We start from the raw sequence: 55,688 nt of genomic DNA, 5'->3' as shown, positions 1-55,688 counted from the left end.
GCTCGCCGATGCGCGCCAGCGCTGGGGCGGCGCCGAGCTCGGCTGGATCGTCGTCGAGCATCCGTCGGATGCCTCCGCGGTGGTCAGCGTCCGCCGTTTCGACCCGTCGCGCATCGGCGCGCCGCAGGATGCCCTCAGCTACGACGCGACCACCGGCGAGCTGCTTCATCAGCAGCAGGCGCCGGCCGGCTACCGCGCCTATACCTGGCTGGCCGGGCTGCACATGGCGCAGTTCGGCGGCCAATTGGTGCGAATCCTCTACGGTCTGCTCGGACTGGCCGGCTGCGCCATGCTGGTGGCCGGGACCGGCGTCTGGCTGCGCAAGCGCGAGGCGCGCGACGGCCGAGGGGTGGCCCTGGTCCGTGGGCTGAACGGCGCGGTGTTCTTCGGTCTGCCGATCGCCTGCCTGGCGCTGCTCTGGGCCAACCGGCTGCTGCCCGAGACGCTGTCCGCCCGGGGCGCCGCCGAGGGCTGGGCGTTCTCGCTCGGCTGGATGGCCGTGGCGCTGCTGGCCCTGGGCTGGCGGCGCACGCCGGCCCGGCTGACGCGCACCCTGCTGGCGCTCAGCGCGCTGCTGGCGTTGGGGCTGCCGGTCCTGAACGGGCTGACCATGCCGGACGGCCATCTGCCGGCCAGCCTGGCGCGTGGCGATCTGGCGCTGGCCGGGGTGGATCTGGTGCTGCTGGCGGTGGGCGCGCTGTGCGCCTGGCGTGCCTGGCGACGGAAGCCGGAACCGCGCGATGCCTCGCTGCCGACGGAGGCCGGCGTGCGCACGCCGGAGCTGTCCCGATGACGCTGCTCGCCTTCGCACTCGCCTACCTGGCCATGGCCGCGCTCTGCCTGGCCATGAACCGTCACCACCGGCAACTGTTCGGCGACGGCCCGGCGCCGCGCCGGCAGGCCGGCCTGCGCCTGTTCGCTGCTGCCGCGCTGCTGGCGGCCGCCGTGCTGGACAGCCTGGCGCTCGGAACGGGGATCGGCCTGGTGGTCTGGTTCGGCCAATTCATGCTCGGCGCCCTGCTGGTCGGGCTGCTGCTGGCCTGGCGGCAGCGCTGGCTGCTGCCGGTCGGGGCGCTGGTGGCGATGGCGGGCTCGCTGACCGCGCTGGTCTGAGCGGATCCGCCAGTGGGCGCGCTGCCGGGCAGCTGCTAAGGTAACGCGCCCCCGTTCATCGCCGACCCGACACATGACGCCCGCCATCGATCTGCTGAAGAAAGCCAAGGCCGAATACCAGGTTCACAGTTACGAGCACGACCCCAAGTCCGTCTCCTACGGGCTGGAAGCGGCGGAGAAGCTCGGCCTCGACCTGGCGCGGGTGTTCAAGACGCTGCTGGCCTGTACCGAGAAGAACGAGCTGCTGGTCGCCGTGGTGCCGGTCGCCGGAAGTCTCGACCTCAAGGCATTGGCCCAAGCGGCAGGGGCGAAGAAGATCGACATGGCCGATCCGGCGGCGGCGCAGCGGGCGACCGGCTACCTGGTCGGCGGCATCAGCCCGCTGGGGCAGAAGAAGCGCCTGCGGACCTTCATCGACGAGAGCGCCCGCGGTTTTCCGACGATTCATGTGAGCGCCGGCCGTCGTGGCCTGGAAGTCGAACTGGCGGCCGAGACGCTGGCACAGCACACCGCTGCGAGGTTCGCGCCGATCGGGCGCTGAGCGGGGTCAGAGCGGCGGCAGGTTGTCGGCCACGTCCTGCTCGCTGATGCCGGGCAGGTGCAGGTCGCTGTGGACCAGGCGCGAACCTTCCATCTGCGGCTGCGTCACCCAGGTGAGGATGTCGTAGTAGCGGCGGATGTTGGCCACGAAGTGCACCGGCTCGCCGCCGCGGGCATAGCCGTAGCGGGTCTTGCTGTACCACTGCTTCTGCGACAGGCGCGGCAGCATCTGCTTCACGTCCAGCCACTTGTTGGGGTTCAGGCCCTCGGCCTCGGCCAGCCGGCGGGCGTCTTCCAGGTGCCCGGCGCCGACGTTGTAGGCGGCCAGGGCGAACCAGGTGCGGTCCGGCTCCTCGATGCCCGCGGGCAGGGCGCCATGCACCTTGAGGAAGTACTTGCCGCCGCCCTGGATGCTCTGCACCGGGTCGAGTCGGTTGGACACGCCCATCGCCTTGGCGGTGCGCAGGGTCAGCATCATCAGCCCGCGCACGCCGGTCTTCGAGGTGGCCTCCGGCTGCCAGTGCGATTCCTGATAGCCGATCGCGGCCAGCAGGCGCCAGTCCAGGCCGTGCTGGCGGGCGGTTTCCTTGAAGATCCGCTCGTAGCGCGGCAGGCGCTCCTGAAGGTGACGGGCGAAGGCGTAGGCGCCGACGTAGCCGAGCACGTCGACGTGGCCGTAGTAGCGCTCGCGCAGGCGTTGCAGGGTGCCGTTCTCGCGAGCCTCGTCGAGGAAGGCGTTGGCCTCGCGCAGCAGGCTGTCGTCCTCGCCCTGCGGCAGCACCCAGGCCAGGCTGTTGGCCTCGCTGAGGTCGAAGGCCGTGCGCACGTTGCTGAAATACACCTGGTTCATCGCCAGCTCGTTGGATTCGACCAGAGTGATGTCGATCCGGCCCTCGTCCACCAGGCCGAGCAGGTCGACCACCTCCACCGCATCGGATTCCTCGTAGTTGATGCCCGGCAGGCGGGCCTTCAACGCCGCCAGCTGCTCGGCGTGGTGGCTGCCCTTGAGCACCAGGATGCGCTTGCCGACCAGGTCTTCCGGCTGGGTCGGGCGGCGCTGGCCGTGGCGGTAGATGACCTGGGTGGTCACGTCCAGATAGGGATGGGTGAAGCGCACCAGTGCGCGGCGGCTGTCGTTGGCCACCAGGCCGGCGGCGGCGAGGTGCGGACCGCCGGGGCGGTTGAGGCGGGTGAAGAGGTCGTCGAGGCTGTCGGCGGTCTCGACCTTCAGCTCCACGCCGAGGTGCTCGGCGAAGCGCTTGGCCAGCTCGTACTCGAAGCCGGTGGCTCCGTTGCGATCCTGGAAGTAGGTGGACGGGCTGTTGCGGGTGAGCACGCGCAGCACGCCTTCCTCCCGTATTCGCTGGAGTTCGCTGGGCGGTTCGGCGCAGCTTCCGAGCAGCAGGAGGATTCCGGTCGCCAGCAGCCAGGCGGTGCAGCGCTTGCGGAAGTCAATGAGGGCAGACATGGGGCGCAGTATACGCAAAGGCGAACCGCCACCATATCTGGACAGCGACCCGGGGCTCTGCTAGGGCCGGCGTGCACACCGGGCGCGCTGGCATGCGCCACCGGCTCGCATTACCCTTGCCGCGCCCGGCCATACGCCGTTCGACAGGCCTTCCATGAACGATTCAAGCGCCAAACCCTGGTACGTGTACCTCGTCCGAGCTGCCAACGGCGCGCTCTACTGTGGCATCAGCGACGACGCCCAGCGCCGCTTCGAGAGCCACCGCAGCGGCCGCGGCGCGCGCTTCTTCCATACCAGCCCGGCGGTGGCGCTGGTCTACGTCGAGCCCTGCGCGGGCAAGGGCGAGGCGCTGCGTCGCGAGCGGGCGATCAAGCGCCTGTCGAAGAAGGCCAAGGAGGCGCTGGCCTGCGACAGGCTGAATGCCACGGCAATCACCTGAAGCGGTAGGCCGCCGCCCGGCATGGCGGTAAGCTCGGCGTTCCCTCACACCGTCGGAGTACGAGAATGCACGAACTGATCCTGCACCATTACCCGGCCTCGCCGTTCGCCGAAAAGGCCCGGCTGATGCTCGGGTTCAAGCAGCTGTCCTGGCGCTCGGTGATCATTCCGCCGGTCATGCCGAAGCCTGACCTGACCGCGCTGACCGGCGGCTACCGGCGCACCCCGGTGCTGCAGATCGGCGCCGACGTCTACTGTGACACCGCGCTGATCGCCCGCCGCCTGGAAGCGGAGAAGGTCACCCCGGCGCTGCTCCCCGAAGGCCTCGAGTTCGCCGCCTCGACGCTCGCACAATGGGCCGATTCGGCGCTGTTCCTGCATGCCGTCAGCCTGATGTTCCAGCCCGAGTCGTTGGCCGCGCGCTTCGCCAAGGCGCCGCCGGAGCTGGTCCAGACCTTCAGCAAGGATCGTGCGGCGCTGTTCAGCGGCGGCACGGTGTCGCGGATTCCGACCGAGGTGGCCAAGCATCAGTGGCCGACGCTGATGGCGCGGCTCGAGCAGCAGCTGGCGCGCGAGGAGGGCGAGTTCCTGCTTGGCGCGGCGCCCTGCATCGCCGACATCGCAGTCGCGCACTGCCTGTGGTTCCTCCGCTCCACGCCGGTTACCGCGCCCTTGGTGGACGCTTACCCGGAAATCAGGGCCTGGCTGGACAAGGTGCTGGCGGCCGGCCACGGCTCCTTCACCGAGCTGTCCAGCGGCGAGGCGGTGGAAATCGCCCGCGCCGCCGAACCCGCGGCCCTGCCGGAAGAGGACTTCGAAGACCCCAACGGCTTCGCCGTGGGCGAGCAGGTCGCCATCGCGGCAACCGATTACGGCGTCGAGCCGGTGGAAGGCCAACTGCTGTTCGCCGGAGCGGAGGAGCTGGTCCTGCGCCGCGAAGACGCGCGGGCGGGGGTGCTGCACGTGCATTTCCCGCGTTTCGGCTTCCGCCTCGACAAGCGTTGAGAGCGACCAGGGCGCCGGGCTGCCGGCGCCCTGGTGTGGGTCAGTCCTTGTTGCGCTTGAGCTGGTCCTTCAGCTGGGTCGGCAACTGGCGGATGATAAGCATGTCGCGCGCCTCGTCGTATTCGATCCGCGAGCCCAGCAGGTGGGCCTCGAAGCTGATCGACAGACCCTCGGCGCGGCCGGTGAAGCGGCGAAACTGGTTCAGCGTGCGCTTGTCCGGCGGGATCTCCGGCGACAGGCCGTAGTCCTTGTTGCGGATGTGGTCGTAGAAGGCCTTCGGCCGGTCCTCGTCGATCACTCCCGACAGCTCCTCCAGCGTCATCGGCTCGCCGAGGCGGGCCTGGCTGCTGGCGTAGTCGACCAGGGCGCTGGTCTTCTCGCGGGCCTGTTCCTCGTTCAGGTCTTCGCTTTCCACGAAGTCGCTGAAGGCCTTGAGCAGGGTGCGGGTCTCGCCGGGCGCATCGACGCCTTCCTGGCAGCCGATGAAGTCGCGGAAGTAGTCCGAGACCTTCTTGCCGTTCTTGCCCTTGATGAACGAGATGTACTGGCGCGACTGCCTGTTGTTGCGCCATTCGGACAGGTTGATCCGCGCGGCCAGGTGCAGCTGGCCGAGGTCCAGGTGCTTGGCCGGGGCGACGTCCAGCGAATCGGTCACCGCCACCCCCTCGCTGTGGTGCAGCAGGGCGATCGCCAGGTAATCGGTCATGCCCTGCTGGTAATGGGCGAAGAGCACGTGCCCGCCGGTGGACAGGTTGGACTCCTCCATCAGCTTCTGCAGCTGCTCGACGGCCTGACGGCTGAAGGCAGTGAAATCCTGGGCGCCCTCGAGGTATTGCGTCAGCCAGCCGCTGAACGGATAGGCGCCGGACTCCTCGTGGAAGTAACCCCAGGCCTTGCCCTGCTTGGCGTTGTAGCTCTCGTTGAGGTCGGCGAGCAGGTTCTCGATGGCCTGCGACTCGCCCAGTTCGGTGTCGCGTGCGTGCAGCACGGCTGGGCTGCCGTCGGGCTTCTTGTCGATGAGGTGGACGATGCAGTGGCGGATCGGCATGCGTGAATGACCTTGGCGACTGAGGGCGGCGCCCTCGAAAAGAGGCGGCAAGTTTAAAGCAGGTGACGGGGGGGTGCAGCCGTTGGTAGCAAAGGTGCGCACGGCGCGCCCTGCGGAGCGTGCCTGTTTCAGCCACGGGTAGGGCCGACACCCTGAATCCCTGTCAGGACGCTGAGCGCAGGCGTTGCGCAGGGGGACGCGTGGCATGGACGCCGAGCGAGGAGCGACGGACGGGGGCCGCCCAGGCAGGGACGTCCCGTCGTGACGGCCCCCGGAGCGGCCCCGGAGCGAGGGGAGTCAGGGCGCGTAGCGACCTGACCCGGATGCCGGGGGCGCTTTCTTTTGCTTACTTTTCTTTGCGCCGGGCGGCGATCCGCAAACAAAGAAAAGTGAGGCGCCGTGCAAGGCGCAACCTGTAGTCCGGGCCGAGAAAGCGCAGCGGGCTTGCCGCAAGGGTAGGGCCGCCCAAGCCGCCACATGCCCCCAGAACCAACCAGTCACCGCCCCGGCGGGAATCATCCGCGCGTCTCGCGCTCAAACCTAACGGAACGGCACGACAGGCAAGGACGAGGCAGCGGCCGCGGTGGGGGACGACGAGGTGGGTCACCTCCGCAGCGGCGACGAAACGCTCGCGCTGTCGCGCAACCGTCATCTATCCCCTGTAAAAGAACTGCCGCAACGCAGTCCCTGGAGTCACCGACATGTCCACCCTGACCGAACTCGCACAGCAGATCGCCCAGCTCTATCCGCTACAGGACAAGAAGGCCGGCAAGCGATACCGGGTCGTCAGCGAGCTCGCCGGGATGACCGAGCTCGAAGAGATCAGCGGCGAGCCGCGCTACATTCGCACGCTGGCCCTCAAGGACAAGCGCGTCTGGGAGCTGTGCAACGGCCAGGCGGTCGCCTGAGCCCTTTACCGGGCCCGGACGGCGTGGCTAGTCTGCGCATTCCACCCTTGGCGACGCGACGGACGGCCCTGCAGTGACCCCTGACTCCCTTCAGCTACGGCCGGCGCGGTCGGAGGACGCCGACGCGCTCGTCGGCCTGCTCGCGCAGCTCGGCTACCCCGATACCGATGCCTTCATCGCCCGGCGCCTGGCCGAGCAACTGGAGCACCCGGACGCCTGGCTCCGGGTGGCGGCCGAAGGCAGCCGGATACTCGGTTTCATCTCCCTGCACTTCATGCCGCAGCTGGCGCTGGCGGGCGATTTCTGCCGGGTCAGCTACCTGTGCGTGGGCGAGGGTGCCCGCGGGCGAGGCGTCGGCGAAGCGCTGCTCGCGGCGGCCGAGCAGGAGGCGCGGCGGCGCGGCTGCGACCGGATGGAGCTGCACTGCGACCAGCGCCGGACCGCCGCGCACCGCTTCTACGAACGGCTCGGCTACAGCGACGCGCCGCGCTATTACCGCAAGTCGCTGGGCTGAGCGGCACTCTCGGCACGGTAGCTCCAGGCGACGAAACGGCTGCGCTTCTGCCCCTGGGCCATGTCCACGGTGCGGATACGCTGAGCGCCGAGCCGTTCCAGGCGTGCGCGCAGCGGGCCCACGTTGGCGCCCTTGGAGACCAGCGTGCTGAACCAGCCGATCTGCCCGGCGTAGTCCCTGCTTTCATTAGCCATGCGGGCGATGAAGGCCGCTTCGCCGCCTTCGCACCAGAGTTCGGCACCTTGGCCGCCGAAGTTGAGGACCGGCAGCCTGCGCGCCGGGTCCAGCTTGCCGAGGTTGCGCCACTTGCGCTGGCTGCCGCGGGTGGCTTCCTGCGCAGAGGCGTGAAAGGGCGGATTGCACAGGGTCAGGTCGAAGCGCTCGCCGTCGGCGACGACGCCGGCGAAGATACGCCGCGGATCGCTTTGCCGGCGCAGTTCGATGGCCCGCTGCAGCCCGTTGGCGCGCACGATCGCCCGCGCCGAATCGAGCGCCACCGGGTCGACGTCGGCGCCAGTGAAGTGCCAGCCGTATTCGCGCTGGCCGATCAGCGGATAGATGCAGTTGGCACCGGTGCCGATGTCGAGTACGCGCACGCTGCTGCCGCGGGGAACGTCTCCGGCCCGGTCCTCGGCGAGCAGGTCGGCCAGCCCGTGCAGGTAGTCGGCGCGCCCCGGAATCGGCGGGCACAGGTAGCCCGGCGGAATGTCCCAATGCTCGACGCCGTAGAACAGGCGCAGCAGGGCGCGGTTGAACACCTTCACCGCTTCCGGGTCGGCGAAGTCGATGCTGGTCTTCCCGTACGGGTTGCGGATGACGTAGCGCGCCAGCTCGGGGCAGCGGGCGATCAGCGCGGGGAAGTCGTAGCGCCCCTGGTGGCGGTTGCGCGGGTGCAGCGGCGGGGGCGAGGCGGGCTGGCCTTTCGGGGGAGACGAGGGCATGGCGGAATGCTGTGGATGAACGGGCGGCGCGCATTGTCCCACACTGGCGTGCCGCCGCGCGTCAGCTCGCGTCGGGCGGGCGGTCTTCGGCCCGCCCGGCCGAGCGCTCGTCCGCGGCCGGGCCGAACAGCCGTGCGATCGCCCGGGCATACTCCTCGCGCGCCATGCGCATGCTGTTGTTGTGGGTGGCGCCTTCCACCAGCAGCAGTTCCTTGGGGCCGCTGGCGGCGTCGTACAGCGCCTGACCGAAGCGTGGCGGCACGTAGCGGTCCTGCGTGCCGTGCACGATCAGCACCGGCAGCTCCACCTGGCCAATCTTGTCCAGCGAGTCGAACTCCTGCGACAGCAGCCAGCGCACCGGCCAGCGCGTGTCGGCCAGCACGGCGGCGATGTCGCCCAGGTTGGTGAAGGTCGATTCGAGGATCAGCCCGCGCGCGCCGGTCGGCTCGAGATCGCCCTTGTTCAGCTGCAGGGCCAGGTCGACGGCGACCGCACCGCCCAGCGAGTGCCCGTAGATCAGCCGCTTGCCCGCGTCGGGCTGCAGCCGGGCCAGGTGCTGCCAGGCGATCCGCGCGTCCTGGTAGACCGAGCGTTCGGAGGGCAGGGGGCCGCGGCTCTTGCCGAAGCCGCGGTAGTCCACCGCCAGCACCGAGAAGCCGAGCGCGCGCAGCTCGCGGATGCGGAACAGGTGGCCGGTCAGGTTCCAGCGTACGCCGTGCAGGTAGAGCACGGCCGGCGCGTCGGCAGCCTCTGCCGGCCACCACCAGGCGTGCAGGCTCTGGTCGCTGGCGAGTTCCGTGGTTTCCAGGTCGAGCTCCTGCACCCCGGCGGGCAGGCCGCCGTACCAGCTCGCATCGCCCTGTTCGATCCGGAACACCAGCTCGCGCTCCTTCTGCGCGAGCACCGAGCAGCCGACCGGCAGGACGACCAGGAGGAAAAGGCCGAGCCACAGCAACAGGCGAACGGAACGGCGGGCGAACAGGGTGGCAGGCATGGCAGATGACGGTCGGGTGACAGAGCGTCATAGATGCCTCCGGCGAGGGCCGCCTTCAAGCGCTGGCTGTCGGGCAAGCGTTTCGCGATGTTGCCGTTGGCATCGACAGGAGGGGCTTGCAGGGCAAGACGTCGACTGCCGAATCGGCCTGACGGTCTGGCGCCGAAATCAGCTCCAGGCGCTGCCCCACTGGGTACCGGCCTTCTCCGGTACGACGGGCGCGGTGGGGCCGGCAGGTGTTGGTACACCCCGTCGCCCCGGCGCAGGCCGGGGCCCAGGAGGCTTGCACGGAGGCCGATGGTCGTTCAGACCGGTGGATAGCCGAGCACGTCGCGGATAGCCTCCAGGTGTCGCTCGACCCAGCCCCGATCGATCGCGCCCCAGTCGCGGATGCGGTAGTGCCCGGCGTTGTGCCGGGCCTGCTCGTCCTGTTCGAAGACGCAGTCGATGTCCAGCTCCTCGAGGGCGGCCAGCGTGTCCTGCGCGGTGCGTCGGGGCATGCCGGTGGCGGCGATGATCGCCGGCACGCTGGTGGCGGTGCCGCTGTCGATGAGCCAGGCCACGTAGAGCCGGCGATAGAAGCTGGTGCGGGTCTTGCTCGGTGCGTGGGCGTCGGTCATGGCGTCAGATCTGCATCAGGGCGAGGTAGGTGGCGGCACCGCCGGTGTAGCCGAGAAAGGCCAGCAGGCTGACCCGCCGCAGGTACCAGAAGAAGCTGATGCGTTCCATGCCCATGGCCGCGACGCCGGCGGCCGAGCCGATGATCAGGCTGCTGCCGCCGGTGCCGGCGCAGAAGGCGAGCAGCTCCCAGAAGCGACCGTCGACCACGAACTGGGCGAGCCAGCCGCCATCCTGGGCCGCGCCGGCGAGCAGGGCAGGGTCCTCCACCAGCGGGTACATCTTCATGGCGCCGGCGACCAGCGGCACGTTGTCGACCACTGCCGAGAGCAGGCCGATCGCGTAGTTGATCGCGTAGATATTGCCCAGCGACTCGCGCAGCAGCGTGGCGACCTGGGTAAGGTGGCCGGCGGTGGCCAGGCTCGAGACCGCCAGCAGGATGCCGAGGAAGAACAGCACGCTGGTGGTGTCGACCTTGCGCAGTACGCCGACCACCGAGAGCGGGTGCTTGTCCTCGGCGTTCTTGCCGCGGTGGATCACTTCGGTGGTCACCCAGAGCACGCCGAGCCCGAACAGGATGCCCATGTAGGGCGGCAGGTGGGTGACGGTCTTGAACACCGGCACGAAGAGCAGGGCGCCGAGGCCGAGGGTCAGCACCAGGTTGCGCTCGAACGGCGTGGTCGGATCGCGGCGGCTTTCGGCCGTCTCGCTGATCCGCGGGCGCGGCGCATCGCCGCGCAGGCCGACGCTGAGAATCAGCAGCGGCACCAGCAGGCACACCAGGCTCGGCAGGAACAGGCTGGTGATCACCCCGGTGGTGGTGATCTGCCCGCCGATCCAGAGCATGGTGGTGGTCACGTCGCCGATCGGCGACCAGGCGCCGCCGGCATTGGCGGCGATCACCACGATGCCGACGTACAGCCAGCGCTCCGTACGGCCGCGGATCAGCTTGCGCAGCAGCGAGACCATGACGATGGTGGTGGTCAGGTTGTCGAGCACCGCGGAGAGGAAGAAGGTGAGAAAACCGACCAGCCAGAGCAGGTGGACCCGCTTGCGGGTCCGGATGCGGTCGGTCACCACCTTGAAGCCTTCGTGGGAGTCGACCAGCTCGACGATGGTCATGGCGCCGAGCAGGAAGAAGAGGATCTCTGAGACTTCGCCGAGGTGGTGGCGCAGGGATTCCACCACCGTGGAGGTGGCATCGCCGCCGTGCCCCGCGGCGGCGGCGGGCAGCAGCTGGTCGGCGCCGAGCACCAGCAGCGTCCAGCAGAGCACGGCGGTAAGCAGCGCGGCGGCGGCCTTGTCGATCCGCAGCGGGTGCTCGAGCGCTATGCACAGGTAGCCGAGCACGAACACGACGGCCATGAACTCGTACATCGATGAATCTCCTTGCGACGAGACGACATGATGGAGCCATGAGCAATCGCTCGTGGCAGGGGCTACCGCGTGCGTGGGCGCTGCCCCCCGTGGCCATATTCTCGGCTGGCCTGTCGCTCGATCCTGTTTGTCGTTGGCTGGGTTCCGTCCGATCGATCGGATCTCGGGCTCGCCGGAGGCCAACGAAAAACGGCCAGCGCACGGAGGCAACTGGCCGTTTCGATTACAGCGCGGCGATGCGCGCGCGCTGTTCCTGCAGTTTGTCGCGGCCCAGCTCGGCTTCGGCGAGCTTGGAGCGCTCCTTGGCGATGACCTCGGCCGGCGCCTTGTCGACGAAGCTGGCGTTGGCCAGCTTGCCGCCGACCCGCTTGACCTCGCCCTCGAGGCGAGCGATTTCCTTGTCCAGGCGCGCCAGTTCGGCATCCTTGTCGATCAGCCCGGCCATCGGCACCAGCACTTCCATCTCGTGCACCAGGGCCACCGCGGCCAGCGGCGCTTCCTCGTCCTCGCCCAGCAGGCGCACACTCTCGAGCTTGGCCAGCTTCATCAGCAGCGGCTGGTTCTCGGCCAGGCGACGGCGATCGGTGTCCGAGGCATGGCGTAGCACCACGTCGATACGCCGCGCCATGGAGATGTTCATCTCGCCGCGAATCTGGCGGATGCCGAGCATCAGCGCCTTGACCCACTCGATGTCGTCCTCGGCGGCCGGGTCGAGGCGCGACTCGTCGGCCACCGGCCAGGGCTGCAGCATCAGGGTCGGCCCCTGCTTGCCGGCCAGCGGCGCGACGCGCTGCCAGATTTCCTCGGTGATGAACGGCATGAACGGATGCGCCAGGCGCAGCGCGGTCTCCAGCACGCGGACCAGGGTGCGGCGGGTGCCGCGCTGGCGCTCGGCGCTGGCGGTTTCGTCCCAGAGCACCGGCTTGACCAGTTCCAGATACCAGGCGCAGTACTCGTCCCAGATGAACTCATAGAGCGCCTGGGCGGCCAGGTCGAAGCGGAAGGCGTCGAGCTGGCGGGTCACTTCCATCTCGGTGCGCTGCAGCGCGGAGATGATCCAGCGATCCACCGAGGACAGCTCAACGGATTCATCGTTGACGCCGGTGTCCTTGCCTTCGGTGTTCTCGAAGACGAAATTGGCGGCGTTCCAGATCTTGTTGCAGAAGTTGCGGAAACCCTCGACGCGGCCCATGTCGAACTTGACGTCGCGGCCGGTGGAGGCCAGCGAGCAGAAGGTGAAGCGCAGCGCGTCGGTGCCGTAGCTGGCGATGCCCTCGGGGAATTCGGCGCGCGTCTGCTTGGCGATTTTCTCGGCCAACTTGGGCTGCATCATGCCGCTGGTACGTTTTTCCAGCAGCGCGTCGAGGGTGATGCCGTCGACGATGTCCAGCGGGTCGAGCACGTTGCCCTTGGACTTGGACATCTTCTGGCCCTGGCCGTCGCGCACCAGGCCGTGGACGTAGACGGTCCTGAACGGGATCTGCCCGGTCAGGTGAGTCGACAGCATGATCATCCGGGCGACCCAGAAGAAGATGATGTCGAAGCCGGTGACCAGCACGTCGGTGGGGTGGAAGGTCTTGAGGAACTCGGTCTGCTCCGGCCAGCCGAGGGTGGAGAAGGTCCACAACCCCGAGCTGAACCAGGTGTCGAGCACGTCCTCGTCCTGCCGCAGGTCGATCTCGTTGCCCAGGTTGTACTTGCTGCGCACCTCGTCCTCGTCGCGGCCGACGTAGACGTGGCCGGCCTCGTCGTACCAGGCCGGGATGCGGTGGCCCCACCACAGCTGGCGGCTGATGCACCAGTCCTGGATGTCGCGCATCCAGGAGAAGTACATGTTCTCGTACTGCTTGGGCACGAACTGGATCTCGCCGCTCTCGACCACGGCGATGGCCTTCTCGGCCAGCGGCTTGGTGGAGACGTACCACTGATCGGTCAGCCAGGGCTCGATCACGGTGCCGGAACGGTCGCCGCGCGGCACCTTGAGCGCATGGTCGTCGATCTTCTCGAGCAGGCCCATGGCCTCGAACTCGGCGACGATGGCCTTGCGCGCCTCGAAGCGGTCCATGCGCGCGTAGCCGTCGGGCAGCGACGGGGCGACCCTGTCGTTCAGCGTGCCGTCGAGGTTGAACACCTGGGCGCGGGGAAGCACCGCGGCATTCTGGTCGAAGATGTTGATCAGCGGCAGGTCGTGGCGCTTGCCGACCTCGTAGTCGTTGAAGTCGTGGGCCGGGGTGATCTTCACGCAGCCGGTGCCGAACTCGCGGTCGACGTACTCGTCGGCGACGATCGGGATCAGGCGGTTCACCAACGGCAGCATGACGTGCCGGCCGATCAGCGCCTGGTAGCGCTCGTCCTCCGGATGCACCGCGACCGCCGCGTCGCCGAGCATGGTTTCCGGGCGGGTGGTGGCGACCACCAGGTAGGTCAGGCCGTCGGCGGTGCGGGCGTCGTCGGCCAGCGGGTAGCGCAGGTGCCAGAGGTGACCCTTCTCGTCGTGGTTCTCCACTTCCAGGTCGGAGATGGCGGTGTGCAGCTTGGTGTCCCAGTTGACCAGGCGCTTGCCGCGGTAGATCAGGCCGTCTTCATGCAGGCGCACGAAGGCTTCCTTGACGGCATTGGACAACCCTTCGTCCATGGTGAAGCGCTCGCGCGACCAGTCCACCGAGCTGCCCAGGCGGCGGATCTGCCGGGTGATGTTGCCGCCGGACTCGTGCTTCCACTCCCAGACCTTCTCGAGGAACTTCTCCCGGCCCAGGTCGTGACGGCTGATGCCCTGCGCCGCGAGCTGGCGCTCGACCACCATCTGGGTGGCGATGCCGGCGTGGTCGGTGCCCGGCTGCCACAGGGTGTTGCGACCCTGCATGCGGCGGAAGCGGATCAGCGCATCCATGATCGCGTTGTTGAAGCCGTGGCCCATGTGCAGGCTGCCGGTGACGTTCGGCGGGGGGATCATGATGGTGTAGGGCTCGCCCGACCCCTGCGGCGCGAAATAGTTGTTGGACTCCCAGGTCTGGTACCAGGAAGTCTCGATGGCATGCGGCTGGTAGGTCTTGTCCATGCGGCGGGACCCTTAGAACGGCTTGTGACGGAAAGGCGGGGAGTATACCGGGGAAGGCGGAGCGGGCGAAGGACGGTCTCCGACGCAGGTCCGGCGCGGCCCCGGGTGAATGTCAGAACAGGTCGGGGTGCTTGCGCTTGAGCAGGCGTTCGAGGCGGCGTTTGAGTTCGGCCTCGATCTGCGGCACGAAATCGTCGATCACGTCCTGCAGGATCAGGTTCGCCGCGGCGCGGATTTCGCTGTCCAACTGGCGGTCGGCGCGTGACGGCGTGGAGCGCGGGGCCATCGGGGCGGGCTCGGGGGCCGGTTTCCGCGCGGCGGGCGCAGGGCTGTCGGCGCCAGGCTCGACGATCTCCGAGAGCAACGGAATGCTCTGCGGATCGATCGATTCGTCGAACGGCAGGCCGGCCTGCGCGTCGTCGCCGAGCAGGGCGCGGATGGATTCGAGGTCGTCCAGCCACTGGCCGGGCTGACGGGGAGGGTTGGTGGCCATCGGCGGCAAGGCGATCAGAGTTCTACACGCTTGGGATCATAGCCGCGCTGCCGGTAGAGGCGAAAGTTCTCCCGGCAGGCGGTCAGCAGGTCGGGCGCCTGGTTGACGATTTCGATGACGCGACCGAAGCGGTCGAGGTGCGGCGACAGCCGGGTGTCGAGGTTGACCAGCAGCCCCGGTTCCCAGGCCGGCGGCTCGTCGCGGCCGATCACCACCGGGCCCTGCGGGTCGCTCGCGTAGAGGCCGTGGGGGATGAAACTCTCGGGCTTGAAGCGCCAGAGCAGTTCGTCGAGTTCGCCGCACTGGCTGTCGTCCGCGCAGCGCAGGAACACCGGCAACCCGTGCCGCCAGCCCTTGGCGGCCAGCTGGCAGGCCGCGCGCAGGCGGCCTTCGGGATGCGCCGAGGGCAGTACGTAGAACTCGACGCGGGTCATGCGGCCGGCCCCGGCAGTGCGGCGGGGTGGCTCACTCGAGGCGGTCCAGCAGGTACTGGGTCAGCAGCGGCACCGGCCGGCCGGTGGCGCCCTTTTCCTTGCCGCCGCTGATCCAGGCGGTGCCGGCGATGTCCAGGTGCGCCCAGGGGTAGGCCTTGACGAAACGCGAGAGGAAGCAGGCGGCGGTGATGGTGCCGGCCTTGGGTCCGCCGATGTTGGCGAAATCGGCGAAGGGGCTGTCGAGCTGTTCCTGGTACTCGTCGAACAGCGGCAGCTCCCAGGCGCGGTCGTCGGCGCGCGTGCCGGCGTCGAGCAGGGCGCGGGCGAGGCCGGCGTCATTGCTCATCAGGCCGCTGGTGGCGCTGCCCAGGGCGACGATGCAGGCGCCGGTGAGGGTGGCGACGTCGATCACCGCCTGCGGCTTGAAGCGCTCGGCGTAGGTGAGGGTGTCGCACAGCACCAGCCGGCCTTCGGCGTCGGTGTTGAGGATTTCCACCGTCTGCCCGCTCATGGTGGTGACGATGTCGCCCGGGCGGGTCGCGCGGCCGCTCGGCATGTTCTCGGCGCAGGCCAGCAGGCCCACCAGGTTGATCGGCAACTGCATTTCCAGCACGGCGCGGAAGGTGCCGAGCACGCTGGCGGCGCCGCACATGTCGTATTTCATCTCGTCCATGTTGGCCGCGGGCTTGATGCTGATGCCGCCGGTATCGAAGGTGATGCCCTTGCCCACCAGCGCGTAGGGCTTGTCGCCCTTCTTGCCGCCGTTGTACTGCAGCACCACCAGGCGCGGCGGCTGCTCGCTGCCCTGGGCGACGGCGAGGAAGGCGCCGGCGCCGAGTTCGCGCAGCCTGTTCTCGTCGAGCACCTCGACCTTCAGGCCCTTGAACTGCTTCGCCAGCTGCTTGGCCTGGTCGGCGACGTAGATCGGATGGCAGACGTTCGGCGGCAGGTTGCCCAGGTCGCGGGTGAGCGCCATGCCCGCGGCGATCGCCGTGCCGTGGGTGGCGGCGCGCTCGAGGGCAGCGACCTGCGCCTTGTCGCCCAGCAGGGTGATCTTCTTCAGCGCCCTGGGCTCGGCCTTCTTGCTCTTGAAGCGGTCGAAGACGTACTGCCCGTCGGCCAGCGCCTCGACCAGCAGACGCGCACCGGCGTAGGCGTCGCGTTCCCTGACGGTCACGTCCTGCAGCGCCACCGCCGCATCGGCGCCGCCGAGGCTCTTCAGCGTGCCGGCCACGGCGCCGGCGGCCTTGCGCCACTGACGCGCATCCAGCTCGCCCGCCTTGCCGATCCCGACCAGCAGCACCCGCTCGGCCTTGAGGTTCGGCAGGCTGTGCAGCAGCAGGCTCTGGCCCGGCTTGCCCTGGAGGTCGCCACGCTTGAGCAGCGTCGAGATCGCGCCCCCGGTCGCGGCATCGACCGCCTGGGCGGCCGCGCCCAGTACGCCGTCTTCGGCGACCGTGAGGACCAGGGTGGCGGTTTTCAGGGTGGAGGCTTTGACGCTTTTGACGACGAATTCCATTGGCATGGGTCCCCAAGACAAAGAGTCGGGTTTGCAGGATAATGCCGGCCACTTTTTCCGGTGGTCCGTACTGCCGGCCGTTGAAATGCCATTGCAGCACTTGGCTGCGCAGGGGCACGGAGAAGATCATCGCGCGAAAAAGCGTGGTCTCATGTGCCAGCCCGACCGTTTCCGGCGGGAATTCAACGGCCTGCGACAGCGGGCCGGCTGCTTGGCGGCTAGTTTGAGCGTAGCCGCCGGAGCCTGACAACCCTGGAGTGTCCGGTTTGATCGTCTTCCGTTACCTGTCTCGTGAGCTCCTGGTCACCCTGAGCGCCGTCAGCGGCGTACTGCTGGTGATCATCATGAGCGGTCGCTTCATCAAGTACCTCGCGCAGGCCGCGCAAGGGGTGCTCGATCCCAGCGTGCTGTTCCTGATCATGGGCTTTCGCCTTCCCGGCTTCCTGCAACTGATCCTGCCGCTGGGCCTGTTCCTCGGCATCCTGCTGGCCTACGGGCGGATGTACCTCGACAGCGAGATGACCGTGCTGTCGGCGACCGGGATGAGCCAGCGCCGGCTGCTGGTCTACACCCTGGCGCCGGCATCGCTGGTGGCGCTGGTGGTCGGTTGGCTCAGCCTGGGGCTGGCGCCGCAGGGCGTGACCGAGGTGGCGCGCATCCTCAACGAACAGGATTCGCTGACCGAGTTCGATACCCTGGTGCCGGGGCGATTCCAGGCGCTCAGGGGCGGGTCGCGGGTCACCTACACCCGCGAGCTGACCGAGGACCGCAGCGAACTGGCCGGCGTGTTCATTTCGGAAACCAACACCAGCGCCCGGAGCGCAGGCAGCGACCGGGGCCTGTCGGTGCTGGTGGCCGAGCGCGGGCGGCAGGAAATCCAGCCCGATGGCAGCCGCTACCTGATCCTGGAGAACGGCTACCGCTACGACGGCCGTCCGGGCCAGGCCGACTACCGTGCGATCCAGTTCGATACCTACGGCGTGCTGCTGCCCAAGCCGGAAGTCAGCGTCGAGATCAGCGAGCGCGAAGCCATCCCGACCGCGGAGCTTTGGGACAGCGACAGCCTGCGGCACCGCTCCGAGCTGCAGTGGCGGCTGTCGCTGCCGCTGCTGGTGTTCGTCGTCACCGTGATGGCGGTGCCGCTGGCGCGGGTGAATCCGCGGCAGGGGCGCTTCCTCAAGCTGCTGCCGGCGATCCTCCTGTACATGGCCTACCTGTCCCTGCTGATCGCGGCGCGCGGTTCGCTGGACAAGGGGCGGCTGCCGGCCTCGCTGGGGCTCTGGTGGGTGCACGGGCTGTTCCTGCTGATCGGGCTCGGGCTGTTGTTCTGGGAGCCGCTGAGGCTGTCGCTACGCCGAATGCGCGCGGGTCGGGAGGTCGTTCATGGGTAAGCTCGATCGGTACATCGCGGTCCACGTGACGCTGGCGATCCTGACGGTGCTCGGCATCATCGTCGGGCTGGCGCTGCTGTTCGCCTTCATCGACGAGCTCGGCGACGTCGAGGGCAGCTACGGCATGCTCGATGCGCTGCTCTACGTGGTGCTCACGCTGCCGCGGCGGATGTACGAGATGCTGCCGATGGCGGCGCTGATCGGCTGCCTGATCGGCCTCGGCACCTTGGCCAGCAGCAGTGAACTGACGGTGATGCGCGCCGCCGGCGTCTCGGTCGGGCGGATCGTCTGGGCGGTGATGAAGCCGATGCTGGTACTCATGCTGGTGGGCGTGCTGATTGGCGAGTACGTCTCGCCCTGGACGGAGGACGTCGCCCAGGCCCGGCGCTCGATGGCGCAGGGCGGCGGCGAGGCGCAGAGCAGCAAGCGCGGCCTTTGGCACCGGCAGGGCAACGAATTCGTGCACATCAACGCGGTGCAGCCCGGCGGCGTGCTGCTCGGCGTGACGCGCTACCGGTTCGACGAGCAGCGCCAGCTGCAGTCGTCGAGCTTCGCCCGGCGCGCGACCTACGGCAGCGGTCGCTGGGTGCTGCAGAACGTGGCCACCACGCAGTTCCTCGGCGAGCGCACCGAGGTGGTCCGGCAGCCGGAGGAAACCTGGGACGTGGAGCTGACGCCGCAGCTGCTCGGCACCGTGGTGCAGGAGCCCGAGGCCCTGTCCATCACCGGCTTGTGGCGCTACATCCATTACCTGGCGGACCAGGGGCTGAACAACGGCCGCTACTGGCTGGCGTTCTGGAGCAAGCTGCTGCAGCCGCTGGTGACCGTCGCATTGGTGCTGCTGGCCATCTCGTTCATCTTCGGGCCGTTGCGCTCGGTCACCCTGGGGCAGCGGATCTTCACCGGCGTGGTGGTGGGGTTCGTGTTCCGCATCGCCCAGGACCTGCTGGGCCCGGCGAGCCAGGTATTCGGCTTCTCCCCGCTGCTGGCGGTGCTGCTGCCGGCCACGATCTGCGCGCTGGCCGGGGCGTGGCTGCTCAGAAGGGCGGGCTAGGGCGGCTGGTCGTAAGCGGCAAGCCGCAAGCTTCAAGAAGGCAAAGGCTTGACGCCCGGGCCGCCCGCCTCACACTAGCCTGCCGCCTGCCGCCTGCCGCCTGCCGCCTGCCGCCTGCCGCCTGCCGCCTGCCGCCTGCCGCCTGCCGCCTGCCGCCTGCCGCCTGCCGCTATTTCTTGTGCACCCCTTTCGGCAACTGCACCACCTGGCTATCCGAATAGATGTCGTGCCAGGTGCGCTTGCGTTTGTCCCAGAGCATCCAGAAGTAGCCGAGCCCGAAGCACAGCCACGAGCCGATCGCGACCAGGAAGCGCAGCAGCGCCTGCCAGAGGTCGATCGCGCTGCCGTCGGCATTCTGGATGCGCACGCCCCAGACCTGCATGCCGAGGGTCTGGCCGTTGTGCGTCCAGAACTTGGCGAAGAAAGCGAAGAGGCTGAACAGCAGCAGCGTCGAGAGCAGGGGGTCGATGTCCAGCTGCCCGGCTTCCGCCAGGGCCTGCAGGCGCTCGCTACCATAGATGAGCCGGAGAATGACCTGCTGGTAGAAGAGGGTCACCACCATCATCAGGGCGATCGACAGCAGACTGTCGTAGAAGATCGCGGCGAGCCGCCGCGGCAGGCCGGCGGCGGGAAACTGGCCCTTGGGCTGTAGCAGATGTTTGCGCATGGATCTCTCGGTTCGGTAGGCGCGGCGATTCTACCGAAACGCGGGCACAAAAAAGCCCCTGATGTTGCCATCAGGGGCCTTCAGAGCGCGGTGGCTTAGCCCAGGATCTGAACCTGGTCGGCCTGCATGCCCTTTTGACCTTGCACAGCGATGAAGCTGACTTTCTGGCCTTCTTTCAGGCTCTTGAAGCCGTTACCTTCGATCGCGCGGAAGTGCACGAACAGATCCGGACCGCTCTCGGGAGTGATGAAACCAAAACCTTTCTCGTCGTTAAACCACTTGACGGTGCCGTTCTGACGATTCGACATATCTTATTTCCTTGGAACTAGAGTTGATGACAGCCTCCCCATGGGAATAGGAGGGGGCTGAGAACTGGTTGCAGAGAGTAAGAGAAGTCGAGCGGGATGTAGCGGATCTGTAGGATCTACTGCATCAGGTCACGATTCAACAGCGACCCATGCAAACAGTGAGGCACACTCTACGCTAACTCCTGGAGACTGCCAACCCCCTTCATCTGTATCGAGAAGAGTGTGGACGCTATCTCGTACGAGCCATTGCATAGAGTGACGCGGGTCGGGAAATTTTCGCCAGTCGACCCGGCTGGCTGGCCACCGGCCGATCGCGGTGACGCTGTGTTGGTGCCTCGGGAGAGACTCGAACTCTCACTCTGTCGCCAGAAACGGATTTTGAATCCGCCGCGTCTACCGATTCCGCCACCGAGGCACGGTGGGCGCGAAGTATAGGGAGGCCGTCTGGCTGGGTCAATGCATTGGCGTGGTCAGCCTGACGTCTTTCCGATAAGCTTTGCGACCCGCTGAATGATCCCAGTCCGCTGATGCAAGTTTCTGATTTCTGGTTCGAGCTCCCCGAATCGTTGATCGCCCGGCACCCGTTGCCGGAGCGCCGGGCGAGCCGCCTGCTGGTGCTCGAAGGGCCGACCGGCGCGTGCGCGCACCGCCAGTTCGCCGAGTTGCCCGGTCTCGTCCGTCCGGGCGATCTGATGGTGTTCAACGACACCCGCGTCATCCCGGCGCGGCTGTACGGCAGCAAGGAGACCGGCGGTCGCCTGGATATCCTGATCGAGCGGCTGCTCGACGAGCGGCGTGCCCTGGCGCACATCCGTTCGAGCAAGTCGCCGAAGCCCGGCAGTCGTCTGTCGATCGAAGGCGGCGGGGCGGCCGAGATGGTCGCTCGTCATGACGCACTGTTCGAGCTGCGTTTCGATCGGGAACTGCTGCCGCTGCTCGAGCGCGTGGGGCACATACCGTTGCCTCCTTATATCGACCGGCCCGACGACGACGCCGACCGGGAACGCTACCAGACCGTCTATGCGCAGCGTGCCGGTGCGGTGGCCGCGCCGACGGCGGGGCTGCATTTCGATCAGGCGCTGCTCGATGCGTTGCGCGGGCAGGGTGTGGACACTGCCTTCGTCACCCTGCACGTGGGCGCCGGCACCTTCCAGCCGGTTCGCGTCGAGCGGATCGAGGACCACCACATGCACAGCGAATGGCTGGAGGTGGGGCCCGAGGTGGTCGAGGCGGTGCGTGCCTGCCGCGCACGTGGCGGGCGGGTCATCGCGGTCGGCACCACCAGCGTCCGCGCGCTGGAGACGGCGGCCCGTAGCGGCGAGCTGCAGCCCTACAGCGGCGACACCGACATCTTCATTTATCCGGGCCGGCCGTTCCACGTCATCGATGCGCTGATCACCAATTTCCATCTGCCGGAGTCGACCCTGCTGATGCTGGTCTCCGCGTTCGCCGGCTATCCGGAGACCATGGCCGCCTACCGCGAGGCCGTGGCCAGCGGGTATCGCTTCTTCAGTTACGGTGATGCCATGTTCATCACCCGCAATCCCGCCGCGCGCGGGCCAGAGGATCAAGCATGAGTCGCAGCTGCCATATGTCCTTCGAGGTGCTGGCCACGGAGGGCAAGGCCCGTCGCGGTCGGCTGACCTTCCCGCGCGGCGTGGTGGAGACGCCGGCCTTCATGCCGGTGGGTACCTATGGCACGGTGAAGGGCATGCTGCCGCGCGACATCGAGGCCATCGGCGCGCAGATCATCCTCGGCAATACTTTCCATCTATGGCTGCGCCCGGGTACCCGGGTGATCCGCGAGCACGGCGACCTGCACGATTTCATGCAGTGGAAGGGTCCGATCCTTACCGATTCGGGCGGTTTCCAGGTGTTCAGCCTGGGCGCCATGCGCAAGATCAAGGAGGAGGGCGTGTACTTTGCCTCGCCGGTGGACGGCGCCAAGGTGTTCATGGGGCCGGAAGAGTCGATGCAGGTGCAGCGCGAGCTCGGCTCCGACATCGTGATGATCTTCGACGAGTGCACGCCGTATCCGGCCGACGAGGAGGTGGCGCGGCGCTCGATGGAGCTGTCGCTGCGCTGGGCGCGGCGTTCGAAGGAGGCGCACGGCGACAGCCCCGCCGCGCTGTTCGGCATCGTCCAGGGCGGCATGCACGAATCGCTGCGCATGCGCTCGCTCGAGGGGTTGTGCGAGATCGGCTTCGACGGCCTGGCGATCGGCGGCCTGTCGGTCGGCGAGCCGAAGCAGGAGATGCTTCGCGTGCTGGATTTCCTGCCGCCGCAGATGCCCGCCGAAAAGCCCCGTTACCTGATGGGCGTTGGCAAGCCGGAGGATCTGGTGGAAGGTGTGCGCCGCGGCGTGGACATGTTCGACTGCGTGATGCCGACCCGCAACGCGCGCAACGGCCATCTGTTCACCGAGACCGGCGTGATCAAGATCCGCAACGCCGTGCACCGGCACGACAACGGTCCGCTCGACCCCGCCTGCGACTGCTACACCTGCCGCAACTTTTCCCGCGCCTACCTCCATCATCTGGACAAATGCGGGGAAATGCTCGGCAGCATGCTCAATACGATCCACAACTTGCGGCATTATCAGCGGCTGATGGCTGGTTTGCGCGAGGCTATCCAACAGAGTAAATTGGCCGCCTTCGTCGATGCCTTCTATGCTCGCCTGGGCCTGCCGACACCCCCTTTGAACTGATCCAATACAACCATACCTATCTGATCTGCAAACAGGAGTTGCTGCATGAGCTTTCTGATTCCCGCTGCCTTCGCGCAAGAGGCCGCACCGGCTGCCGGACCGGCCGGGACCGGCTTCGAGTGGGTTTTCCTCGTCGGTTTTCTGGTCATCTTCTATCTGATGATCTGGCGCCCGCAGGCCAAGCGCGCCAAGGAACACAAGAACCTGATCGGCGGCCTGCAGAAGGGCGACGAAGTGGTCACCTCCGGCGGTATCGTCGGCAAGGTGGTCAAGGTTGCCGACGACTTCGTGGTCATCGAAGTCTCCGACACCGTCGAGCTGAAGTTCCAGAAGGCGGCCATCGCCGCTTCGCTGCCGAAGGGCACGCTGAAAGCCATCTGAGCGATTCATCCAAACCAACGACGGGGCGCGCAAGGCGCCCCGCGTCTTAAGCGAGCGGCGTGATGCTCAATAGATTCCCCCTCTGGAAGTACCTGCTGATCTTGGTGGTACTTGCCGTTTCCTTCATTTACGCAGCCCCCAATCTCTATCCCGACGACCCGGCGATCCAGATCACCGGCACCAGCACGGCCCTGGAAGTCAGCGAGGCCGACATGGCCCGCGCGTCGCAGGCGCTGGAGCAGGCCGGTATCCCAGTCAAGGCGGCGACCGTCAGTGAGGAGAGCCGCGGCGGCCTGCTGCGCCTCGAGCGCCAGGAAGACCAACTGCCGGCCAAGGACCTGGTCCGCCGCGCACTGGGTGACGAATACGTGGTGGCGCTCAACCTTGCGCCGACCACCCCGCAGTGGCTGCGCAACCTGGGTGCCAGCCCGATGAAGCTGGGCCTGGACCTGTCCGGCGGTGTGCACTTCCTGCTCGAAGTCGACATGGAAAAGGCCGTGCAGACGCGCCTGAATGTCTACGAGGGTGAGATCAAGAGCCTGCTGCGCAAGGAGCGGGTGCGCTACCGGAGCATGCCGCAGCAGGGCAACGCGATTCAGCTCGGCTTCTCCGACGACCAGACGCTGGCACAGGCGCGCGCGCTGGTGCGCGACAACTACAACGACTTCCAGGTCGACGAGAGCACGCGCAACGACCTGCGGGTGCTGCGCCTGCAGCTGACCGATGCCAAGCTCGCCGAGATTCGCGAGTATTCGATCAAACAGAACCTCACCACCGTGCGCAACCGGGTGAACGAACTCGGCGTGGCCGAGCCGCTGGTGCAGCGCCAGGGCGCCAGCCGGATCGTCGTCGAGCTGCCCGGCGTGCAGGACACTGCCGAGGCCAAGCGCATTCTCGGCAAGACCGCCAACCTCGAGTTCCGTCTGGCCGCCGAGCCGGATGCCGCGCGCGCCACCACAGAGGCCTTCGAATTTCGCCAGCCGGGCCGTCCACCGGTACAGCTCGAACGCAACCTGATCATCACCGGTGACCAGGTCACCGATGCGCAGGCCAGCTACGACGAGAACGGCCGCCCGCAGGTGAACATTCGCCTCGACGGTCGTGGCGGCGACCTGATGAACCGCGCCACGCGCAACAACGTCGGGCGTAGCATGGCGGTGGTCTTCATCGAACAGCGGCCGGTCACGCGCTACGTGCGGCAGGACGTCGACGGCGTGATGCAGGAAGTGGCGATCCAGAGCTTCGAGGAAGACCGCAAGATCATCAGTCTGGCGACCATCCAGTCGCCGCTGGGCAACCAGTTCCGCATCACCGGCCTCGACGGCCAGGGTGAATCCTCGGAGCTGGCGCTGCTGCTGCGCGCCGGCGGACTCGCCGCGCCGATGTACTTCGCCGAGGAGCGCACCATCGGTCCGAGCCTCGGTGCCGAGAACATCACGCTGGGCGTACAGGCGGCACTCTGGGGTTTCCTGTTCGTCGCGCTCTTCATGATGGCCATCTACCGGTTCTTCGGTCTGCTGGCCACCGTCGCGCTGTCGTTCAACATGGTGGTGCTGGTGGCGCTGATGTCGGCGCTCGGCGCGACCCTGACGCTGCCGGGCATCGCCGGCATCGTGCTGACCATGGGCATGGCGGTCGACGCCAACGTGCTGATCTTCTCGCGGATTCGTGAGGAAATCGCCAACGGAATGTCGATCCAGCGCGCCATTCACGAGGGTTTCGACCGTGCCTTCTCGGCGATCCTCGACGGCAACCTGACGACCCTGCTGGTGGGTGGAATCCTGTTCGCGATGGGCACCGGGCCGATCAAGGGCTTCGCCGTGACCCTGTCGATCGGCATCATGACCTCGATGTTCACCGCCATCATCGTCACCCGGGCGATGGTCAACCTGATCTTCGGCGGTCGCAACGTCAAGAAGCTGTGGATCTGAGGAAGCCCTGATGAAACCTGTAATCAATTTCATGGGCATTCGCCGGATCGCGTTTGCCTGCACGGTGGTCCTGACGCTGGTTTCGATCGGCAGCCTGGCCGTGCGCGGGCTGAACTTCGGCCTCGACTTCACCGGCGGTGCGCTGATCGAGCTCAGCTACGAGCAGCCGATCGAACTCGACCAGGTGCGTGCCCAGCTGGCGGCCAACGGCTTCTCCGACGCCATCGTGCAGAGCTTCGGCGCGACCACCGACGTGCTGGTGCGCATGCCGGGCGACGACGCGCAGCTCGGTGTTCGCGTGTCCGAGGCGCTGCAGGCGAGCGACGGGGCGAATACCGCCACGGTCAAGCGCGTCGAGTTCGTCGGGCCGGCGGTCGGCGAGGAACTGCGCGACCAGGGTGGGCTCGGCATGCTGCTCGCCTTGGCCGGCATCCTGGTATACGTCGCGTTCCGCTTCCAGTGGAAATTCGGCTTCGGCGCCGTAGTGTCGCTGTTCCACGACGTGATCCTGGTCCTCGGGGTGTTTTCGCTGTTCCAGATCACCTTCGATCTGACGGCGTTGGCGGCGGTACTGGCGGTAATCGGCTATTCGCTGAACGACACCATCGTGATCTTCGACCGGATCCGGGAGAACTTCCGGGTCCTGCGCAAGGCCGACCTGCTGGAAAACATCAATATTTCCACCACCCAGACCCTGCTGCGCACCCTGGCCACCTCGATCTCGACCCTGCTGGCCGTGGGCTCGCTAATGGTCTTCGGCGGCGAAAGCCTGTGGGCGTTCTCCCTGGCGCTCTTCATCGGTGTCTTCGCGGGCACCTACTCGTCGGTGTACATCGCCAACGTGCTGCTCGTCTGGCTCAAGCTCACGCGCGAGGACCTGATCCCGCCGGTGACCGAAGAGGTCGACGAGCGTCCCTGAGGCGAGTGGCTTCGGTAGGGGCCTGGCGGTTCGCCGTGTCGGGTTTCACCGTGCTCAACCCAGCCTACGTGGAGTGGTGTGACCGTAGGTTGGGTCGAAGGGCGAAGCGCTGAGTCCAGCGTTGCAGGCTACTGGCAGGGCCTGGCGGTTTGTCGTGTCGGACTTCGCTACTCAACCCGGTCCATGACCACGGCAGATTTTTCGGAACTTCCGCACATTTTTTCGGTATCGAGCGGAGCGGCGGACGCTTTTCGTTGTCGAAGCGGCGTAACGCGGGCTTTGCCCGTCCCAGAGGATGAAGCTAGATGAACAAGAGCATGTTGGCCGGCACCGTACTGGGTGCGGTAGCAGTCACCGCAGGCGGCGCCTTTGCGACCTACAAACTGGTCGATTCGGGGCCCGAGTACGCCACTGTCGTTGCGGTAGAGCCGGTCAAGGAAACCATCAAAACCCCTCGCGAAGTCTGCAAGGACGTCACCGTCACCCATCAGCGCCCGGTGCAGGATCAGCACAAGATCGCCGGCACCGTGATCGGTGCGGTGGCGGGCGGCCTGCTCGGCAACCAGGTGGGCGGAGGCAACGGCAAGAAGATCGCGACCGTGGCCGGCGCCGCGGCCGGGGGGTACGTGGGCAATCAGGTGCAGGGCCGCATGCAGGCCGGCGATACCTACACCACCACCGAGACGCGCTGCGACACCGTGACCGACGTGAGCGAGAAGGTGGTCGGGTACGAAGTCAGCTACGACCTGGGCGGCGTGCCGGGACGCGTACGCATGAACCAGCAGCCTGGCGAGCGCATTCCCGTCAAGGACGGCCAGTTGGTGCTCGACCCGCCGCAGGGCTGAAGCTCGCAGGATCGATCCCAAAAAGAACCCCGCCGTGAGGCGGGGTTCTTTTTGTCCGGCTTGGGTCCGGCCGTCAGCGCTTGAGCGATGGCGTCAGGTGCGGCTGGATGGCCGTGAGGACGGCCTTGAAGCACTTGGTGTTGCCGGCGACGATCTGCCCCTTCTCGAGGAATTCGTGGCCGCCGGAGAAGTCGCTCACCAGGCCGCCGGCTTCCTGGATGATGAGGGCGCCGGCGGCCATGTCCCATTCCGACAGGCCGAATTCCCAGAAGGCGTCGTAGCGGCCGGCCGCGACGTAGGCCAGGTCCAGGCTGGCGGCCCCGGCGCGGCGCAGGCCGGCGGTCTGCCCGACCAGGCTGCGGAACATGCCCAGGTAGCTGTCCAGGTTGTCCAGCTGGTTGTCGCGGAACGGGAAGCCGGTGCCGAGCAGAGCGCCTTCCAGACCCTTGCGCGAACTGACGCGAATGCGGCGACCGTTCAGCGCGGCGCCACGGCCGCGGCTGGCGGTGAATTCCTCCTGCCGCACCGGGTCCAGCACCACGGCGTGCTCGAGACGGCCGCGGTACTTGCAAGCGATGCTCACCGCATAGTGGGGCACGCCGCGCAGGAAGTTGGTGGTGCCATCGAGCGGGTCGATGATCCATTGGTAATCCGCACCTTCGCCGCTGCCTTCGAGGGCACCGCCTTCCTCGCCGAGAATCGCGTGGTTGGGGTAGGCCTTGCGCAGCGCGTTGACGATGCTCTGCTCGGCCGCACGATCGACCTCGGACACGTAGTCCTTGGCTTCCTTCTCGTTGATCGAGATGACGTCCAGGCGCTCGGTTGAACGGACAATCAGTTCACCGGCGCTACGAGCGGCGCGCAGCGCTATATTCAGCATGGGCTGCATGGATCAGATACCTGGTCGGGACATAAAGCCGGCAATTCTAACAGAAAGCATTCGGGCATGAAGGCGCGGCTGATGCCTGACACGCATGTGCATGGCGGACGGCGGGGCCCTCCTGTAAGCTTCCGGGCCCATCTTTTTGCGGGGCAGGCGTTTCAGGGTGCTGGACAACATACGCGTCGTGCTGGTGAACACCAGCCATCCAGGCAACATCGGCGGTGCTGCGCGGGCCATGAAGAACATGGGGCTGTCGCGGCTGGTGCTGGTCGAGCCGGAGGATTTCCCAAGCAGCGAGGCGGTCGCCCGGGCGTCCGGTGCCACCGACGTGCTCGATTCGGCGCAGGTGGTGGGTACGCTGGAGGACGCGTTGGCCGGCTGCACGCTGGTGCTCGGTACCAGCGCGCGGGACCGCCGCATTCCCTGGCCGCTGGTCGACCCGCGCGAATGCGCCACGCTCGCGCTCGAGCAGGTGGCCCAGGATGGCGAGGTCGCGCTGGTGTTCGGCCGGGAATACGCGGGGCTGACCAACGAGGAGCTGCAGCGCTGCCAGTACCACGTGCACATTCCTTCCGATCCCGAGTTCGGCTCGCTGAACCTGGCCGCGGCGGTGCAGGTGCTGGTCTACGAGGTGCGCATGGCCTGGCTCGCGGGGCAGGGGCGGCCGACCAAGCGGGAGAAGCTCGAGACCACCGCCATGCTCAATGCCCAGCTGGCCACCGCCGACGAGCTCGAGCGCTACTATGAGCACCTCGAGCGGACCCTGGTCGAGATCGGTTTCCTCGACCCCGCGAAACCGCGCCACCTGATGTCCCGCCTGCGCCGGCTGTACGGCCGCGCGGCCGTTACCCGGCTGGAGATGAACATCCTGCGGGGCATCCTGACCGAAACACAGAAAGCCGTAGCCAGCCAGACGAACAAGCGGAGTGAAGATTGATGTTCGAGCGCATGCGCGAAGATATCCAGAGCGTGTTCCACCGTGACCCCGCTGCACGCAACGCCTTCGAGGTGCTGACGTGCTACCCGGGGCTGCACGCCATCTGGCTGCATCGCCTCTCGCATTGCCTGTGGGTGCGCGACTGGAAGTGGCTGGCGCGCATGTGCTCCAACTTCGGCCGCTGGATGACCGGCATCGAGATCCATCCGGGCGCCAGGATCGGCCGCCGCTTCTTCATCGACCATGGCCTGGGCATCGTGATCGGCGAAACGGCGGAGATCGGCGATGACGTCACCCTGTATCAGGGCGTGACCCTCGGCGGCACCAGCTGGAACAAGGGCAAGCGCCATCCGACGCTGGAAGACGGCGTCGTGGTCGGGGCCGGTGCCAAGGTGCTGGGCCCGTTCACCGTAGGCGCCGGAGCGAAAATCGGCTCCAACGCGGTGGTCACCAAGGCGGTGCCGGCCGGCGCGACCGCCGTGGGCATTCCCGGGCGGATCATCATCAAGGCCGATGACGAGCAGGAGGCCCGGCGCAAGGCGATCGCCGAGAAAATCGGCTTCGACGCCTACGGCGTCACCCAGGACATGCCCGACCCGGTGGCGCGCGCGATCGGCCAACTGCTCGATCACGTCCAGGCGGTCGAGGAGCGCCTGGAGGGCATGTGTGCAGCCTTGAAGGCGCTCGGCAGCGACTATTGCGCCAACGAGTTGCCGGAGCTGCGCGAGGAGGATTTCGCCGAAGTCAAGGACGACGGCCGCAGCGGCGCCCATTGATAGCCCGCTATCGGATCGCCTGCTATGATGCCGGGCGGCAAACCGCCATCGTTCGGCATCGCGGCTCGCTGCCGGCCGGTCCGAGCCAAACCTGAGTAAAACGATAGGTCTTATAGTTGATCTATTTACTCGGGAATTGCATAATCGCACCAAACCGAGAAGCAGCTGGTGCAAGCCGATGCGATTGACCACCAAGGGCCGTTACGCCGTTACCGCCATGCTCGACCTGGCCTTGCACGCCCAGCACGGGCCGGTATCGCTGGCGGACATCTCCGAGCGTCAGGGGATTTCGCTGTCCTACCTGGAGCAGTTGTTCGCCAAGCTCCGTCGCAACAGTCTGGTCACCAGTGTGCGGGGCCCCGGCGGCGGCTACCAGCTTTCCCGCGACATGAGCGGTATCCAGGTCGCACAGGTCATCGATGCGGTGAACGAGTCGGTGGATGCCACTCGCTGCCAGGGGCTGGGTGACTGCCACTCCGGCGACACTTGCCTGACGCACCACCTCTGGTGCGACCTGAGCCAACAGATTCACGAGTTTTTGAGTGGCATCAGCCTGGCCGACCTGGTCATGCGCCGCGAGGTGCAGGAGGTCGCGCTGCGGCAGGATCTGCGCCGCGCCAAGGGTGCCGGCGCGCCGGAGTTGGACAAGATCGAAGCGTCCGCCATCGACTGATGAGCAGGGCGACCGCCTGATAGGAGAGAACCGATGCAATTGCCGATTTATCTGGACTATTCCGCGACCACACCAGTCGATCCGCGCGTCGCCGAAAAAATGATCGAATGCCTGACCCGCGAGGGTAATTTCGGCAACGCCGCCTCGCGTTCCCACGTGTTCGGCTGGAAGGCCGAGGAGGCGGTCGAGAACGCTCGCCGCCAGGTGGCCGAGCTGATCAACGCCGACCCGCGCGAGATCGTCTGGACCTCGGGCGCCACCGAGTCCGACAACCTCGCCCTCAAGGGCGTCGCGCACTTCTATGCCTCCAAGGGCAAGCACATCGTCACCTCGAAGATCGAGCACAAGGCGATTCTCGACACCGCGCGGCAGCTCGAGCGCGAAGGGTTCGAAGTGACCTACCTGGAGCCCGGGCCGGACGGCCTGATCACGCCGGAGCTGGTCGAGGGCGCGCTGCGTGACGACACCATCCTGGTGTCGATCATGCACGTGAACAACGAGATCGGAACCGTCAACGACATCGCTGCCATCGGCGAGCTGACCCGTTCGCGCGGCATCCTGTTCCACGTCGATGCCGCCCAGTCCGCCGGCAAGACCGAGATCGACCTGGAGCGCATGAAGGTCGACCTGATGTCGTTCTCCGCGCACAAGGTGTACGGCCCTAAAGGCGTAGGCGCGCTCTACGTGCGCCGTAAACCGCGCGTGCGCCTCGAGGCGCAGATACATGGTGGCGGCCATGAGCGCGGCATGCGCTCCGGCACCCTGGCGACTCACCAGCTGGTCGGCATGGGCGAGGCCTTCCACATCGCGAAGAACGAGATGGCCGCGGAGAACGAGCGCATCCGCGCCCTGCGCGATCGCTTCTACAAGCAGGTCGAGCACCTGGAAGAGCTCTACGTCAACGGCAGCATGACCGCGCGCGTGCCGCACAACCTGAACCTCAGCTTCAACTACGTGGAAGGCGAGTCGCTGATCATGGCGCTCAAGGACCTCGCGGTGTCGTCCGGCTCCGCTTGCACCTCGGCGTCGCTCGAGCCTTCCTACGTATTGCGCGCGCTGGGACGCAACGACGAACTCGCGCACAGCTCCATCCGCTTCACCTTCGGTCGCTTCACCACCGAGGAAGATGTCGATTACGCAGCTCAGAAGATCTGCGAGGCGGTCAGCAAGCTGCGTGAACTTTCGCCCCTGTGGGACATGTACAAGGACGGGATCGACATTTCGCAGGTCGAGTGGCAAGCGCACTGACCCGGGTCGGAACCGTCAAGCCTGACAGAAGAGGAATGCACCATGGCATACAGTGACAAGGTCATCGACCACTACGAAAATCCGCGCAACGTCGGCAAGTTCGATGCCCAGGACCCGAACATCGGCACCGGCATGGTCGGCGCGCCGGCCTGTGGCGACGTCATGCGCCTGCAGATCAAGGTTAACGAGCAGGGCATCATCGAAGACGCCAAGTTCAAGACCTACGGCTGCGGTTCCGCCATCGCCTCCAGCTCCCTCGCCACCGAGTGGATGAAGGGCAAGACGCTGGAAGAGGCCGAGACGATCAAGAATACCCAGCTGGCCGAAGAACTCGCCCTGCCGCCGGTGAAGATCCACTGCTCGGTGCTCGCCGAGGATGCGATCAAGGCCGCGGTGCGCGACTACCGGGCCAAGAAAGGACTGCTTTGAGGAGGTGTCGATGGCTATCACCATGACGCCGGCCGCGGCCCAACATGTGCGCCGGTCGCTCGAAGGGCGTGGCAAGGGCGAGGGCATCCGCCTGGGCGTGCGAACCACCGGCTGCTCCGGGCTGGCCTACGTGCTCGAGTTCGTCGACGAAGCGGCGAGCGAGGACATGGTGTTCGAGAGCCACGGCGTGAAGGTGGTCATCGACCCGAAGAGCCTGGTGTACCTCGACGGCACTGAGCTGGACTTCGTCCGCGAAGGGCTCAACGAGGGCTTCAAGTTCAACAACCCCAACGTTCGTGGCGAGTGCGGTTGCGGCGAAAGCTTCAACGTCTGAGGTGATCGTGGGCGTTCCCTGTCATTTCGCGCTGTTCGACCTGAAGCCGGATTTCCGGGTGGACGAACAGCAGCTTGCCAGCCGCTACCGCGAGCTGGCGCGCGCCGTTCATCCCGACCGCTTCGCCGACGCCTCCGCACAGGAGCAGCGGCATGCGGTCGAGCAGTCGGCCAACCTGAACGAGGCCTACCAGACCCTGCGCGACCCGACGCGTCGCGCCCGCTACCTGCTCAGCCTGGATGGCGCCGAGCTGCCGCTGGAAACCACCGTGCAGGACCCCGATTTCCTCATGCAGCAGCTGCAATGGCGCGAGGAACTCGAGGACCTGCAGGATCAGGCGGACCTGGCCGGCGTGGCGACCTTCAAGTCGCGGCTGAAGCAGGCGCAGCATGCGCTCAACGACGAATTCGCGGCGGTCTGGAAGGATGCCGCGCGGCGCGAGGAGGCCGAGCGGCTGGTGCGGCGCATGCAGTTCCTGGACAAGCTATCTCACGAGGTGCGGCAGTTGGAAGAGCGCCTCGACGACTAATAACCCGCGCGGTCTCCGCCGTGCCTGATATCAGACTCACATGGCCTTACTCCAGATTGCCGAACCGGGACAGAGCCCCCAGCCGCACCAGCGCAAGCTCGCGGTGGGGATCGACCTGGGCACAACCAACTCGCTGGTCGCTGCGGTGCGCAGCGGCGTCGCCGAAACCCTGCCGGACCTGCATGGGGAGGTGATACTGCCCTCGGCGGTGCGCTACCACGCCGACCGCACCCAGGTCGGCGTCGATGCGAAGGCGGCCGGTGCCGCAGATCCGTTGAATACCGTCGTTTCCGTCAAGCGTCTGATGGGCCGCGGTCTCGGCGATGTCAAGCAGCTCGGCGAGCAGCTTCCCTACCGCTTCAGCGCCGGCGAGTCCGACATGCCGTTCATCGAGACGGTGCAGGGCCGCAAGAGCCCGGTGGAAGTGTCGGCGGACATTCTCAAGGTGCTGCGCGAGCGCGCCGAGGCGACCCTGGGCGGGGAGCTGGTCGGCGCCGTGATTACCGTGCCGGCCTATTTCGACGATGCGCAGCGCCAGGCGACCAAAGATGCCGCGCGGCTGGCGGGGCTGAACGTGCTGCGTCTGCTCAACGAGCCGACTGCGGCGGCCGTGGCCTATGGCCTGGATCGTCAGGCCGAAGGGTTGGTGGCGATCTACGACCTGGGTGGCGGCACCTTCGACATTTCCATCCTGCGGCTCTCCAAAGGCGTGTTCGAAGTGCTCGCCACCGGCGGCGACAGCGCCCTCGGCGGTGACGATTTCGACCATGCCATTGCCGGCTGGATACTCGCGCAGGCCGGTGTGCCGGTGGACCTCGACCCGGCCGCGCAGCGCGCCGTACTGCAGGTGGCCTGCGACGCCAAGGAGCGCCTGACCGATGCGCAGGCGGTCGAGGTCGCCTACGGCGGCTGGAGGGGCACGCTGGATCGGGCCACCTTCGAGCGTCTGATCGATCCGCTGGTGGCGCGCAGCCTCAAGGCCTGCCGGCGCGCGGTTCGCGATTCGGGCGTCGAGCTCGAGGAGATCGGTGCCGTGGTGATGGTCGGCGGTTCCACTCGCGTGCCGCGGGTGCGCGAGCAGGTGGCCCAGCTGTTCGGTCGCGAGCCGCTGACCGACATCGACCCCGACCGGGTCGTGGCGATCGGCGCGGCGCTGCAGGCGGATACGCTGGCGGGCAACAATCGCGGCGAGGACGAACTGCTGCTGCTGGACGTGATTCCGCTTTCGCTCGGCCTGGAAACCATGGGCGGGCTGATGGAGAAGATCATTCCGCGCAACACCACCATCCCGGTGGCGCGTGCGCAGGACTTCACCACCTACCGCGACGGCCAGGCGGCAATGATGATCCACGTCCTGCAGGGTGAGCGCGAACTGGTCGCCGACTGCCGGTCGCTGGCTCGTTTCGAGCTGCGCGGCATCCCGCCGATGGTGGCCGGGGCGGCGAAGATCCGCGTGACCTTCCAGGTCGACGCGGACGGCCTGCTCAGCGTCTCCGCACGTGAAATCGCCTCGGGCGTCGAAGCCAGCATCCAGGTCAAACCGTCCTACGGGCTGACCGATCACGAGATCGCCGGCATGCTCGAGGACTCCTTCCGCAGCGCCGGCAGCGACAAGGCCGCGCGCGCGCTTCGCGAGCAGCAGGTCGACGCGGCACGGCTGATCGAGGCGGTCGAATCCGCCCTGGCCGCCGACGGCGACCGGCTGCTCGATGGCGAGGAGCGTGCGGCGATCGAAATGCAGGTCGAGGCGTTGCGCGCCTGCCTCGACGCGGCCGATGCCGCGGCCATCGAACAGCAAACCCGGCTGTTAAGCCAGATCACCGACGCCTTCGCGGCCCGCCGGATGGACGCGTCCGTCAAGGCGGCGCTGGCCGGGCGCCGGCTCAACGAACTCGAGGATTGACCGAATGCCGCAGCTGATTTTCCTGCCCCATGCCGAACATTGCCCGGAAGGGGCGGTCATCGAGGCCGAAGAGGGCGAGACGGTACTCGACGCGGCGCTGCGCAACGGCATCGACATCGAGCATGCCTGCGAGAAGTCCTGCGCCTGCACCACCTGCCACGTGGTCATCCGCGAGGGCTTCGAGTCGCTCGAGCCATCCGACGAACTCGAGGACGACATGCTCGACAAGGCCTGGGGGCTGGAGCCGAACTCGCGGCTTTCCTGCCAGGCGGTGGTCGCCGACAGCGACCTGGTCGTCGAAATTCCGCGTTACACCATCAACCAGGTGTCCGAAGGGCATTGAGCAAGGAGCGGCAGATGGGGCTCAAGTGGGCTGACGTTCAGGAAATCGCCATCCAGCTGGCCGACGGCAGGCCGGAGGCGGACCCGCGTTACGTGAACTTCGTCGATCTGCACCGCTGGGTCGTTTCGTTGCCCGAATTCGACGACGATCCGGCCCGCGGGGGCGAGAAGGTGCTGGAGGCCATCCAGGCGGCCTGGATCGAAGAGGCCGACTGAGTCGGCTATCCGCCGAACCGGGCGCCTTATGTTTTTGACCGTAACCCGCGTATAATCCGCGGGTTTAATTTTCGCTATAACTTTCCGATTCTGGAGCTTTTTCATGGCTGTCGAACGTACTCTTTCCATCATCAAGCCGGACGCCGTTTCGAAGAACGTCATCGGTGAAATCCTGACCCGCTTCGAAAAGGCCGGCCTGCGGGTGGTGGCCTCGAAAATGCTGCAGCTGTCCGAGCGTGAAGCGGGCGGTTTCTATGCCGAGCACAAGGAGCGTCCCTTCTACAAGGATCTGGTTGCCTTCATGACCTCCGGTCCGGTCGTCGTCCAGGTGCTGGAAGGCGAGGGCGCGATCGCCAAGAACCGCGAGCTGATGGGCGCCACCGATCCGAAGAAGGCCGACGCCGGCACCATTCGCGCCGACTTCGCCGTGTCGATCGACGAGAACGCCGTGCACGGTTCCGATTCCGAGGCCTCGGCCGCACGCGAGATCGCCTACTTCTTCGCCGCTACCGAAGTGTGCGCACGTATTCGCTGATATCCGAGCGAAGGTGAATCCAATGAACGAAACGACCGGCAAGGTAAATCTCCTGGGCCTGACCCAGCCGCAGCTGGAGGCCTTCTTCGAGCAGATCGGGGAAAAGCGCTTCCGTGCCGGTCAAGTGATGAAGTGGATTCACCACTTCGGGGTCGACGATTTCGACGCGATGACCAACATCGGCAAGGCGCTTCGCGAGAAGCTCAAGGCCCGTGCGGAAATACGCGGTCCGGAAATCGTCTCCGAAGACATTTCCAGCGACGGCACGCGCAAGTGGGTGGTGCGCGTGGCGTCCGGCAGCTGCGTCGAAACCGTGTACATCCCGCAGGGCGGGCGCGGCACGCTGTGCGTGTCGTCCCAGGCGGGCTGCGCGCTGGACTGCAGCTTCTGCTCGACCGGCAAGCAGGGCTTCAACAGCAACCTCACCGCGGCCGAGGTGATCGGTCAGGTGTGGATCGCCAACAAGTCCTTCGGCACCGTACCGGCCAAGATCGACCGCGCCATCACCAACGTGGTGATGATGGGCATGGGCGAGCCGCTGCTCAATTTCGACAACGTGGTCGCGGCCATGCAGATCATGATGGACGACCTGGGCTACGGCATTTCCAAGCGCAAGGTCACGCTGTCGACGTCCGGCGTCGTGCCGATGATCGACGAACTGGCCAAGGTCATCGACGTGTCGCTGGCACTCTCGCTGCACGCGCCGAACGACGAGCTGCGCAACGAGCTGGTGCCGATCAACCGCAAGTATCCGCTCGAGGTGCTGCTGGCGGCCTGCCAGCGGTACATCTCGCGTCTGGGCGAGAAGCGTGTGCTGACCATCGAGTATACCCTGCTCAGGGGCGTGAACGACCAGCCCGAGCACGCCGCGCAGATGATCGAGTTGCTGGCGGACATCCCCTGCAAGATCAACCTGATTCCGTTCAACCCCTTCCCCCATTCGGGGTACGAACGGCCGAGCAACAACGCGATCCGGCGCTTCCAGGACATCCTGCACAAGGCCGGACACAACGTGACGGTAAGAACCACTCGAGGCGAGGACATCGACGCCGCCTGTGGGCAGCTGGTGGGCCAGGTGCTCGACCGTACCCGCCGTAGCGAGCGCTACATCGCGGTGCGCCAGTTGCAGGCCGAGCCGGCAGGCACGCCGGGCCTCGAGCGTTCCTGACGGAGGGATCCATGATTTCGCGCGCCGCGCTCTTTCTCGTATGTGCCGCCTTGCTGGCCGGTTGCGTTTCCTCGGGCAACGTCGACCGCATGAAAACGGCCGAGGGCCGCAATGAGGCGCGGGACGCCTACATCAAGCTTGGCCTCGGCTACGTCCAGCAGGGCACGCCGGAGCGGGCGAAGATTCCGCTGAAAAAGGCGCTGGAGCTCGATCCGTCCAGTGCCGACGCCCATGCGGCGCTCGCCTACGTGTTCCAGACCGAGATGGAGCACGACCTGGCCGACCAGCACTACCGTGCGGCGCTGTCGGCTCGCAACGACGCGCGCATCCTCAACAACTACGGTAGCTTCCTGTTCGAGCGGGGGCGCTACGAGGAGGCCCTGGAGCGTTTCCGCCAGGCTTCGGCGGACACCCTCTACAGCGAGCGCTCGCGCGTGTTCGAGAACCTGGGGCGCACGGCGCTCCAGCTCGGCCGCCGGGAAGAGGCGCGAGACTATTTCGCCCGCGCGCTCCGACTCAACGGGCGCCAGCCCAGTACCCTGCTGGAACTGGCGGTGCTGGCCTACGAGGTCCAGCAGTACGTGCCGGCGCGCGAGTACTACCAGCGTTTCAGCAAGCTGTCCGCGCAGAATGCCCGCAGCCTGCTGCTCGGTGCCCGGCTGGCGACCATTTTCGATGATCGCGACCAGGCCGCGAGTCTCGGCCTTCAACTGAAGCGACTGTATCCGGCGTCCGCCGAGTACAAGCAATATCTTTCGGAGCAACGATGAAAACGCCTTCATCCGAGCATGCCGCCCCGATTCGGACCAACCCCGGCGAGACGCTGCGTGATGCGCGCGAGAGCAGGGGGCTGTCGCTGGCGACCGTCGCGCAGCAACTGAACCTGTCGGAGCGTTCGCTCAGCCAGATCGAGGCGGGCGATTTCTCGCAGATGCCCGGGCACACCTTCGCGCGCGGCTACGTCCGAGCCTACGCCAAGCTGCTCGAACTGGACCAGGCCCGTCTCGTCGCCGAGTTCGACCAGTACACCGGGACCAACGCGGCCGGTGCCAGCGTGCACAGCCTCGGCCGCATCGAGGAGCCCGTGCGGCTGTCCCACAGCGTGCTGCGCTTCTTCACTTTCATCCTGCTGGTGGTGCTGGCGGTGGCCGGCTTCCTCTGGTGGCAGGACCAGCCCGCGCGGCAGGCGAGCGAGCCGGTGGCGATCGAGCACATCGAGGTGGAGGGGGCCGACGGCACCACGCAGATCCACGCGCTCGACCTTCCCGAGGACCAGGCCGCTGCCGAAGGGCAGGGCCCGGATCCGCTGACGCCGCCGCTGGTGCCCGAGCCGGGCGCCGAAGGCGACGAGGACGCCGCGTCCGCCATGGCGATGCCCGAGGGCAGCGAAGAAAATCCCGTCGCAGCCGCCCCGGGCGAGGCGCCCGTGGCGCCGGATGTCGCGCAGGACCAGGCCCCGCCCGCCGACGCCTCGCCGGCCGCCCAGCAGGGCGAGCCCGCACTGACGCAGGCGCCGGCCACGGAACAGGCCGCAGCCGCGCCGGCAGCGGAGGCCGCGCCCGAGGCCGGCCAGGCCCGGCTTTCGATGAATTTCACCGCGGACTGCTGGGTGCGCATCGTCGACGCCAGCGGCGAGGTCCTGCTCGGGCGCCTGGTTCGCCAGGGCGCCAGTCACGCGGTCACCGGGCAGCCGCCGCTGGACGTGCACCTGGGCTACGCGCCGGGCGTGCAGATGAGCTTCAATGGCGAGCCCGTCAACCTGACTCAGTACACGCGCGGCCAGACGGCGCGTTTCAAGCTTGGACAGTGAGACCATGCATTCCGAATCCCCCATCAAGCGGCGCGTTTCGCGCAAGATCTGGGTAGGCAGCGTGCCGGTCGGCGGGGATGCGCCCATCGCCGTGCAGAGCATGACCAATACCGAGACCTGCGACGTGGCCGCCACCGTCGCGCAGATCCGCAGACTGCAGGACGCCGGCGCCGACATCGTGCGCGTCTCGGTCCCTTCCCTGGAGGCGGCCGAAGCCTTCGGCGAGATCAAGCGGCAGGTGCAGCTGCCGCTGGTCGCCGACATCCATTTCGATTACCAGATCGCCCTGCGCGTGGCCGAACTCGGCGTCGACTGCCTGCGCATCAATCCCGGCAACATCGGCCGCGAGGATCGCGTACGGGCGGTGGTCGAGGCGGCTCGCGACAAGGGCATTCCGATCCGCATCGGGGTCAATGCCGGGTCGCTGGAGAAGGACCTGCAGAAGAAGTACGGCGAGCCGACCCCCGAGGCGCTGGTGGAATCCGCGCTGCGCCATGTCGAGCACCTCGACCGGCTGAATTTCCCGGACTTCAAGGTCAGCGTGAAGGCCTCGGACGTGTTCATGGCGGTCGAGGCCTACCGGTTGCTGGCCAGGCAGATCGAGCAGCCCCTGCACCTGGGCATTACCGAAGCCGGCGGGCTGCGTTCCGGCACCGTGAAGTCGGCGGTCGGCCTCGGCATGCTGCTCGCCGAGGGCATCGGCGACACCATCCGGATTTCCCTCGCCGCCGATCCGGTGGAGGAAATCAAGGTCGGTTTCGACATCCTCAAGTCGCTGCACCTGCGTTCGCGCGGGATCAACTTCATCGCCTGCCCCAGCTGCTCGCGGCAGAACTTCGACGTGGTCAAGACCATGAACGAGCTCGAGGGGCGCCTGGACGACCTGCTTGTGCCGCTCGACGTGGCGGTGATCGGCTGCGTGGTCAACGGGCCCGGCGAAGCCAAGGAAGCGCATATCGGCCTGACCGGCGGCACGCCGAACAACCTGGTGTACATCGACGGCAAGCCGGCGCAGAAGCTGACCAACGAGAACCTGGTCGACCAGCTCGAATCGCTGATTCGCCGCAAAGCCGCGGAAAAGGCCGAAGCCGACGCGGCGCTCATCGCCCGCAGCTGACCCAATAAGGAATTCACTTGAGCAAGACGTTGCAAGCCATCCGCGGGATGAACGACATCCTGCCCGGGCAGACCCCGGTGTGGCGCTACCTGGAAAACACCTTCGCCGAACTGCTCGAGGGTTATGGTTATCAGGAGATCCGCCTGCCGATCCTCGAGTTCACCGAACTGTTCGCGCGCGGCATCGGAGAAGGCACCGACGTGGTCGACAAGGAGATGTACACCTTCCGCGACCGCAACGAGGAATCGCTGACCCTGCGTCCGGAAGGCACGGCCGGCTGCGTGCGCGCGGTGCTGGAACACGGCCTGACTGGCGGCGGCCAGGTGCAGAAGCTGTGGTACGCCGGCCCGATGTTCCGCTACGAGAAGCCGCAGAAGGGACGCTACCGGCAGTTCCACCAGATCGGCGTCGAGGTGTTCAACCTGCCGGGACCGGATGTCGACGCCGAGCTCATCGCACTGACCGCGCGCCTGTGGCGCCGGCTCGGCGTGGCCGATGCGGTGTCGCTGCAATTGAACAGCCTCGGTTCCAGCGAGGCGCGGGCGCGCTACCGCGACGCCCTGGTCGACTACCTGCAGCAGCGTTTCGAGCAACTCGATGAGGACAGCCAGCGCCGCCTGACCACCAATCCGCTGCGCATCCTCGACAGCAAGAATGCGCAAACCCAGGCGCTGCTGGCGGGCGCACCGGTGCTCTCGGATTTCCTCGACGAGGAGTCGCGGCTGCACTTCGAGGGGCTCAGGAACCGCCTCGACGCCATGGGCATCGCCTACCAGATCAACACGGGGCTGGTGCGCGGGCTCGACTACTACGGACGCACGGTGTTCGAGTGGGTCACCGACCGCCTGGGCGCCCAGGGCACCGTGTGTGGCGGCGGCCGCTACGACGGCCTGGTCGGCCAGTTCGGCGGCAAGCCGACGCCGAGCGTGGGCTTCGCCATGGGCATCGAGCGGCTGGTGCTGCTGCTGGAAACCCTGGCGGTGGTGCCCGAGACCCTCGAGCAGCCGGCACATGCCTACATCTGTGCCTTCGGCGAAGCCGCCGAGCTCGCGGCCGTGACCCTGGCCGAGCGCTTGCGCGACGCGCTGCCGGGGCTGCGCCTGCTGGTCAACGCCGGGGGCGGCAGTTTCAAGAGCCAGTTCAAGAAGGCCGACAAGAGCGGGGCGCGCTTCGCGCTCATTCTCGGAGAGGACGAACTGGCGGCACGCGTGGTAGGTTGCAAGCCGCTTCGCGAGGACGGCGAGCAGCAGAGCATCGCCTGGGACGCTCTTGCCGAGCGTCTGTCCGCCTGCGTGGAGCAGGCACAACACAACGCATGCATGGGAAAGGAGTGACGAGGTGACCTCGGCGACCGAAGACGAACAACTGGCGCAACTCAGGGAGTTCTGGCAGCGCAGTGGCAAGCCGCTGGTGGCCGGTGCGGTGCTCGCGCTCGCCGCGGTGGTCGGCTGGCAGGCCTGGAAGAGCCATGAAACGAATCAGGCGCAGAACGCCTCGGCGCTCTATCAGCAGCTGCTGACCCAGGTGCTCAGCACCGCCGAGCCCGACCGTGCGGAGATCGCCCGGCTCGGCGGCGAGCTGACGAAGAGCTATGGCGGCAGCGACTATGCGCAGTACGCGCGCCTGTTCCTGGCGAAGGTAGCGGTGGAGGCGGGCGAGCCCGCGGACGCCGTGACCGAGCTGCGCGCAGTGCTGGACGATCCGGCCAGCGAGACGCTGGGCGAGCTGGCTCGCCAGCGCCTGGCGCGGGTGCTCGCGGCGCAGGACAAGGCCGACGAAGGCTTGGCGCTGCTCGATGGCGAGGCGCCGGCCTCCTTTGCCGCCGGCCGGGAGGAGCTCAAGGGCGACCTGCTGGTCCAGCTCGGGCGCCTGGACGAAGCCCATGCCGCCTACACCCGGGCGAAGGAACGGCTTTCGCCAGACGCCGCCGTCGGCGGTCTGCAGCTCAAGCTCGACGATCTGGCGCGGGGAGACGCATGAACGTGATGCAGTGGAAGAATGCGGCGCTGCTGGCGCTGGCGCTGTTGGTGGTCGGCTGTAGCAGCAATTCTTCGAAGGAGCCGGAGCCTGCCGAGCTGGTGGACTTCAAGCCCGAGGTGGTGCTGGACAAGCAGTGGAGCCGCTCGATCGGCGAAGGGCAGGGAGAGACCTACAACCTGCTGACACCGGTGGTATACGGCGGCCAGATCTATGCCGCCGACGTCGAGGGCCTGGTGCTCTCGATGGACCGCGAGACCGGCAAGGTCAACTGGAAGACCGAACTGGACGTGCGAGTGTCCGGCGGCGTCGGGGCCGGCTACGGCCTGGTGCTGGTCGGCACGCTCAACGGGGCGGTGATTGCCCTCGACGTCGAAAGCGGCGAGGAGCGCTGGCGAGCCAACGTCCGCAGCGAAGTGCTGTCGGCGCCGGCGATCAACGGCGACATCGTGCTGGTGCAGACGCAGGACGACAACCTGGTGGCGCTCGAAGCCGACACCGGCGCGCAGCGCTGGCGCTACGAGAACTCGCCGGCGGTGCTGACCCTGCGTGGTACCGGTGCCCCGTTGCTGACCAACCAGCTGGCTATCGCCGGGCTGTCGACCGGCCGCGTGATCGCGGTGGACACCCGTCGCGGCCTGCCGATCTGGGATCAGCGGGTGGCCATTCCGCAGGGGCGTTCGGAACTCGAGCGGGTCGTGGACATCGACGGCGGCCTGCTGATGTCCGGCGGCAAGCTCTACGTGGTGACTTACCAGGGGCGTGCCGCGGTGCTCGACCTGGAAAGCGGCCGCGTGCTCTGGCAGCGCGACGCATCCAGCGCCTCGGGCGTGGCGCTGGGCTATGGCAGCGTCTACCTGAGCCTGGCCAACGGTACCGTGCAGGGCATCGACGAGCGTTCCAACACCGTGCTGTGGAGCAACGACCAGCTGGCCCGCCGCGAACTGTCGGCGCCGGAAGTGTTCTCCAGCTATGTCGTGGTGGGCGACCGCCAGGGCTATCTCCACCTGCTGAGCCAGGTGGACGGCCGTTTCGTGGGGCGGACCCGGATTGACAGTTCCGGCATCCGCGCACGGCCGGTGGTGGAAGGCGACTGGCTCTACGTCTACGCCAACGACGGCAGCCTGGTCGCCATGACCATCCGCTGACCGGGCGCCCCGACAGCATGCCCCCGGTTGCGGGGGCGCTGGATCCTCGGCCGCTGCCCTGGCAGCGGCCGTCGTGTTTTCCGATCGAATTCAAGTGGAGAGCCGCATGGTTCCCGTAATCGCCCTGGTGGGCCGCCCCAACGTTGGTAAATCGACCCTGTTCAACCGCCTGACCAAGAGCCGGGACGCGATCGTGGCCGAGTACGCCGGGCTGACCCGCGACCGCCAGTACGGCGAAGCCAAGTGGCAGGGCCGCACCTACATCGTAGTGGATACCGGCGGAATCTCGGGCGATGAGGAGGGTATCGACGCCAAGATGGCCGAGCAGTCGCTGCAGGCCATCGAGGAGGCCGACGCCGTCCTGTTCATGGTCGATGCCCGCGCCGGCATGACCGCCGCCGACCAGATGATCGCCGAGCACCTGCGCAAGCGGAACAAGCGCAGTTTCCTGGTCGCCAACAAGGTCGACACGGTCGATCCCGACATCGCCCGCGCGGAGTTCAGCCCCCTGGGCCTGGGCGACGCCCTGCCGATCGCCGCGGCCCACGGGCGCGGGATCAGCCACATGCTGCAGGAGGCGCTGGGCATCTTTCCCAAGGATGCCGAAGCCGAGGCTGCGGAGGGCGAAACCGTCGAGGCGCTGAACGCCGAAGGCGAGCCGGTGCAGACCCGCGTGCCGGGGCCGAGCGAGAAGGACGGCATCAAGATCGCCATCATCGGCCGGCCCAACGTGGGCAAGTCGACCCTGGTCAACCGCATGCTCGGCGAGGAGCGGGTGATCGTCTACGACCAGGCTGGCACCACCCGCGACAGCATCTACATTCCCTTCGAGCGGGACGACGAGAAGTTCACCCTGATCGACACCGCCGGCGTGCGCCGGCGCGGCAAGATATTCGAGGCGGTCGAGAAATTCTCGGTGGTCAAGACGCTGCAGGCGATCCAGGACGCCAACGTGGTCATCTTCGTGATGGACGCCCGCGAAGGCGTGGTCGAGCATGATCTGAACCTGCTCGGCTTCGTGCTTGAAACCGGCCGCGCGCTGGTCATCGCGCTGAACAAGTGGGACGGCATGCAGCCGGGCGAGCGTGACTACGTCAAGACCGAACTGGAGCGCCGGCTGTTTTTCGTCGATTTCGCCGACATCCACTTCATCTCGGCGTTGCATGGCACCGGCGTCGGCCACCTTTACCGCTCGGTGCAGAACGCCTTCAGCTCGGCGGTGACCCGCTGGCCGACCAGCCGCCTGACGCAGATCCTCGAGGACGCGGTGCAGGAGCACCAGCCGCCGATGGTCAACGGCCGGCGCATCAAGCTGCGTTACGCTCACCTGGGCGGCGCCAACCCGCCGCTGATCGTGATCCACGGCAACCAGGTGGAGTCGGTGCCCAAGTCCTACACGCGCTACCTGGAGAACACCTTCAGGCGCGTGCTGAAGCTTGTCGGCACGCCGATCCGCATCGAATACAAGGGCGGCGAGAACCCCTACGAGGGCAAGAAGAACAAGCTCACGGATCGCCAGGTGAACAAGAAGCGGCGGTTGATGAGCCACCACAAGAAGGCGGAGAAGAAGCGCAAGGACAAGCGTTAAAGACGATGAACCGCGCTGTAGGCTGGAGGCTGGTCCAGGCGGGCGCATCCGCTCCTTGGTCCAGCCCTTCCGCCCACAGCTTCCAGCGAGACTGTCGATGATTACCAGCAAGCTGCCGAACGTCGGAACCACCATCTTCACCACCATGTCGCAGTTGGCGGCGCAGACGGGGGCGATCAACCTGTCCCAGGGGTTTCCGGACTTCGACGGTCCGGACGCCCTGCGCGAAGCCGTGACCCGCCACGTGATGGCCGGGCACAACCAGTACGCCCCCATGACCGGCTTGCCGGCCCTGCGCGAGCAGGTCGCCGCCAAAGTGGCTTCGCTCTACGGGCGCGCGGTGGACCCCGAGGCCGAGGTGACCATCACCCCGGGCGCCACCCAGGCGATCTTCTGCGCCATCCAGGCGCTGGTCGGCCAGGGCGACGAGGCCATCGTCTTCGATCCCTGCTACGACAGCTACGAACCCTCGGTGCAGCTGGCCGGCGGCACCTGCATCCACCTGCCGCTGACGCTCCCGGATTTCGCCATCGACTGGCAGCGACTGGCCGATGCCATCGGGCCGCGCACCCGGCTGATCGTCCTCAACACGCCGCACAACCCCAGCGGGGCCCTGCTCCGGCGCGGGGACCTCGACCGCCTGGCCGCGCTGATCCGCGACCGCGACATCTACGTGCTCAGCGACGAGGTCTACGAACACCTGGTCTACGACGGCGCCGAGCATGCCAGCGTATTGCGCCACGAGGAGCTGTACCGGCGTGCGTTCGTCGTCAGCTCCTTCGGCAAGACCTACCACGTCACCGGCTGGAAGACCGGCTACGTCATCGCCCCGCCGGCGCTGACCGCCGAACTGCGCAAGATCCACCAGTACGTCAGCTTCACCGGCGTCACGCCGCTGCAGTGGGCGCTGGCCGACTTCATGGCCCAGCAGCCGAACCATGTGCTGGAGCTGCCGGCCTTCTACCAGGCCAAGCGCGACCTGTTCTGCGACCTGCTGGCCGGCTCGCGCTTCGGCTTCCAGCGTGCCGCCGGCACCTATTTCCAGCTGGCGGACTACTCCGCGATCCGGCCCGACCTCGACGACGTGGCCATGGCGCGCTGGCTGACGCAGGAGCATGGGGTCGCGGCGATTCCGATTTCGGTGTTCTACCAGGAGCCGCCGCGCGAGGCGCGGCTGGTGCGGTTCTGCTTCGCCAAGCGCGAGGACACGTTGCGCCAGGCGGCCGAGCGGCTCGGCGCCATCTAAGGCTAGGGGGAGACATGAGCAAAGCCGACCTGGAAATCGCACTGGTCCAGACCGACCTGGCCTGGCAGGACCCGGAACGCAACCGGGCGCATTTCGCCGATCTGCTGACCCGGGCGCGCGGTGCCGATCTGATCGTCCTGCCCGAGATGTTCACCACCGGCTTCTCGATGGAGTCGGCGGAACTGGCCGAGGACGTGGGCGGGACCAGCACCGCCTGGATGCTCCGGCAGGCCCAGGCGCTGGATGCGGTGGTCACCGGCAGCCTGATCATCCGGGCCGGCGACGGCCGCCATTACAACCGGCTGCTGTGGGCGCGTCCGGATGGCAGCCTGGCGCACTACGACAAGCGCCATCTGTTCCGCATGGCGGGGGAGCACAAGCACTACACCGCGGGCGATCGCCAGGCGCTGTTCGAGGTCAACGGCTGGCGGGTGCGCCCGCTGATCTGCTATGACCTGCGCTTCCCGGTGTGGAGCCGCGATCCCTATGACACCGACCTGCTGGTCTACACCGCCAACTGGCCGGCCGCGCGCCGACAGCACTGGAACCGGCTGCTGCCGGCGCGGGCGATCGAGAATCTGTGCTACGTGGCGGCGGTCAATCGCGTCGGTACCGACGGCAAGGGGCATCCCTACAGCGGCGACAGCCAGGTGCTGGATTTCCAGGGCGACGCCCTGCTGGCGGCCGAGGCCGGCGACGGCGTGTTCCGCACCCGCCTGTCGGCCGAGGGCCTCGCCGCCTACCGCGAGCGCTTCCCGGCCTACCAGGATGCCGATCCGTTCACCTTCGGCTGAGCATCGACCGGAATGAATAAGGGCGCCAGTGGCGCCCTTATTCTTCCTGCCTTCTTGTGGCCCCGAGTCAGGCAGCTTGCGTCTGGCCTTCGCGCAGCGCTCGGTTCAGAGCGCTGAACAGCGCCCGGAAGCTGGCCGTGGTGAGGTTCTCGTCGACGCCGATGCCGTGCAGCGGGCGCTGGCCGTCGAGCCGCACCTCGATGTAGGCCGCGGCCCTGGCCTGGGTGCCGGCGCCGATCGCGTGCTCGTGGTAGTCCATGATCTCCACCTTCACCGGCAGGCAGGCGACCAGCGCTTCCAGCGGGCCCTTGCCGACCCCGCGCCAGTGCTGCGTCTCGCCGTCGACCACCACCTCGACGTCCACGGCGCTGGTGCCGTTCTCTTCCTGCAGGCGGTGCCCCTTGAGCGCGTAGGGCGCCGCGGCCTGCAGATACTCGCTGTCGAGCAGGCCGTAGATCTGCGCGGCGGTCATCTCCAGCCCCAGGCGGTCGGTTTCCTTCTGCACCACCTGGCTGAACTCGATCTGCATGCGACGCGGCAGGCTGATGCCGTATTCCTGCTCCAGCAGGTAGGTGATGCCGCCCTTGCCGGACTGGCTGTTCACCCGGATCACCGCCTCGTAGCTGCGGCCGATGTCGGCCGGGTCGATCGGCAGGTAGGGCACTTCCCAGAGGGCGTCCGGCTTCTGCTGGGCGAAGCCCTTGCGGATCGCGTCCTGGTGCGAGCCGGAGAACGCGGTATGCACCAGGTCGCCGACGTAGGGATGGCGCGGATGCACCGGCAGTTGGTTGCATTCCTCGACCACTTTGCGCACCGCGTCGATGTCGGAGAAATCGAGCCCCGGGTGGATGCCCTGGGTGTAGAGGTTCAGCGCCAGGGTGACCAGGTCGACGTTGCCGGTACGCTCGCCGTTGCCGAACAGGCAGCCCTCGACCCGGTCGGCGCCGGCCATCAGGCCCAGCTCGGTGGCGGCCACGCCGGTGCCGCGGTCGTTGTGGGTGTGCAGGCTGATGATCACGCTGTCGCGGCGGCTGATGTGGCGGCCGAACCATTCGATCTGGTCGGCGTAGACGTTCGGCGTGGCGACTTCGACGGTGGCCGGCAGGTTGAGGATGACCTTGTTGTCCGGCGTCGGCTGCCAGACGTCGAGCACCGCATCGCACACCTGGACGGCGAACTCCAGTTCGGTGGAGGTGAAGATCTCCGGCGAGTACTGGAACGTCCACTGGGTTTCCGGCTGCTCGGCGGCCAGTTGCTTGATCAGCCTGGCGGCGTTCACCGCGATGTCGATGACGCCCTGCTTGTCCTGGTTGAAGACGATGCGGCGGAACGCCGGCGCGGTGGCGTTGTAGACGTGGACGATGGCCTTTTTCGCACCACGCAGCGACTCGAAGGTACGGCGGATCAGGTCCTCGCGGGCCTGGGTCAGCACCTGGATGGTGGTGTCGTCGGGAATGTGGCCGTCCTCGATGAGGGTGCGGACGAAATCGAAATCGGTCTGCGATGCGGACGGGAAGGCCGCCTCGATCTGCTTGACGCCAACCTTCACCAGGGTCTGCCAGAAACGCAGCTTCTTCGCGGCATCCATCGGCTCGATCAGCGACTGGTTGCCGTCGCGCAGGTCCGAGCTGCACCAGATCGGTACTTCGGTGATGCTCTTCGACGGCCAGGTGCGATCCGGCAGATCGATGGCAGGGAAGGCGCGGTATTTTTGCGAAGGGTCTTTGAGCATGCTCATGGCGAAGTCCTTGAAAACGGCGGAACCACGGGGGCGAATGGTTCTGTGGTGCAGACGCTATGCTGGTCGGCGAGGTATGGCAAGCATTGTCTAAAAATTGGTAGAAATCAGCGTTAATGTCTCTACGGGAAAAACTTATTGCTCGAAGAGTGGCGGTTGCGCCTTTTTGTTTCCTCCCGATTTGCGCCGGAAAAGGCATCGCTCCGATGGCAGAAATGGCTGGGTTGAGGCGCGAGGCGACGAAGCCCAACACGGCGAGCCAATGATCTATGTCGACGTCGGGCTCGGCTCGGCATCCAGGTGCCGGTCCATCGCGACCTGCCGGATGGACAGGCGGATCTCCGCGGGCAGCACGCGTTTGGCCGCGCCTTCGGCCAGTTCGCCCAGCAGCGGGTGATAGCTCAGCCGGCCCGCCTCGTTGCGACGCAGCACACCCTGTTCCAGCAGGGTAGTGATGAAGTGCCGAAACAGGCTCTTGTCGAAGAACTCCGGCGCGTTGAGGCCATGCAGGATCGACAGGCGCTGGGCCATCACGGTGCAGAGATTTTCCAGTTCCTCGGCGGTGAGCGCGAGCTGGCCGCCGTTGAGCAGCAGCGCGATCGCCATGTAGAAGCGCTGCAGGGTCTGCACGATGGCGCGCGACAGCAGGGTCAGCAGCACGAACTGGCGCGAGCTCGGGGCGGGGCGGACGAAGACGTCGCCGTCCTGCCTGAGCAGCTCCTGCTCGACGAGCACCGCCAGCCAGCGGTCGACCACCTCGTCCAGCTCGTCGAGTTCCCAGCGGATGAACAGCTCGGCCTGCAGGTACGGATAGAGCGCGCGGGTGTAGCGCATGATCTGCTCGCGACTCATCCGCGAGCTGCTCTGGAAGAAGCTCGCCAGCAGCCCCGGCAGGGCGAAGATGTGCAGCACGTTGTTGCGGTAGTAGGTCATGAGCACGGCGTTCTGCTCGTCGAGGTAGCAGATGTTGCCGAGCGCATCCTTCTGCTCGGCGAGCAGCTCGAGTTCCTTGACGTAGGCGATCAGCGAGGCGCCGTCGCCTTCCGGCAGGGTCATGTGCGGCGAGTAGGGAACCGCGCGCAACAGGGCCAGGTAGAGGTCCAGCACGCGGGCGAGGGCGCGGTCGTCGAGCGCCAGCCGGCTGGTGGAAAGCAGCGCCAGGGCCACCAGGTTGACCGGGTTGACCGCGGTCGCCTCGTTCAGCCGTTCGGCGATCCGCCGGGCCAGGTGGTTGGTGGTATCGGTCAGCCACTCGGGTCGATAGCTCGGTCCCAGCTCCTGCTGGCGCCAGCCAGGCTGCTCCCTGTCGAGGAAATCGTCGAGCGCCAGCGGCTCGCCGAAGTTGACCCAGACCTGCCCGAAGCGCTGCTTGAGCGCGCCGACCACCTTGAAGATGTCGAACACCGACTCCTTCTTCTTCGCCGCGCCCCTGAGTTCGCCGAGGTAGGTGCGTCCCTCGAGCACGCGCTCGTAGCCGATGTAGACCGGCACGAAGAGGATCGGCTGGCGCGAGGAGCGCAGGAAGCTGCGCAGGGTGATCGCCAGCATGCCGGTGCGTGGCTGGAGCATCCGCCCGGTCCGCGAGCGGCCCCCCTCCACGAAGTACTCCACCGGGAAGCCGCGGCTGAACAGGGTGTGCAGGTATTCGTTGAATACCGCGGTGTACAGCGGATTGCCCTTGAAGGTGCGGCGCATGAAGAAGGCTCCGCCGCGCCGCAGCAGGCTGCCGATGACCGGCATGTTGAGGTTGATGCCGGCGGCGATGTGCGGCGGGGTCAGGCCGTTGCGGAACAGCAGGTAGGACAGCAGCAGGTAGTCGATGTGGCTGCGGTGGCAGGGCACGTAGATGACCTCGTGCCCATGCACGGCGTCCTGGACCTGCTGCAGGTTGTTGACCCGGATGCCGTCGTAGATCTTGTTCCAGAACCACGACAGCACCAGTTCGAGGAAACGCACCACGGTGTAGGCGTAGTCCGAGGCGATCTCGTTGCCGTAGCGCAGCGCCTGGCGTTCGGCCTTTTCCAGCGGGATGTTCTCGCGCTCGGCTTCGTCGCGGATCGCCTGGCGCACCTGGGGCGCATGCACCAGGCCCTTGACCAGGTTGCGCCGGTGCGACAGGTCCGGGCCGATGACTGCGGCCTTCTGGTTGCGAAAGTGCACCCGGAGGATGCGGTGGACCATTCGCAGTGTGCGTTCCTTGCCCTTGGCCAGGGCGACCAGTTCGCCGAGCTGGATCGGCGCGGAGAATTGCAGGCGGGTCTTGCGCCCGAGAATGAGGATACTGACCAGGCGACGCAGTCGGCCGGTCACCGCCCAGGAATCGGCGAACAGCAGCTTCCAGGGGCTCGTCTCGCGGTCCGGCGACTGGCCCCAGAACACGCTCACGGGCACGACCTGGACATTTTCGACGGCCTGCCGCGCGAGCGCATCCACCACGCGCTGCAGGGTCGGCGCCGCCCTGGCCGGCAGCGGCCGGCCATGCCAGCTGGCGGCCGGCATCAGGTGGAAGAAGGCGGCCGGTTCCTCGTGCCCACCCACCATGACCGGCAGCACCGGGCGCGGCAGTCCGGCTTTCATGCATTCGGTATCCAGCACCGCCAGGTCGCTCAGGGACGGTTTCTGCAGCACGTAGAGCACCGGCTGGCTGCGATCGAGCTTGAGCGCGAAGGCCGACTGGTTGATCGTTTCCGAACGCACCCAAAGGTACAGGACACGGCGCAAGGCGGCGAACACGAGGCGTCGGAGCGGGGAGCGGGTCATAGACAAGAGGTAATGCGGCAGGCAGGGCCCGGGGGCGGCTAGTGTGCCGCATCCCTTCGCCAGCGGCAAAACGCGGGCATGGGCGTGCGACGGAGGGGCTTGCGACCGAAAAGGCTGGCGCAGGCGGACCAGAGATGTTTCAGGGTGTTAGCGAAGCGATCGAAACCGCCCGGTCAAGGCCCTGAAACGGCCTGCAGCCCTAGTGCGGCAAGGCTCGCAGCGGACCGAAAAAATTCCTTTAAACTAAATTTTCCTGCTTTATACTCGATGAGCGGTCGCCCTGAAACGCGACTTTTATAGCCGCTCCTCGCTAGCCCGAGGCCGGATATAAGAAGAAGGACGTTTTGCTGCGCCGTCGAGACGATCCTCGTCAGAGGGCTAACAAAAAGCGAGTTGGAGAAGTGTTAATGGCTGATCGTGAGATCGGAACCGTCAAATGGTTCAATGACGCCAAGGGCTATGGGTTCATTCAGCGTGACAGCGGTGCTGATGTCTTCGTCCACTATCGCGCCATTCGCGGCGAGGGTCACCGCTCTCTGGTCGAAGGCCAGAAAGTCGAGTTCTCGGTGATTCAGGGTCAGAAAGGCCTGCAGGCCGAAGACGTCTCCGGCGTCTGAGATCCGGAAAAGCCCGTCCTGCGACGGGCTTTTTTAATGCCGGTGGGATAGGGCCCCCGGTAGTTTCGACCATCCACGCATGCGTGACGATGGCGGCGACGGTCAGCCGGTTCGCCAGATGATTTCCTTCTCTCCCTGCTGGCTCACGCTGATCCAGCGGTCGGCATCCTCTTCGCCTTCCTCTTCCTGCCAGCTTCCCGGCGCACAGCGAATTTCCACGCCCAGTGCCTGATGGGCGGCATGCGCGCAGGCGATGTCGTCCGTCCAGGGCGTCTGGTCGCTTTCCAGCAGCAGGCTGTGCCACTTGCCCACGGCGTTGGGGACCCAGGTCACCGGGATGCCCGCCGCCTGGCACTTGAACGTCTGGCCCTGGCGCCGCCATTCGGAGCAGGGCCCGATGGCCTCCGCCAGCCAGGCGCCGATGGCCGGCTGGTCGGCATCCTTCACATAGATCTCGATATCCGGTTGGCGCATGCTGGCCGTTCTCCTGTGCCTTCAGGCAATGTCGCGCTCGATCAGGTCGAAGCGTACCGCAACCGTGACCTGCAGGGGCTGCTCGATCACCGCCTGGCGGCGTTCGGCGCCCGCGCGCCAGCCGTGCGGCGTCATCGCCAGCAGGTCGGCGCGGTCCTCGGGGCGGTCCAGGTCGAGCGGGTATTCGAGCGTTTCGCTGTGCGCCAGGTGCATGCCCGGCGGGACGCGGGCGAGGTGCTTGCCGTCGTCGTACTCGCGCACCTCGGCATACAGGCGCTGACGCAGTTGCAGCAGGTGGTCGCGCGCGGGGCCGACGATCAGCAGCGCGCCACCGGGTTGCAGCAGTCGCTGCGTCTCGGCCCAGTCGAGCGGGCTGAACACGCTGGTGGCCAGTTCCAGCGCGCTGTCGGCCAGTGGCACCCGGGCCATGCTTGCGACCAGCCAGGTCAGGCTCGGGGCCCGGCGGCAGGCACGCTTGACCGCTTCGCGCGAGATATCCAGGGCGTAGCCCTCGGCCGCCGGCAGCGCCTCGGCCAGGCGCGCGCTGTAATAGCCTTCGCCGCAACCGATGTCGAGCCAGCGGGTGGGCGCCCGGTCGACCGCCAGGGCCGCAAGCCGTTCGCGAATCGGCGCATAGTGGCCGGCATCGAGAAAGCGCCGCCGGGCCTCGACCATCGCCTGGTTGTCGCCCGGGTCTCGGCTCTTCTTGTGCTGCACCGGCAGCAGGTTGAGATAGCCCTGGCGGGCGCGATCGAAGCGGTGCCCGGCGGAGCAGGCGACGCCCTGATCGTGATCGTGCAGCGGGGCTCGGCAGAGCGGACAGATCAGCATGCGAGCAGGCGCACCAGGGTCTGGTAGTAGACCTCGGTCAGCAGGTCGAGGTCACTGGCCAACACACGTTCGTCCACCTGGTGGATGGTGGCGTTGACCGGCCCGAGCTCCACCACCTGGGTGCCGAGGGTGGCGATGAAGCGGCCGTCTGAGGTGCCGCCGCTGGTCGAGGGCGTGGTGCCGTGGCCGGTGACCGCCTCGATGCTTCTGGCGATGGCATCGAGCAGTTCGCCGGGCTCGGTGAGGAATGGCAGGCCTGACAGCGCCCAGTCGATCCGGTAGTCGAAGTCGAAGCGGTCGAGGATCGCGGCGGTACGCTGCTGCAGCTGCTCGACCGTCGACTCGGTGGAAAAACGAAAGTTGAACTGCGCTTCCAGCGCGCCCGGGATGACGTTGGTGGCGCCGGTGCCCGCATTGAGGTTGGAGATCTGGAAGCTGGTCGGCGGGAAGAAGGCGTTGCCGTCGTCCCAGTGTTCGGCAGCGAGGGCGGCCAGCGCCGGGGCGGCGAGGTGGATGGGGTTTCTCGCCAGGTGCGGGTAGGCGACGTGGCCCTGCTGGCCGATGACCGTCAGGGTGCCGCCCAGCGAGCCGCGCCGGCCGTTCTTGACCACGTCGCCCAGCTGCGCAGTGCTCGAGGGCTCGCCGACGATGCACCAGTCCAGCCGCTGGCCGCGCTCGCGTAGCCGCTCGACCACCGCCTTGGTGCCATACTGCGCGGGGCCTTCCTCGTCGCTGGTGATGAGGAAGGCGATCTGGCCGCGATGGTCCGGGTGTTCGGCGACGAAGCGCTCGACTGCCACCACCATGGCTGCAAGGCTGCCCTTCATGTCGGCGGCGCCGCGGCCGAGCAGCATGCCCTGGTCGTCGACGCGGGCGGCGAACGGTGGCACGGCCCAGGCCGACTCCGGCCCGGTAGGCACCACGTCGGTATGCCCGGCGAAGCACAGCACCGGACCCTCGTCGCCGCGCAGCGCCCAGAAATTCTGCACGTCCTCGATGTCCATCGGCTCGACCTGGAAGCCGCAGGCTGCCAGGCGCTTCATCATCAGGTCCTGGCAGCCCTCGTCGCGAGGTGTCACGGAGGGGCGTTCGATCAGCGCGCAAGCCAGTTCGAGCGTGGGCGAAAGGGTGGCCATGCGGACTCCACAGCGGCAATGAAAAGGGCGTGCATTCTAGCAGGCAAAGGCCGTCCGGCGGCCCAGCCGTCACGCCGGCTTCGCCCCGTTGGTACGACCGCCGGCTGCGGCGGCGCACGCGCTGCGCCTATAATCGGCGCTCAATCGCAAGGGGGTGGCATGGCGTTCGACGATCAGCGTTTCGGTGGCATCGTCCGGTTGTACGGCATCCAAGGGGCCGAGCGTCTCGCCGCGGCGCACGTCGCGGTGGTGGGTATCGGCGGGGTCGGTTCCTGGGCGGCCGAGGCGCTGGCCCGCAGCGGCGTGGGCGAGCTGTCGCTGTTCGACCTGGACGACGTCTGCACCACCAACACCAACCGCCAGGTCCATGCACTGGAAGGCGCGATCGGCAAGCCGAAGGTCGAGGTCATGGCCGAGCGCATCCGCGCCATCAATCCGGCCTGCCGGGTGCATGCGGTGGCCGATTTCGTCACCCGGGAGACCATGGCCGAGTACATCACCGAGGATTTCGACTGCGTGATCGACTGCATCGACAGCGTGCCGGCCAAGGCCGCGCTGATCGCCTGGTGCAAGCGGCGCAAGCTCCAGGTTATCGCCACCGGCGGCGCGGGCGGGCAGGTCGACCCGACGCAGGTCCAGGTCGCCGACCTGAACAAGACCTTCAACGACCCGCTGGCGGCCAAGGTGCGCTCGCTGCTGCGCCGCGACTACAACTTCTCGCGCACGCCGGGCCGGCATTACAGCGTGCCCTGCGTGTTCTCCACCGAGCAGCTGCGCTATCCGAAGCCGGACGGCGGTGTGTGCCAGCAGAAGAGCTTCGTCGGCGAGGGGGTCAAGCTCGACTGTGCCGGCGGCTTTGGCGCGGTGATGATGGTCACCGCGACCTTCGGCATGGTGGCGGCGGCTCGGGCGGTGGACAAGCTGGTCGCCGGCACCCGCCGGCCCTCCGAGCGGAACAGGCCAGCCGACAGCGCCTGAGAGCAGGGTGGAAAGCGGCGCAGCCTTGCCACCAAGCGGTTGTGGAATGTATCGGTGGAAAATCGCTGCGCGAGTTTTCCACCCTACGCCGGGGCCGAACGCCCGCGTGGCCTGCATCGCCGCGAGGGCGCGCCTCCCACGGCCGTGTGGGGTGGATAACGGCGCAGCCTTTTCCACCAAGCGGTTGCGGAGTGTATCGGTGGAAAATCGCTGCGCGAGTTTTCCACCCTACGCCGGGGCCGGCCCCCCGCGTGGTCTGCATCGCCGCGAGGGCGCGCCTCCCACGGCCGTGTGGGGTGGAAAACGGGGCAGCCTTTTCCACCAAGCGGTTGAGTGTATCGGTGGAAAATCGCTGCGCGAGTTTTCCACCCTACGCCGGGGCCGGCCCCCCGCGTGGTCTGCATCGCCGCGAGGGCGCGCCTCCCACGGCCGTGTGGGGTGGAAAACGGGGCAGCCTTTTCCACCGCGAGGCGGTATCGTCCAGCCTCCAGCCTCCAGCCTCCAGCCTCCAGCCTCCAGCCTCCAGCCTCCAGCCTCCAGCCTTCAGCGCCTTTCCCGGCCTTTATCCCGCATGCGCTGCAGCACGGCGTTCATGCCGCTCGCGCGGGAAGGTGAGAGTTGACGGGAAAGGCCCAGCTGCGCGAACCAGTCGGCGACATCCAGCGATTGCAGTTCGTCCGCCGTCAGGCTGTCGACGCGTGCCAGCAGCACCGCCAGCAGGCCGCGCAGCAGGCGGGCCTCGCTGGACCCGCGGAAATGCCAGTGGCCGTCTTCGTCCTCGCCGACCAGCCAGACACGGCTTTCGCAGCCATGCACCAGATTTTCGTCGC

The 55,688-nt window shown here is 67.1% G+C and carries 57 protein-coding genes and 1 tRNA gene (2 of these 58 cut by a window edge); 38 read left to right on the top strand and 20 right to left on the bottom strand.

What is annotated here, in order from left to right:
* From H610_RS23850 to ybaK, 3 genes are all read left to right on the top strand, one after another.
* Positions 1-793 carry the 3' portion of a PepSY-associated TM helix domain-containing protein gene (locus tag H610_RS23850; protein WP_051231726.1) on the top strand. The gene continues 740 nt to the left of window position 1, outside the view, so the window shows 793 of its 1,533 coding nt (coding positions 741-1,533); its start codon lies beyond the left edge, outside the window; the stop codon is at positions 791-793.
* Complete coding sequence (locus H610_RS0112900) at positions 790-1,113, top strand: DUF3325 domain-containing protein (RefSeq protein ID WP_028240060.1); 324 nt, start codon at positions 790-792, stop codon at positions 1,111-1,113. The genes H610_RS23850 and H610_RS0112900 overlap by 4 nt, the downstream gene beginning before the upstream one ends.
* 73 nt (positions 1,114-1,186) lie before the next feature.
* Positions 1,187-1,654 (top strand): Cys-tRNA(Pro) deacylase, encoded by a 468-nt coding sequence (gene ybaK, locus H610_RS0112895; protein WP_028240059.1) that lies wholly within the window; start codon positions 1,187-1,189, stop codon positions 1,652-1,654.
* 6 nt (positions 1,655-1,660) lie between these two features.
* Here ybaK and mltF read toward each other — a convergent pair whose 3' ends face one another.
* A complete protein-coding gene (mltF, locus tag H610_RS0112890) occupies positions 1,661-3,121 on the bottom strand; it encodes a membrane-bound lytic murein transglycosylase MltF (protein ID WP_028240058.1) in 1,461 nt (486 codons plus the stop codon).
* A gap of 154 nt (positions 3,122-3,275) precedes the next feature.
* Here mltF and H610_RS0112885 point away from each other — a divergent pair, with 154 nt between their 5' ends.
* Positions 3,276-3,560, top strand: a complete 285-nt coding sequence (locus H610_RS0112885) for a GIY-YIG nuclease family protein (RefSeq protein ID WP_028240057.1) — start codon at positions 3,276-3,278, stop codon at positions 3,558-3,560.
* A 65-nt stretch (positions 3,561-3,625) separates the two neighbouring features.
* Positions 3,626-4,564, top strand: coding sequence for a glutathione S-transferase family protein (locus H610_RS0112880; RefSeq protein ID WP_028240056.1), 939 nt, complete (start codon positions 3,626-3,628; stop codon positions 4,562-4,564).
* Between the two features lie 40 nt (positions 4,565-4,604).
* Here the strand turns inward: H610_RS0112880 and yejK are convergent, their stop codons facing one another.
* Positions 4,605-5,612 (bottom strand): nucleoid-associated protein YejK, encoded by a 1,008-nt coding sequence (gene yejK / locus H610_RS0112875; protein WP_028240055.1) that lies wholly within the window; start codon positions 5,610-5,612, stop codon positions 4,605-4,607.
* A gap of 701 nt (positions 5,613-6,313) precedes the next feature.
* On the opposite strand from yejK, the gene H610_RS0112870 reads away from it, so the two are divergent.
* The gene (locus H610_RS0112870) at positions 6,314-6,520 is read left to right on the top strand and encodes a hypothetical protein (RefSeq protein ID WP_028240054.1); all 207 of its coding nucleotides are present in this window, start codon (positions 6,314-6,316) and stop codon (positions 6,518-6,520) included.
* 73 nt (positions 6,521-6,593) lie between these two features.
* Positions 6,594-7,034, top strand: coding sequence for a GNAT family N-acetyltransferase (locus H610_RS0112865; protein WP_028240053.1), 441 nt, complete (start codon positions 6,594-6,596; stop codon positions 7,032-7,034).
* On the opposite strand, the gene rlmF is transcribed toward H610_RS0112865, so the two are convergent.
* The 8 genes from rlmF to H610_RS0112825 all read right to left on the bottom strand — a co-directional run bounded on the left by rlmF (position 7,013) and on the right by H610_RS0112825 (position 16,468).
* Positions 7,013-7,975: a 23S rRNA (adenine(1618)-N(6))-methyltransferase RlmF gene (gene rlmF, locus H610_RS0112860; protein WP_028240052.1), complete on the bottom strand. Its 963-nt coding sequence runs from the start codon at positions 7,973-7,975 to the stop codon at positions 7,013-7,015. The genes H610_RS0112865 and rlmF overlap by 22 nt on opposite strands.
* Before the next feature lie 61 nt (positions 7,976-8,036).
* On the bottom strand, positions 8,037-8,969 hold the full coding sequence (locus H610_RS23845; protein WP_043238508.1) for an alpha/beta hydrolase: 933 nt from the start codon (positions 8,967-8,969) through the stop codon (positions 8,037-8,039).
* A 305-nt stretch (positions 8,970-9,274) separates the two neighbouring features.
* Positions 9,275-9,589, bottom strand: a complete 315-nt coding sequence (locus H610_RS0112850) for a winged helix-turn-helix domain-containing protein (protein WP_028240051.1) — start codon at positions 9,587-9,589, stop codon at positions 9,275-9,277.
* Positions 9,590-9,593: 4 nt separating this feature from the next.
* Positions 9,594-10,964 (bottom strand): sodium:proton antiporter NhaD, encoded by a 1,371-nt coding sequence (nhaD, locus tag H610_RS0112845; RefSeq protein ID WP_028240050.1) that lies wholly within the window; start codon positions 10,962-10,964, stop codon positions 9,594-9,596.
* A gap of 223 nt (positions 10,965-11,187) precedes the next feature.
* A complete protein-coding gene (locus H610_RS0112840; RefSeq protein ID WP_028240049.1) occupies positions 11,188-14,022 on the bottom strand; it encodes a valine--tRNA ligase in 2,835 nt (944 codons plus the stop codon).
* A 112-nt stretch (positions 14,023-14,134) separates the two neighbouring features.
* Positions 14,135-14,515: a hypothetical protein gene (locus H610_RS0112835; protein WP_028240048.1), complete on the bottom strand. Its 381-nt coding sequence runs from the start codon at positions 14,513-14,515 to the stop codon at positions 14,135-14,137.
* 14 nt (positions 14,516-14,529) lie between these two features.
* Positions 14,530-14,949 carry a DNA polymerase III subunit chi gene (locus H610_RS0112830; RefSeq protein ID WP_028240047.1) on the bottom strand — a complete coding sequence of 140 codons (420 nt, stop codon included), beginning with the start codon at positions 14,947-14,949 and terminating at the stop codon, positions 14,530-14,532.
* 31 nt (positions 14,950-14,980) lie between these two features.
* Positions 14,981-16,468 carry a leucyl aminopeptidase gene (locus tag H610_RS0112825; RefSeq protein ID WP_028240046.1) on the bottom strand — a complete coding sequence of 496 codons (1,488 nt, stop codon included), beginning with the start codon at positions 16,466-16,468 and terminating at the stop codon, positions 14,981-14,983.
* Between the two features lie 266 nt (positions 16,469-16,734).
* Here H610_RS0112825 and lptF point away from each other — a divergent pair, with 266 nt between their 5' ends.
* Both lptF and lptG read left to right on the top strand, forming a co-directional pair.
* The gene (gene lptF, locus H610_RS0112820) at positions 16,735-17,859 is read left to right on the top strand and encodes an LPS export ABC transporter permease LptF (protein WP_028240045.1); all 1,125 of its coding nucleotides are present in this window, start codon (positions 16,735-16,737) and stop codon (positions 17,857-17,859) included.
* Positions 17,852-18,913 carry an LPS export ABC transporter permease LptG gene (gene lptG / locus H610_RS0112815; protein ID WP_028240044.1) on the top strand — a complete coding sequence of 354 codons (1,062 nt, stop codon included), beginning with the start codon at positions 17,852-17,854 and terminating at the stop codon, positions 18,911-18,913. The genes lptF and lptG overlap by 8 nt, the downstream gene beginning before the upstream one ends.
* A 169-nt stretch (positions 18,914-19,082) precedes the next feature.
* Here the strand turns inward: lptG and H610_RS0112810 are convergent, their stop codons facing one another.
* The 3 genes from H610_RS0112810 to H610_RS0112800 form a co-directional block, all read right to left on the bottom strand.
* A complete protein-coding gene (locus tag H610_RS0112810) occupies positions 19,083-19,580 on the bottom strand; it encodes an RDD family protein (protein ID WP_028240043.1) in 498 nt (165 codons plus the stop codon).
* Between the two features lie 95 nt (positions 19,581-19,675).
* Positions 19,676-19,888: a cold-shock protein gene (locus tag H610_RS0112805; protein WP_003246255.1), complete on the bottom strand. Its 213-nt coding sequence runs from the start codon at positions 19,886-19,888 to the stop codon at positions 19,676-19,678.
* Between the two features lie 328 nt (positions 19,889-20,216).
* Positions 20,217-20,303 (bottom strand) — tRNA-Leu (locus H610_RS0112800).
* Between the two features lie 112 nt (positions 20,304-20,415).
* Here H610_RS0112800 and queA point away from each other — a divergent pair.
* From queA to H610_RS0112770, 6 genes are all read left to right on the top strand, one after another.
* Positions 20,416-21,465 carry a tRNA preQ1(34) S-adenosylmethionine ribosyltransferase-isomerase QueA gene (queA, locus tag H610_RS0112795; RefSeq protein WP_028240042.1) on the top strand — a complete coding sequence of 350 codons (1,050 nt, stop codon included), beginning with the start codon at positions 20,416-20,418 and terminating at the stop codon, positions 21,463-21,465.
* A 14-nt stretch (positions 21,466-21,479) separates the two neighbouring features.
* Positions 21,480-22,595 carry a tRNA guanosine(34) transglycosylase Tgt gene (tgt, locus tag H610_RS0112790; protein WP_028240041.1) on the top strand — a complete coding sequence of 372 codons (1,116 nt, stop codon included), beginning with the start codon at positions 21,480-21,482 and terminating at the stop codon, positions 22,593-22,595.
* Between the two features lie 45 nt (positions 22,596-22,640).
* Positions 22,641-22,976: a preprotein translocase subunit YajC gene (yajC, locus tag H610_RS0112785; protein WP_028240040.1), complete on the top strand. Its 336-nt coding sequence runs from the start codon at positions 22,641-22,643 to the stop codon at positions 22,974-22,976.
* Positions 22,977-23,038: 62 nt separating this feature from the next.
* A complete protein-coding gene (gene secD / locus H610_RS0112780) occupies positions 23,039-24,907 on the top strand; it encodes a protein translocase subunit SecD (protein WP_028240039.1) in 1,869 nt (622 codons plus the stop codon).
* A gap of 10 nt (positions 24,908-24,917) precedes the next feature.
* Complete coding sequence (gene secF, locus H610_RS0112775) at positions 24,918-25,826, top strand: protein translocase subunit SecF (protein ID WP_028240038.1); 909 nt, start codon at positions 24,918-24,920, stop codon at positions 25,824-25,826.
* A 305-nt stretch (positions 25,827-26,131) separates the two neighbouring features.
* Complete coding sequence (locus tag H610_RS0112770; RefSeq protein ID WP_028240037.1) at positions 26,132-26,671, top strand: glycine zipper 2TM domain-containing protein; 540 nt, start codon at positions 26,132-26,134, stop codon at positions 26,669-26,671.
* 73 nt (positions 26,672-26,744) lie between these two features.
* Here the strand turns inward: H610_RS0112770 and suhB are convergent, their stop codons facing one another.
* On the bottom strand, positions 26,745-27,560 hold the full coding sequence (suhB, locus tag H610_RS0112765; RefSeq protein WP_028240036.1) for a type III secretion system regulator SuhB: 816 nt from the start codon (positions 27,558-27,560) through the stop codon (positions 26,745-26,747).
* A 157-nt stretch (positions 27,561-27,717) separates the two neighbouring features.
* Here suhB and trmJ point away from each other — a divergent pair, with 157 nt between their 5' ends.
* The 21 genes from trmJ (at position 27,718) to H610_RS0112660 (ending at position 46,324) form a co-directional block, all read left to right on the top strand.
* On the top strand, positions 27,718-28,491 hold the full coding sequence (gene trmJ, locus H610_RS0112760; RefSeq protein WP_028240035.1) for a tRNA (cytosine(32)/uridine(32)-2'-O)-methyltransferase TrmJ: 774 nt from the start codon (positions 27,718-27,720) through the stop codon (positions 28,489-28,491).
* Positions 28,491-29,267: a serine O-acetyltransferase gene (gene cysE / locus H610_RS0112755; RefSeq protein WP_028240034.1), complete on the top strand. Its 777-nt coding sequence runs from the start codon at positions 28,491-28,493 to the stop codon at positions 29,265-29,267. The genes trmJ and cysE overlap by 1 nt, the downstream gene beginning before the upstream one ends.
* Positions 29,268-29,445: 178 nt before the next feature.
* The gene (iscR, locus tag H610_RS0112750) at positions 29,446-29,940 is read left to right on the top strand and encodes a Fe-S cluster assembly transcriptional regulator IscR (protein ID WP_028240033.1); all 495 of its coding nucleotides are present in this window, start codon (positions 29,446-29,448) and stop codon (positions 29,938-29,940) included.
* A gap of 33 nt (positions 29,941-29,973) precedes the next feature.
* The gene (locus tag H610_RS0112745; protein ID WP_028240032.1) at positions 29,974-31,188 is read left to right on the top strand and encodes an IscS subfamily cysteine desulfurase; all 1,215 of its coding nucleotides are present in this window, start codon (positions 29,974-29,976) and stop codon (positions 31,186-31,188) included.
* A gap of 42 nt (positions 31,189-31,230) precedes the next feature.
* A complete protein-coding gene (gene iscU, locus H610_RS0112740; protein WP_028240031.1) occupies positions 31,231-31,617 on the top strand; it encodes a Fe-S cluster assembly scaffold IscU in 387 nt (128 codons plus the stop codon).
* Between the two features lie 10 nt (positions 31,618-31,627).
* On the top strand, positions 31,628-31,951 hold the full coding sequence (gene iscA, locus H610_RS0112735; protein WP_028240030.1) for an iron-sulfur cluster assembly protein IscA: 324 nt from the start codon (positions 31,628-31,630) through the stop codon (positions 31,949-31,951).
* 7 nt (positions 31,952-31,958) lie between these two features.
* Positions 31,959-32,480, top strand: a complete 522-nt coding sequence (hscB, locus tag H610_RS0112730) for a co-chaperone HscB (protein ID WP_028240029.1) — start codon at positions 31,959-31,961, stop codon at positions 32,478-32,480.
* Between the two features lie 40 nt (positions 32,481-32,520).
* A complete protein-coding gene (gene hscA, locus H610_RS0112725; protein ID WP_028240028.1) occupies positions 32,521-34,383 on the top strand; it encodes a Fe-S protein assembly chaperone HscA in 1,863 nt (620 codons plus the stop codon).
* Positions 34,384-34,387: 4 nt separating this feature from the next.
* On the top strand, positions 34,388-34,726 hold the full coding sequence (gene fdx, locus H610_RS0112720; RefSeq protein ID WP_028240027.1) for an ISC system 2Fe-2S type ferredoxin: 339 nt from the start codon (positions 34,388-34,390) through the stop codon (positions 34,724-34,726).
* A 14-nt stretch (positions 34,727-34,740) separates the two neighbouring features.
* Entirely contained in the window at positions 34,741-34,941 is a 201-nt protein-coding gene (iscX, locus tag H610_RS0112715) for a Fe-S cluster assembly protein IscX (protein ID WP_028240026.1), read from the top strand.
* Between the two features lie 103 nt (positions 34,942-35,044).
* Complete coding sequence (ndk, locus tag H610_RS0112710; protein WP_028240025.1) at positions 35,045-35,476, top strand: nucleoside-diphosphate kinase; 432 nt, start codon at positions 35,045-35,047, stop codon at positions 35,474-35,476.
* 22 nt (positions 35,477-35,498) lie between these two features.
* A complete protein-coding gene (rlmN, locus tag H610_RS0112705; RefSeq protein WP_028240024.1) occupies positions 35,499-36,644 on the top strand; it encodes a 23S rRNA (adenine(2503)-C(2))-methyltransferase RlmN in 1,146 nt (381 codons plus the stop codon).
* A gap of 11 nt (positions 36,645-36,655) precedes the next feature.
* Complete coding sequence (gene pilW, locus H610_RS0112700) at positions 36,656-37,414, top strand: type IV pilus biogenesis/stability protein PilW (RefSeq protein ID WP_028240023.1); 759 nt, start codon at positions 36,656-36,658, stop codon at positions 37,412-37,414.
* Positions 37,411-38,454 carry a RodZ domain-containing protein gene (locus H610_RS0112695; protein ID WP_028240022.1) on the top strand — a complete coding sequence of 348 codons (1,044 nt, stop codon included), beginning with the start codon at positions 37,411-37,413 and terminating at the stop codon, positions 38,452-38,454. Before pilW ends, H610_RS0112695 begins: the two co-directional genes overlap by 4 nt.
* A 4-nt stretch (positions 38,455-38,458) precedes the next feature.
* Entirely contained in the window at positions 38,459-39,571 is a 1,113-nt protein-coding gene (gene ispG / locus H610_RS0112690; protein ID WP_028240021.1) for a flavodoxin-dependent (E)-4-hydroxy-3-methylbut-2-enyl-diphosphate synthase, read from the top strand.
* Positions 39,572-39,588: 17 nt separating this feature from the next.
* Positions 39,589-40,905, top strand: coding sequence for a histidine--tRNA ligase (gene hisS, locus H610_RS0112685; protein ID WP_028240020.1), 1,317 nt, complete (start codon positions 39,589-39,591; stop codon positions 40,903-40,905).
* 4 nt (positions 40,906-40,909) lie between these two features.
* The gene (locus H610_RS0112680; protein ID WP_028240019.1) at positions 40,910-41,551 is read left to right on the top strand and encodes a tetratricopeptide repeat protein; all 642 of its coding nucleotides are present in this window, start codon (positions 40,910-40,912) and stop codon (positions 41,549-41,551) included.
* Between the two features lie 5 nt (positions 41,552-41,556).
* Positions 41,557-42,696 (top strand): outer membrane protein assembly factor BamB, encoded by a 1,140-nt coding sequence (gene bamB, locus H610_RS0112675; protein ID WP_028240018.1) that lies wholly within the window; start codon positions 41,557-41,559, stop codon positions 42,694-42,696.
* Positions 42,697-42,802: 106 nt separating this feature from the next.
* A complete protein-coding gene (der, locus tag H610_RS0112670) occupies positions 42,803-44,284 on the top strand; it encodes a ribosome biogenesis GTPase Der (RefSeq protein WP_028240017.1) in 1,482 nt (493 codons plus the stop codon).
* A gap of 97 nt (positions 44,285-44,381) precedes the next feature.
* A complete protein-coding gene (locus H610_RS0112665) occupies positions 44,382-45,530 on the top strand; it encodes a pyridoxal phosphate-dependent aminotransferase (protein ID WP_028240016.1) in 1,149 nt (382 codons plus the stop codon).
* Positions 45,531-45,544: 14 nt separating this feature from the next.
* The gene (locus H610_RS0112660) at positions 45,545-46,324 is read left to right on the top strand and encodes an amidohydrolase (RefSeq protein ID WP_028240015.1); all 780 of its coding nucleotides are present in this window, start codon (positions 45,545-45,547) and stop codon (positions 46,322-46,324) included.
* A gap of 67 nt (positions 46,325-46,391) precedes the next feature.
* On the opposite strand, the gene leuA is transcribed toward H610_RS0112660, so the two are convergent.
* Complete coding sequence (gene leuA / locus H610_RS0112655; RefSeq protein ID WP_028240014.1) at positions 46,392-48,062, bottom strand: 2-isopropylmalate synthase; 1,671 nt, start codon at positions 48,060-48,062, stop codon at positions 46,392-46,394.
* Between the two features lie 267 nt (positions 48,063-48,329).
* On the bottom strand, positions 48,330-50,822 hold the full coding sequence (plsB, locus tag H610_RS0112650) for a glycerol-3-phosphate 1-O-acyltransferase PlsB (protein ID WP_028240013.1): 2,493 nt from the start codon (positions 50,820-50,822) through the stop codon (positions 48,330-48,332).
* Between the two features lie 407 nt (positions 50,823-51,229).
* Here plsB and H610_RS0112645 point away from each other — a divergent pair, with 407 nt between their 5' ends.
* Positions 51,230-51,439 (top strand): cold-shock protein, encoded by a 210-nt coding sequence (locus H610_RS0112645; protein WP_028240012.1) that lies wholly within the window; start codon positions 51,230-51,232, stop codon positions 51,437-51,439.
* Positions 51,440-51,541: 102 nt separating this feature from the next.
* Here H610_RS0112645 and H610_RS0112640 read toward each other — a convergent pair whose 3' ends face one another.
* The 3 genes from H610_RS0112640 to dapE are packed head-to-tail and all read right to left on the bottom strand — an operon-like array spanning position 51,542 to position 53,880.
* Positions 51,542-51,913, bottom strand: coding sequence for a hypothetical protein (locus tag H610_RS0112640; protein WP_028240011.1), 372 nt, complete (start codon positions 51,911-51,913; stop codon positions 51,542-51,544).
* Positions 51,914-51,934: 21 nt separating this feature from the next.
* A complete protein-coding gene (locus tag H610_RS0112635; RefSeq protein WP_028240010.1) occupies positions 51,935-52,744 on the bottom strand; it encodes a putative RNA methyltransferase in 810 nt (269 codons plus the stop codon).
* Positions 52,738-53,880, bottom strand: a complete 1,143-nt coding sequence (gene dapE, locus H610_RS0112630; RefSeq protein WP_028240009.1) for a succinyl-diaminopimelate desuccinylase — start codon at positions 53,878-53,880, stop codon at positions 52,738-52,740. Before dapE ends, H610_RS0112635 begins: the two co-directional genes overlap by 7 nt.
* A 159-nt stretch (positions 53,881-54,039) precedes the next feature.
* On the opposite strand from dapE, the gene tcdA reads away from it, so the two are divergent.
* Complete coding sequence (gene tcdA, locus H610_RS0112625; protein ID WP_028240008.1) at positions 54,040-54,858, top strand: tRNA cyclic N6-threonylcarbamoyladenosine(37) synthase TcdA; 819 nt, start codon at positions 54,040-54,042, stop codon at positions 54,856-54,858.
* A gap of 543 nt (positions 54,859-55,401) precedes the next feature.
* On the opposite strand, the gene H610_RS0112620 is transcribed toward tcdA, so the two are convergent.
* Positions 55,402-55,688: the 3' portion of a SufE family protein gene (locus H610_RS0112620; protein WP_028240007.1), read on the bottom strand. 142 nt of this gene lie beyond the right edge of the window; only the last 287 of its 429 coding nucleotides appear in the window; the start codon falls outside the window, past its right edge; the stop codon is at positions 55,402-55,404.

This window comes from Stutzerimonas azotifigens DSM 17556 (genome assembly GCF_000425625.1).
Lineage (GTDB): Bacteria > Pseudomonadota > Gammaproteobacteria > Pseudomonadales > Pseudomonadaceae > Stutzerimonas > Stutzerimonas azotifigens.
The sequence above is the reverse complement of the archived record's forward strand: the minus strand, read 5'-3'. Positions and strand labels throughout refer to the sequence as shown.

Coding starts and splice junctions, on each gene's coding strand:
- H610_RS0112695 (WP_028240022.1), top strand. CDS start 37,411: ATGAAAACGCCTTCATCCGAGCATGCCGCCCCGATTCGGACCAACCCC.
- iscR (WP_028240033.1), top strand. CDS start 29,446: ATGCGATTGACCACCAAGGGCCGTTACGCCGTTACCGCCATGCTCGAC.
- ispG (WP_028240021.1), top strand. CDS start 38,459: ATGCATTCCGAATCCCCCATCAAGCGGCGCGTTTCGCGCAAGATCTGG.
- leuA (WP_028240014.1), bottom strand. CDS start 48,062: ATGAGCATGCTCAAAGACCCTTCGCAAAAATACCGCGCCTTCCCTGCC.
- tgt (WP_028240041.1), top strand. CDS start 21,480: ATGTCCTTCGAGGTGCTGGCCACGGAGGGCAAGGCCCGTCGCGGTCGG.
- der (WP_028240017.1), top strand. CDS start 42,803: ATGGTTCCCGTAATCGCCCTGGTGGGCCGCCCCAACGTTGGTAAATCG.
- dapE (WP_028240009.1), bottom strand. CDS start 53,880: ATGGCCACCCTTTCGCCCACGCTCGAACTGGCTTGCGCGCTGATCGAA.
- H610_RS23845 (WP_043238508.1), bottom strand. CDS start 8,969: ATGCCTGCCACCCTGTTCGCCCGCCGTTCCGTTCGCCTGTTGCTGTGG.
- rlmN (WP_028240024.1), top strand. CDS start 35,499: ATGAACGAAACGACCGGCAAGGTAAATCTCCTGGGCCTGACCCAGCCG.
- iscA (WP_028240030.1), top strand. CDS start 31,628: ATGGCTATCACCATGACGCCGGCCGCGGCCCAACATGTGCGCCGGTCG.
- secD (WP_028240039.1), top strand. CDS start 23,039: ATGCTCAATAGATTCCCCCTCTGGAAGTACCTGCTGATCTTGGTGGTA.
- H610_RS0112635 (WP_028240010.1), bottom strand. CDS start 52,744: ATGCTGATCTGTCCGCTCTGCCGAGCCCCGCTGCACGATCACGATCAG.
- tcdA (WP_028240008.1), top strand. CDS start 54,040: ATGGCGTTCGACGATCAGCGTTTCGGTGGCATCGTCCGGTTGTACGGC.
- lptG (WP_028240044.1), top strand. CDS start 17,852: ATGGGTAAGCTCGATCGGTACATCGCGGTCCACGTGACGCTGGCGATC.
- H610_RS0112810 (WP_028240043.1), bottom strand. CDS start 19,580: ATGCGCAAACATCTGCTACAGCCCAAGGGCCAGTTTCCCGCCGCCGGC.
- ybaK (WP_028240059.1), top strand. CDS start 1,187: ATGACGCCCGCCATCGATCTGCTGAAGAAAGCCAAGGCCGAATACCAG.
- H610_RS0112885 (WP_028240057.1), top strand. CDS start 3,276: ATGAACGATTCAAGCGCCAAACCCTGGTACGTGTACCTCGTCCGAGCT.
- H610_RS0112830 (WP_028240047.1), bottom strand. CDS start 14,949: ATGACCCGCGTCGAGTTCTACGTACTGCCCTCGGCGCATCCCGAAGGC.
- suhB (WP_028240036.1), bottom strand. CDS start 27,560: ATGCAGCCCATGCTGAATATAGCGCTGCGCGCCGCTCGTAGCGCCGGT.
- iscU (WP_028240031.1), top strand. CDS start 31,231: ATGGCATACAGTGACAAGGTCATCGACCACTACGAAAATCCGCGCAAC.
- yejK (WP_028240055.1), bottom strand. CDS start 5,612: ATGCCGATCCGCCACTGCATCGTCCACCTCATCGACAAGAAGCCCGAC.
- fdx (WP_028240027.1), top strand. CDS start 34,388: ATGCCGCAGCTGATTTTCCTGCCCCATGCCGAACATTGCCCGGAAGGG.
- H610_RS0112900 (WP_028240060.1), top strand. CDS start 790: ATGACGCTGCTCGCCTTCGCACTCGCCTACCTGGCCATGGCCGCGCTC.
- H610_RS0112770 (WP_028240037.1), top strand. CDS start 26,132: ATGAACAAGAGCATGTTGGCCGGCACCGTACTGGGTGCGGTAGCAGTC.
- H610_RS0112745 (WP_028240032.1), top strand. CDS start 29,974: ATGCAATTGCCGATTTATCTGGACTATTCCGCGACCACACCAGTCGAT.
- iscX (WP_028240026.1), top strand. CDS start 34,741: ATGGGGCTCAAGTGGGCTGACGTTCAGGAAATCGCCATCCAGCTGGCC.
- H610_RS0112640 (WP_028240011.1), bottom strand. CDS start 51,913: ATGCGCCAACCGGATATCGAGATCTATGTGAAGGATGCCGACCAGCCG.
- H610_RS0112850 (WP_028240051.1), bottom strand. CDS start 9,589: ATGACCGACGCCCACGCACCGAGCAAGACCCGCACCAGCTTCTATCGC.
- H610_RS0112825 (WP_028240046.1), bottom strand. CDS start 16,468: ATGGAATTCGTCGTCAAAAGCGTCAAAGCCTCCACCCTGAAAACCGCC.
- hscA (WP_028240028.1), top strand. CDS start 32,521: ATGGCCTTACTCCAGATTGCCGAACCGGGACAGAGCCCCCAGCCGCAC.
- H610_RS0112660 (WP_028240015.1), top strand. CDS start 45,545: ATGAGCAAAGCCGACCTGGAAATCGCACTGGTCCAGACCGACCTGGCC.
- H610_RS0112870 (WP_028240054.1), top strand. CDS start 6,314: ATGTCCACCCTGACCGAACTCGCACAGCAGATCGCCCAGCTCTATCCG.
- cysE (WP_028240034.1), top strand. CDS start 28,491: ATGTTCGAGCGCATGCGCGAAGATATCCAGAGCGTGTTCCACCGTGAC.
- queA (WP_028240042.1), top strand. CDS start 20,416: ATGCAAGTTTCTGATTTCTGGTTCGAGCTCCCCGAATCGTTGATCGCC.
- nhaD (WP_028240050.1), bottom strand. CDS start 10,964: ATGTACGAGTTCATGGCCGTCGTGTTCGTGCTCGGCTACCTGTGCATA.
- H610_RS0112835 (WP_028240048.1), bottom strand. CDS start 14,515: ATGGCCACCAACCCTCCCCGTCAGCCCGGCCAGTGGCTGGACGACCTC.
- bamB (WP_028240018.1), top strand. CDS start 41,557: ATGCAGTGGAAGAATGCGGCGCTGCTGGCGCTGGCGCTGTTGGTGGTC.
- plsB (WP_028240013.1), bottom strand. CDS start 50,822: ATGACCCGCTCCCCGCTCCGACGCCTCGTGTTCGCCGCCTTGCGCCGT.
- mltF (WP_028240058.1), bottom strand. CDS start 3,121: ATGTCTGCCCTCATTGACTTCCGCAAGCGCTGCACCGCCTGGCTGCTG.
- H610_RS0112805 (WP_003246255.1), bottom strand. CDS start 19,888: ATGTCGAATCGTCAGAACGGCACCGTCAAGTGGTTTAACGACGAGAAA.
- pilW (WP_028240023.1), top strand. CDS start 36,656: ATGATTTCGCGCGCCGCGCTCTTTCTCGTATGTGCCGCCTTGCTGGCC.
- H610_RS0112665 (WP_028240016.1), top strand. CDS start 44,382: ATGATTACCAGCAAGCTGCCGAACGTCGGAACCACCATCTTCACCACC.
- H610_RS0112880 (WP_028240056.1), top strand. CDS start 3,626: ATGCACGAACTGATCCTGCACCATTACCCGGCCTCGCCGTTCGCCGAA.
- ndk (WP_028240025.1), top strand. CDS start 35,045: ATGGCTGTCGAACGTACTCTTTCCATCATCAAGCCGGACGCCGTTTCG.
- yajC (WP_028240040.1), top strand. CDS start 22,641: ATGAGCTTTCTGATTCCCGCTGCCTTCGCGCAAGAGGCCGCACCGGCT.
- secF (WP_028240038.1), top strand. CDS start 24,918: ATGAAACCTGTAATCAATTTCATGGGCATTCGCCGGATCGCGTTTGCC.
- H610_RS0112645 (WP_028240012.1), top strand. CDS start 51,230: ATGGCTGATCGTGAGATCGGAACCGTCAAATGGTTCAATGACGCCAAG.
- rlmF (WP_028240052.1), bottom strand. CDS start 7,975: ATGCCCTCGTCTCCCCCGAAAGGCCAGCCCGCCTCGCCCCCGCCGCTG.
- H610_RS0112840 (WP_028240049.1), bottom strand. CDS start 14,022: ATGGACAAGACCTACCAGCCGCATGCCATCGAGACTTCCTGGTACCAG.